Annotated in this window: 42 protein-coding genes and 3 tRNA genes; 33 read left to right on the top strand and 12 right to left on the bottom strand. The window is 32.2% G+C overall.

The genetic code is table 11. The features are described 5' to 3' along the window. Positions 1-135: 135 nt before the first annotated feature. Both WOO_RS03210 and WOO_RS04210 read right to left on the bottom strand, forming a co-directional pair. Entirely contained in the window at positions 136-2,796 is a 2,661-nt protein-coding gene (locus WOO_RS03210) for a 2-oxoglutarate dehydrogenase E1 component (RefSeq protein ID WP_014869243.1), read from the bottom strand. A gap of 579 nt (positions 2,797-3,375) precedes the next feature. Next, positions 3,376-3,459: a GIY-YIG nuclease family protein gene (locus WOO_RS04210; protein WP_410543194.1), complete on the bottom strand. Its 84-nt coding sequence runs from the start codon at positions 3,457-3,459 to the stop codon at positions 3,376-3,378. Positions 3,460-4,023: 564 nt separating this feature from the next. Between WOO_RS04210 and lpdA the strand changes: the two genes are divergently transcribed. Both lpdA and WOO_RS03200 read left to right on the top strand, forming a co-directional pair. Beyond that, the gene (lpdA, locus tag WOO_RS03205) at positions 4,024-5,409 is read left to right on the top strand and encodes a dihydrolipoyl dehydrogenase (protein WP_014869242.1); all 1,386 of its coding nucleotides are present in this window, start codon (positions 4,024-4,026) and stop codon (positions 5,407-5,409) included. A 466-nt stretch (positions 5,410-5,875) separates the two neighbouring features. Then, complete coding sequence (locus WOO_RS03200; protein ID WP_014869241.1) at positions 5,876-6,910, top strand: UDP-N-acetylglucosamine--N-acetylmuramyl-(pentapeptide) pyrophosphoryl-undecaprenol N-acetylglucosamine transferase; 1,035 nt, start codon at positions 5,876-5,878, stop codon at positions 6,908-6,910. On the opposite strand, the gene gshB is transcribed toward WOO_RS03200, so the two are convergent. Both gshB and WOO_RS03190 read right to left on the bottom strand, forming a co-directional pair. Next, complete coding sequence (gshB, locus tag WOO_RS03195; RefSeq protein WP_014869240.1) at positions 6,898-7,836, bottom strand: glutathione synthase; 939 nt, start codon at positions 7,834-7,836, stop codon at positions 6,898-6,900. The two genes, WOO_RS03200 and gshB, sit on opposite strands and share 13 nt — an antisense overlap. A gap of 49 nt (positions 7,837-7,885) precedes the next feature. Further along, on the bottom strand, positions 7,886-8,479 hold the full coding sequence (locus tag WOO_RS03190) for a BON domain-containing protein (RefSeq protein ID WP_014869239.1): 594 nt from the start codon (positions 8,477-8,479) through the stop codon (positions 7,886-7,888). Positions 8,480-8,771: 292 nt separating this feature from the next. On the opposite strand from WOO_RS03190, the gene WOO_RS03185 reads away from it, so the two are divergent. The 12 genes from WOO_RS03185 (at position 8,772) to WOO_RS03135 (ending at position 20,889) form a co-directional block, all read left to right on the top strand. Then, a tRNA-Leu gene (locus WOO_RS03185) sits at positions 8,772-8,853 on the top strand. A gap of 151 nt (positions 8,854-9,004) precedes the next feature. After that, entirely contained in the window at positions 9,005-10,348 is a 1,344-nt protein-coding gene (gene tig, locus WOO_RS03180) for a trigger factor (protein WP_014869238.1), read from the top strand. A 10-nt stretch (positions 10,349-10,358) separates the two neighbouring features. After that, the gene (gene clpP, locus WOO_RS03175; RefSeq protein WP_014869237.1) at positions 10,359-10,958 is read left to right on the top strand and encodes an ATP-dependent Clp endopeptidase proteolytic subunit ClpP; all 600 of its coding nucleotides are present in this window, start codon (positions 10,359-10,361) and stop codon (positions 10,956-10,958) included. A gap of 11 nt (positions 10,959-10,969) precedes the next feature. Further along, positions 10,970-12,247, top strand: coding sequence for an ATP-dependent Clp protease ATP-binding subunit ClpX (gene clpX / locus WOO_RS03170; protein WP_014869236.1), 1,278 nt, complete (start codon positions 10,970-10,972; stop codon positions 12,245-12,247). 14 nt (positions 12,248-12,261) lie between these two features. Continuing rightward, the gene (gene lon / locus WOO_RS03165) at positions 12,262-14,721 is read left to right on the top strand and encodes an endopeptidase La (RefSeq protein ID WP_014869235.1); all 2,460 of its coding nucleotides are present in this window, start codon (positions 12,262-12,264) and stop codon (positions 14,719-14,721) included. A gap of 589 nt (positions 14,722-15,310) precedes the next feature. Next, positions 15,311-16,384 (top strand): AI-2E family transporter, encoded by a 1,074-nt coding sequence (locus WOO_RS03160; protein ID WP_014869234.1) that lies wholly within the window; start codon positions 15,311-15,313, stop codon positions 16,382-16,384. A gap of 123 nt (positions 16,385-16,507) precedes the next feature. Then, a complete protein-coding gene (locus WOO_RS03155) occupies positions 16,508-17,152 on the top strand; it encodes a DnaA ATPase domain-containing protein (protein WP_044135513.1) in 645 nt (214 codons plus the stop codon). Between the two features lie 580 nt (positions 17,153-17,732). After that, positions 17,733-18,233, top strand: a complete 501-nt coding sequence (locus tag WOO_RS04290) for a tyrosine-type recombinase/integrase (protein WP_255325500.1) — start codon at positions 17,733-17,735, stop codon at positions 18,231-18,233. Positions 18,234-18,237: 4 nt separating this feature from the next. Further along, the gene (locus tag WOO_RS04285) at positions 18,238-18,462 is read left to right on the top strand and encodes a tyrosine-type recombinase/integrase (protein WP_255325499.1); all 225 of its coding nucleotides are present in this window, start codon (positions 18,238-18,240) and stop codon (positions 18,460-18,462) included. 193 nt (positions 18,463-18,655) lie between these two features. After that, entirely contained in the window at positions 18,656-19,261 is a 606-nt protein-coding gene (locus WOO_RS03145) for a lysophospholipid acyltransferase family protein (protein WP_232500365.1), read from the top strand. A gap of 29 nt (positions 19,262-19,290) precedes the next feature. Next, on the top strand, positions 19,291-19,560 hold the full coding sequence (gene rpsT / locus WOO_RS03140) for a 30S ribosomal protein S20 (protein ID WP_014869231.1): 270 nt from the start codon (positions 19,291-19,293) through the stop codon (positions 19,558-19,560). Between the two features lie 78 nt (positions 19,561-19,638). Next, the gene (locus tag WOO_RS03135; protein WP_014869230.1) at positions 19,639-20,889 is read left to right on the top strand and encodes a citrate synthase; all 1,251 of its coding nucleotides are present in this window, start codon (positions 19,639-19,641) and stop codon (positions 20,887-20,889) included. 70 nt (positions 20,890-20,959) lie between these two features. Here the strand turns inward: WOO_RS03135 and WOO_RS03130 are convergent, their stop codons facing one another. The 3 genes from WOO_RS03130 to WOO_RS03120 are packed head-to-tail and all read right to left on the bottom strand — an operon-like array spanning position 20,960 to position 22,997. Beyond that, positions 20,960-21,574: an SCO family protein gene (locus WOO_RS03130; RefSeq protein WP_014869229.1), complete on the bottom strand. Its 615-nt coding sequence runs from the start codon at positions 21,572-21,574 to the stop codon at positions 20,960-20,962. Positions 21,575-21,617: 43 nt separating this feature from the next. After that, the gene (gene dnaQ, locus WOO_RS03125) at positions 21,618-22,313 is read right to left on the bottom strand and encodes a DNA polymerase III subunit epsilon (RefSeq protein WP_014869228.1); all 696 of its coding nucleotides are present in this window, start codon (positions 22,311-22,313) and stop codon (positions 21,618-21,620) included. Positions 22,314-22,331: 18 nt separating this feature from the next. Further along, on the bottom strand, positions 22,332-22,997 hold the full coding sequence (locus tag WOO_RS03120; RefSeq protein WP_014869227.1) for a Tim44/TimA family putative adaptor protein: 666 nt from the start codon (positions 22,995-22,997) through the stop codon (positions 22,332-22,334). 166 nt (positions 22,998-23,163) lie between these two features. On the opposite strand from WOO_RS03120, the gene secB reads away from it, so the two are divergent. The 4 genes from secB to sucD all read left to right on the top strand — a co-directional run bounded on the left by secB (position 23,164) and on the right by sucD (position 26,132). Further along, entirely contained in the window at positions 23,164-23,667 is a 504-nt protein-coding gene (secB, locus tag WOO_RS03115) for a protein-export chaperone SecB (protein WP_014869226.1), read from the top strand. Between the two features lie 194 nt (positions 23,668-23,861). Next, the gene (locus tag WOO_RS03110; protein WP_014869225.1) at positions 23,862-24,062 is read left to right on the top strand and encodes a 30S ribosomal protein S21; all 201 of its coding nucleotides are present in this window, start codon (positions 23,862-23,864) and stop codon (positions 24,060-24,062) included. A gap of 27 nt (positions 24,063-24,089) precedes the next feature. After that, positions 24,090-25,250, top strand: coding sequence for an ADP-forming succinate--CoA ligase subunit beta (gene sucC, locus WOO_RS03105; protein WP_014869224.1), 1,161 nt, complete (start codon positions 24,090-24,092; stop codon positions 25,248-25,250). A gap of 3 nt (positions 25,251-25,253) precedes the next feature. Then, complete coding sequence (gene sucD, locus WOO_RS03100; protein WP_014869223.1) at positions 25,254-26,132, top strand: succinate--CoA ligase subunit alpha; 879 nt, start codon at positions 25,254-25,256, stop codon at positions 26,130-26,132. Positions 26,133-26,139: 7 nt separating this feature from the next. Here the strand turns inward: sucD and dapF are convergent, their stop codons facing one another. From dapF to WOO_RS03085, 3 genes are all read right to left on the bottom strand, one after another. Then, positions 26,140-26,934, bottom strand: a complete 795-nt coding sequence (gene dapF / locus WOO_RS03095) for a diaminopimelate epimerase (protein ID WP_044135512.1) — start codon at positions 26,932-26,934, stop codon at positions 26,140-26,142. 1,145 nt (positions 26,935-28,079) lie between these two features. Continuing rightward, positions 28,080-28,643 (bottom strand): nitroreductase family protein, encoded by a 564-nt coding sequence (locus tag WOO_RS03090; RefSeq protein ID WP_014869221.1) that lies wholly within the window; start codon positions 28,641-28,643, stop codon positions 28,080-28,082. Positions 28,644-31,231: 2,588 nt separating this feature from the next. Beyond that, positions 31,232-31,531, bottom strand: a complete 300-nt coding sequence (locus WOO_RS03085) for an NADH dehydrogenase ubiquinone Fe-S protein 4 (protein ID WP_014869219.1) — start codon at positions 31,529-31,531, stop codon at positions 31,232-31,234. 152 nt (positions 31,532-31,683) lie between these two features. Here WOO_RS03085 and WOO_RS03080 point away from each other — a divergent pair, with 152 nt between their 5' ends. The 8 genes from WOO_RS03080 (at position 31,684) to WOO_RS03050 (ending at position 40,188) form a co-directional block, all read left to right on the top strand. Next, the gene (locus WOO_RS03080) at positions 31,684-32,328 is read left to right on the top strand and encodes an alpha/beta hydrolase (RefSeq protein WP_025264146.1); all 645 of its coding nucleotides are present in this window, start codon (positions 31,684-31,686) and stop codon (positions 32,326-32,328) included. Positions 32,329-32,333: 5 nt separating this feature from the next. Further along, on the top strand, positions 32,334-33,152 hold the full coding sequence (locus WOO_RS03075; RefSeq protein ID WP_014869217.1) for an SDR family oxidoreductase: 819 nt from the start codon (positions 32,334-32,336) through the stop codon (positions 33,150-33,152). Positions 33,153-33,714: 562 nt separating this feature from the next. Then, entirely contained in the window at positions 33,715-37,050 is a 3,336-nt protein-coding gene (gene dnaE / locus WOO_RS03070; protein WP_014869216.1) for a DNA polymerase III subunit alpha, read from the top strand. A 507-nt stretch (positions 37,051-37,557) separates the two neighbouring features. Further along, the gene (gene rpsF, locus WOO_RS04345) at positions 37,558-37,875 is read left to right on the top strand and encodes a 30S ribosomal protein S6 (RefSeq protein WP_410543193.1); all 318 of its coding nucleotides are present in this window, start codon (positions 37,558-37,560) and stop codon (positions 37,873-37,875) included. After that, complete coding sequence (rpsR, locus tag WOO_RS03060) at positions 37,875-38,150, top strand: 30S ribosomal protein S18 (protein WP_014869214.1); 276 nt, start codon at positions 37,875-37,877, stop codon at positions 38,148-38,150. The genes rpsF and rpsR overlap by 1 nt, the downstream gene beginning before the upstream one ends. Before the next feature lie 7 nt (positions 38,151-38,157). Continuing rightward, positions 38,158-38,718, top strand: a complete 561-nt coding sequence (rplI, locus tag WOO_RS03055) for a 50S ribosomal protein L9 (protein ID WP_014869213.1) — start codon at positions 38,158-38,160, stop codon at positions 38,716-38,718. Positions 38,719-38,821: 103 nt separating this feature from the next. Continuing rightward, the gene (gene purB, locus WOO_RS03905; protein WP_014869212.1) at positions 38,822-40,153 is read left to right on the top strand and encodes an adenylosuccinate lyase; all 1,332 of its coding nucleotides are present in this window, start codon (positions 38,822-38,824) and stop codon (positions 40,151-40,153) included. After that, a tRNA-Met gene (locus WOO_RS03050) sits at positions 40,116-40,188 on the top strand. Before purB ends, WOO_RS03050 begins: the two co-directional genes overlap by 38 nt. Before the next feature lie 4,793 nt (positions 40,189-44,981). On the opposite strand, the gene WOO_RS03040 is transcribed toward WOO_RS03050, so the two are convergent. Beyond that, on the bottom strand, positions 44,982-45,257 hold the full coding sequence (locus WOO_RS03040) for a helix-turn-helix domain-containing protein (protein ID WP_014869208.1): 276 nt from the start codon (positions 45,255-45,257) through the stop codon (positions 44,982-44,984). A 24-nt stretch (positions 45,258-45,281) separates the two neighbouring features. After that, positions 45,282-45,482 carry a 50S ribosomal protein L33 gene (rpmG, locus tag WOO_RS03035; RefSeq protein ID WP_014869207.1) on the bottom strand — a complete coding sequence of 67 codons (201 nt, stop codon included), beginning with the start codon at positions 45,480-45,482 and terminating at the stop codon, positions 45,282-45,284. A 147-nt stretch (positions 45,483-45,629) separates the two neighbouring features. On the opposite strand from rpmG, the gene WOO_RS03030 reads away from it, so the two are divergent. The 7 genes from WOO_RS03030 to metK all read left to right on the top strand — a co-directional run bounded on the left by WOO_RS03030 (position 45,630) and on the right by metK (position 56,579). Continuing rightward, positions 45,630-47,402, top strand: coding sequence for an Rne/Rng family ribonuclease (locus WOO_RS03030; RefSeq protein ID WP_014869206.1), 1,773 nt, complete (start codon positions 45,630-45,632; stop codon positions 47,400-47,402). Positions 47,403-47,489: 87 nt separating this feature from the next. Further along, complete coding sequence (gene dnaK / locus WOO_RS03025; RefSeq protein WP_014869205.1) at positions 47,490-49,409, top strand: molecular chaperone DnaK; 1,920 nt, start codon at positions 47,490-47,492, stop codon at positions 49,407-49,409. A 295-nt stretch (positions 49,410-49,704) separates the two neighbouring features. Next, the gene (gatB, locus tag WOO_RS03020) at positions 49,705-51,129 is read left to right on the top strand and encodes an Asp-tRNA(Asn)/Glu-tRNA(Gln) amidotransferase subunit GatB (protein WP_014869204.1); all 1,425 of its coding nucleotides are present in this window, start codon (positions 49,705-49,707) and stop codon (positions 51,127-51,129) included. A 1,269-nt stretch (positions 51,130-52,398) separates the two neighbouring features. After that, entirely contained in the window at positions 52,399-52,707 is a 309-nt protein-coding gene (gene rplU, locus WOO_RS03015) for a 50S ribosomal protein L21 (RefSeq protein WP_014869203.1), read from the top strand. 3 nt (positions 52,708-52,710) lie between these two features. After that, entirely contained in the window at positions 52,711-52,980 is a 270-nt protein-coding gene (rpmA, locus tag WOO_RS03010; RefSeq protein ID WP_014869202.1) for a 50S ribosomal protein L27, read from the top strand. A 9-nt stretch (positions 52,981-52,989) separates the two neighbouring features. Beyond that, positions 52,990-53,066, top strand: a tRNA-Ile gene (locus tag WOO_RS03005). A 2,331-nt stretch (positions 53,067-55,397) separates the two neighbouring features. After that, positions 55,398-56,579 (top strand): methionine adenosyltransferase, encoded by a 1,182-nt coding sequence (gene metK / locus WOO_RS03000; protein ID WP_014869201.1) that lies wholly within the window; start codon positions 55,398-55,400, stop codon positions 56,577-56,579. Positions 56,580-57,671: the final 1,092 nt, after the last annotated feature.

Genomic DNA, 57,671 nt, shown 5'->3' with positions numbered 1-57,671 from the left:
CTATATGCTTTGTGATACAGACGACTATTTAGATGTTTTCTATTGATAATTATTATAGTAATAGCGAAGTAATGTTCCTTTTATGAAATTGAAATCTAGATAGCTTTCTCATTAGTACTTTGAAAGCAGCAAATACTACTTGATAACTTGCTTTAAAATTTCCTCTTGTTGCTGAATATGAACATTAACATAACCGCATGCAGGAGATGCAGCAGCAGGTCTTGCTATACACTTAGGTCTTTTTGCTTGAACATCGAGATTGAGCAATACTTCTTCTATCAACGGATTAACAAAAAACCACCCTCCCATGTTTTTTGGTTCTTCCTGACACCATACAACTTCAGCGTTTTTATATTTTCCAAGCTCGTTGCTTAGTTTATTAGCAGGAAATGGATAAAATTGCTCTAATCGTATTATTACTATATCATTTATTTTTTGTATCTCACATGCTTCAATTATATCGTAATAAACTTTACCACTGCATATTATGGCTTTGCGTATTTTGTCATCTGAAACTAAGCTTACTCTATATTCCGGAGTTACCGTGAGAAATCTTCCTTCAAAGTCAGATAGGTGAGAAACTGCTCTTTTGTGACGTAATAACGATTTAGGTGTAAACACTACTAAAGGCTTACGGAAGTCTCGATGGATCTGTCTGCGCAAAACATGAAAGTAATTTGCCGGAGTAGAGCAATTAACTACTTGCATATTATCTTCTGCACAGAGCTGCAAAAACCTCTCTATACGCGCAGAGCTGTGTTCAGGTCCTTGCCCTTCATAACCATGAGGCAAAAGTAGAACTAGACCGCTGGATCGCAACCACTTTGTTTCTGCTGACGCAATAAACTGGTCGATTATAATTTGCGCACCATTTGCGAAATCACCGAACTGTCCTTCCCAGAGCACCAATGAATACGGGGAGTCAAGACTATATCCATATTCAAAGCCCATTACAGCATACTCTGATAAAGTGCTATCTATAACCTCAAAGTGAGCCTGTTCTTTGTTTATATCATTCAATGGAGTAAACACCTCTTCTGTTACCTGATCAACGAGTTTTGAATGACGATGTGAAAAAGTTCCACGACCAGAATCTTGTCCTGACAAACGCACTTCTATTCCTTCTGTAAGTAGTGATGCAAATGCAAGGCTTTCAGCTGTTGCCCAATCTATATTACTACCAGAACTTATGCTGTCTATTCTGCTATCGAGTATTTTTTTAACTTTATTATTAATGTTAAAACTATTTGGTATATTGCTATTTATATGTACACCTAGTTTTTTTAGCTTATCTGATGGTACACCAGAATCTGTATAGTATTCGTTTAAATCATTTAGCCTTGCTTTTCTAAGTTTTGACCACAATCCACCGAACCAATCAGCTTTCTTTGGAGTATAAATCGCTGATTCAGTGAGGCTTTTATCTAATTTTGCCCTAAATTCGCTACGTAGTTTGTTTACTTCATCACTATTTAGCACTCTTTCTGCAGTTAACTTCTCTTCATACAGCGTTCCTGGAGTTTTATGCTTTGATATTACCTTGTACATGAGAGGCTGAGTGAGATTTGGTTCATCACCTTCATTGTGACCATGTTTACGGTAACATATTATGTCGATCACCACATCTTTTTTAAACTTTTGCCTATATTCCATCGCTAGATTTGTGACAAAACTTACAGCTTCTGGATTATCTCCACTTACGTGGAATACTGGTACTTCTATTGATTTTGCCATGTCAGTACAATAAAAAGATGACCGTGCGCAGGATGGATTGGCAGTAAACCCAACTTGGTTATTAATGACAATATGCACGATTCCATCCACTTTATAACCTTTAATATTACTCAAGGCCAAGGTCTCAACAACCACTCCTTGACCTGCGAAAGCTGCATCACCATGAATTGATACCCCGAGCACAGACTTCGTTTTTTGTTTAGCTCTCACTCTTCCAACCAGAACTGGATTTACTGCTTCGAGGTGAGATGGGTTAGGGCATAGACTCAAGTGTATTTTCTTGCCATTAGCAAGTATGCGATCAGATGAGTAACCGAGATGATATTTGACATCACCAGACATCTTAAGGCCACTTGGATATGCAAGATTGCCTTGAAATTCAGATAGCATTGCTGCATATTCTTTCCCAATAACTTTGGTTAAAACGTTGATTCGTCCGCGGTGAGCCATACCAAAAACTATTTCTTCAATCCCAAAAGCTATGGAATTACCAATGATCTTTTCTATTGCGACAATAACTGATTCTCCACCTTCAATAGAGAAACGCTTATGTCCAGGGAATTTTGTATGAAGAAACTGCTCGAACATCTCAGATTCAATCAAGTGCCTCAGTATCTCCTTTTTATCTTGCGAGCTTAGTGTATAAACCTGATTTTCAATTTTTTCCTGCAGCCACATTCTCTCCTTGTAAGAGGAAATATGCATAAATTCAAAACCAATATTTTTACAGTAAATATCTCTATAAACTCTAGTATCACGTGTTGGAGAGAAATTTGAATATTTCTGGTAATCTATTTCCTCATTCACGTTTGGTGATAAAGGATTGAGGTCTGAAAAAAAATGACCGTAAGATCTGAAAAAATTTACTGAATTGGAAACTGAGTCATCTGCTTTAATCAGATGTTGTATACTACAGCACTTATCAACTTCTAAGTTAACTAAGAAGGTTCTGTACCAATCTTCCCCGATTGATTTATCACCTTGCAAGTAACGGCTATACATTTCCTCCACAAATTTCATATTATCACTGTAAAGGTAAGAATTGTTTTTAAAATTTGGCATAATTATATAAAAGATATCAAGTGTTTATAAGTATAACTTAGGTTTTTTAAAAAAGAACTTTTTTTGACACCTATGAGTTAAATCAGTATATCATAAATTTCTTAAGGATTACCTTCAGCATTTAACTTAACAATTTTTTTAGTAATAACTTCAGTAAATTCAGAAAAGGCTCTTTTTTTGTGTGAAAATGTAACCTTTATAGTGCCAGCAATGAAAAAACATTAAGAACTGCATAAACACTGCCTAGTATAAAGCGTTAAAGAAAATGCATGATAATATATCTTATACTTAAGGTAGTGAAAACCACCGTAAAACAGCGACAGACACTACAGTCTTCTATTACTTGATTACGCAGGTAGCATTTCTCAATAATACTATATTGTGCTAGCAACACTTTAACTTTATTATTTTTGAAAAATACAGAAACTGACCCTATTAAGCCACCTTTATCATAATCATAAACCTTTTCTTTTTAGTAGTTTTTCTTTATTAAAAGCTGAGTTCATGTTTTTGAAATTTTTTAAAGCAAACTAATTTTACACACCATACTTCAATATCAAGCTAGAAATGACCTTGTTCTTATGTTCCAAAACTTCGTTTAACTAAATTCAACGTGATACCTATGTATAGAACTCTATTGTGTTTACTTAGAAGTATATAAATATAGTAGCTTTTTATGCTATACCCCTCTCAGCTTCAGCTACTTAAGTGGTTTCATAAGAACAACTGGAATAGCGTCATAGAAGTGCTGATATGACACCTTATTAGTAGGGATTGATTTTGTAATTTCAACGTTTATATAATTATTAACTATATATATTAAGAGATTTATTAAATAAAGAAAGAAGATAAGAGAAATCTCGTAATAGTTAATTATTTTCTAATCTTGTAATCTGATGTTCTATACTGTCTTAACTACTTTATAAGTATGCTTCAAATTATATAATAAAATCCTGAAACTAGATATAAAGTATATATAGCATATAAAATTAGATGTAAGACACAGCTATGTAATACTTTCGTTGTTCAATTTATTCAGATTAAAGATAACTAAATGCTCTTGTTATCATGATAAAGAGACTGGCGGAGTTTATTTCAGCAGTTTTTAATTCTGCTCTTATAACTGAAGGAATCTGAATACTAATTAGTTATTTGGACGGTAGAAAGTGACGCCATTGATTACACTGGTTTCATCTGCTATACATAATCTTTGAATATGAAAAAACAGTGGATGAATATGATATAGCAGTTGTAGGTGGTGGCCCTGGCGGCTATATAGCGGCAATTAGAGCGGTGCAGCTTGGGTTTAAAACTGCAGTTATTGAAAAAGAAAAAAATTTAGGTGGTATATGCTTAAATTGGGGATGTATACCGACAAAATCGTTACTTAGGGCATCCGAAGCCTATAGGCTCATAAAAAGAGCGGAGGAATTTGGTATAAAAGTGAAGGATGTGAGTTTTGATATACAATCAATAGTGAAATACTCAAAAAATATTGTTGATAAACTGTCGAGCGGTATTGCATATTTAATGAGAAAAAATAATATAAAAGTCTATCAGGGTTTTGGTAAACTTGTAGGTAATCGTACTATAAAGATTTCTAGTGGTGATGGAGAACACAAGATTTCTTCTAAGCGTATTATTTTAGCAACAGGTGTAAGAGCACGAAATCTGCCTGGAGTAGAAGTAGATGGAGACTTAATATGGAATGCTCAGCATGCTATAGCTCTAGACAAGTTACCAAAATCGTTGTTAATTATAGGATCTGGTGCAATTGGGATAGAATTTGCGAGTTTCTGTAGTACTTTAGGAGTTGATGTCTCAATTATAGAAGTAAAAAACACTATTTTACCGTTAGAAGATAAGGATATTTCAGGTTTAGCACAAGAAATATTTATGAGACAGGGAATAAAAATATATACAAACAATAGTGTAAAGACTATAACTAAAAATAAAGGCTCTGTTCAAGTGCAGCTAAGTAGCGGTAAAAACAAAGAATTCGATAGAGTAATTGTTGCAGTTGGCGTTCAGGCAAATACTGAAAATATAGGTTTAGAGAATACAAAAGTTAAATTAAGTTCTTCTGGCTTTATTGAAACAAATGAATGGTATGAAACGTGTGAACCGAATGTATATGCAATAGGTGATGTAGCTGGCCCGCCATGTCTAGCGCATAAAGCAAGTCGTGAAGCTATGGTCTGCGTTGAGAAGATTGCTGGTAAAGATGTCCACGTATTAAAAAAAGAGTGCGTACCAAATTGTACTTACTCTTATCCGCAAATAGCGAGTGTTGGTCTAACTGAAGAACAAGCAATCAAAGATGGATATGATATAAAGATAGGAAAATTTCATTCTGATTTTAGTAGTAAATCTATTGTGCTCGGTGAGACTGATGGGTTAGTGAAAACAGTGATAGATAAAAGAACAGGTGAGCTCCTTGGAGCTCACCTGTTAGGAGCAGAAGTAACAGAGTTAATTAGCAGTTTTGTCCTTGCAAAGCAGATAGAAGTAACAGATCTTGATATAAAATCTACGATTTTTCCTCACCCAACTATTTCGGAAATGATGCATGAGTCAGTACTTGCTGCAGATAATGAGTCGCTGAATAGTTGAGTTAACGTTCTGTTGCTTTAAAGGTGAAAGTCCTTGAACGAAAGATTTTTATGTACTTTAGTTATGACTGATTGATTATCAGAATTAGATCTCTATCGTCTTTCTTTTAGCTCTTTAGCTATGCTAGTTTCACTTTAAGCTTTATCTTTAGATTAAGATATTCCTGAGCTTTTTCCTGTATTATCTAAATCTTGTTACTCCAGTTAGTGTTTTCCATTTTTATTACGCTGTTCTTACTGAGTAGATCAACATCTAAATTAAAGATACTTTTATTGTGTTTTTAGCAATCCGATAAATCTTCTCCGTTTTGTCTTCTATTCTTGAGGTTTACTTTTTTGTTAATTTCTTTTTTACTATTGTTGCTAAGTACTTTTCTTCCTATTTTTCTATTATAAAGCCTAATAAAATTCTACGTGCAAATTATTAAATAATAGTTAATAATCTAGTATCAATGTACTATACACAGATGGATGTTATCCTCGCAACAGGCGGAACAGGTGGACACATTTTCCCGGCTATGACCTTGGCGAAAGCACTAAAATTGCAAGGGTACAGTTGTATATTGTTTACTAATAAAAAAATAGATAAAAATACAGATATAGAAAGCTATACCCTGCCATTATGTAGGCCAAGTAATAATAGATTTAAATTTTTCTTTTTGTTAACATATAGCTTTGTGCTAGCACTGTATCAAATGAAAAAACTAAAGCCAAAGCTAGTTGTTGGTTTTGGTAGCTATGCCTCTTTTCCAACTCTTCTTGCTGCAAAAATTCTCTCTATACCTATAATTTTACATGAACAAAATACAGTTTTAGGAAGAGTAAATAGATTTTTTCTCAATGGTGCAGAGTTGATCGCAACTAGCTTTCCGGAAACTAAATATGTAGAGAACAATAGATGTATTTTTACAGGAAATTTTGTTTATATAAAAGCGCAGGGCTATTATCACATTCATTCTGAAGAGAACTTGAATATATTAGTGATAGCAGCTAGTCAGGGTGCAAGTTTTTTTGATGATGTAATAAGTGACGTAGTTTGTAATTTGCCTATTAAAGTGAAAGAGAAGCTTAGAGTAACGCAGCAATGTACGAAAAAAAATATCAGTAAGGTCAAAGACTTGTACGAAAGTGAAAAAGTCAGTAATGAGTTAAGTGAGTTTTTCGATGACATAGAAAGTAGATTAGCAAGTACTCATTTGGTAATTAGCAGAGCAGGGGCAACTTCAATAGCAGAGATCACTCTTGCTAAGCGTCCTGCTATATATATTCCTTACCCCTACTCAAAAGATGGTCATCAATTTTACAACGCAAAATATATTGAGAATTTAGGAGCAGCTGTGATAATTGAGCAAGATAGTGAAACGAAAAGAAATCTAAGAGAGTTACTAGTTGATTTATTAGGAAATTCTCAAAAATTGAGTGATATGGCTAATAATACTAAAAAAGCAAGAATAAAAAATGGAGTTGATGAATTTATTAAGATAATAGCTCAAAGATTTTGATGACGAGTATGGATGCTTGCTTTTTCTTCAAATGTATCCCATAGTTTTTTTTCTAATGCTATATTATATAGCTTATTGATGTAAACTACGCCTGTAGGTGAGGTTGTGTTAATTTCAAGGAGAAAATTATCTATAATGTCAATGCCAACGAATATTAACCCTCTTTTCTTTAGTTCAGGGCCAATTTTATTACAAATTTCATTATCTCTGTCACTCATTTCAGCTGGTAGAAAACTTGCTCCAAGTTGTAAGTTTGTTCTGATTTCTTCACTGACTCTTGGGACTCGTTTCATTGCTCCAATTGGTTCGCCATCCAGTAATAATATTCTTTTATCTTTATCTATATTCTTACAAAATGCTTGCGCAATTATAGGGCATTTATATTTTGAAATCATTAGTTCCAGTATTATTTGAATATTACTTTCATCTCTTACTCTCATTACGTCGTTTCCTCCATAGCTATACAATGGCTTCAGAACAATATTTTTGTCATGATTATGGTAAAAATTCCTAATCATTGATGTATTTTCAGTGATTAAAGTCGGCAAAGTTAATTCTGGAAATAATGAGGTGATTAATTTTTCAGGACAATTTCTTATCTCTGTTGGATTGTTTATTACTAAAGCACTGGCTTTCTCTAAAATATAAGTGGTTGTAATGTAACGCATATCAAAAGGTGGATTCTGTCTAATAAATATGATTTCTATTTCATTTAAGTTAATTATTACGTCTTTTCTAGAGGTAAAACCAGAATCATCAGCACTAACTTTCTGAGCAAGAGCGATTGGCTGGTTTAGATTTAATGCTAAATTATTAGGAACATAAATGAAAATTTCGTGCTTTCTCCTTTGTGCTTCCTTTATTAGTGCAAATGTAGTATCAGTTTCAAAGTTTATATTTTCATCCATTTGAAAAGCAACTCTCATTTATATATTTTTTTTAAAATAAAACTACCATTTAAAAACTAAGCTTCCATTAACGTCGTAACTTGCTATGTCTATGACGTACATAACTTACAACTTGCTTTACTCCTTTAACTTTTCTTGCAATTGCTATTACGGCTTTTAGTTCTGCTTTATTCTGAGCTATACCCATTAAATAAACAGTTCCATCAACTGTGTTAACACTGTAATTAATTGATTTGATATTTCTTTTCCCTAAAAACCTTGTTCTTATTTCTGCTGTTATCATACCATCTATAATAGAGTCAAGTATGGAAATTGTTTGAATTGGTGTTACCCTTATTTCATTTATTACCTCTTTAACTTCTTTTTCCTGCCAAGCTATTTTTTCTGCTGTAAGTTGTTTTTCGGGCGTATCGACATTCCCAATAAGCAGTACTCTTCCTTCACTTACTTTAACTTTTATAGGTGAAAATAATCCATGCTTTAAGAGCTCCTTATTGATTCTGATTATTATAGTTGTATCGTCGACAATATTTCCTAAAGATTTATCTTGCATTGCTACTGCTGTCGCTGTAGTAGCTACTACACCACTTATTATAAGGGTTGTGCATCCACTTTGTGTAATCAGAAAGATTGCAAGTAAAAAATTTGCTATCAGTCTCATTATTGATTTTCAGGGTTTAGAGTTTTTGTTAAAAGATATTAATAAGCTTTTTTGATTATGTAAATACCATAATTGAGTAAGATTTTAGATCTTGAGTATTTTAATGTAGTACTATAATGTTAGTTTGAAGTAATTTAGGTTTGCTTAAGTAGATTGATAAGTGGAATTGATTAGAGTATTATAAGGTCGTTATTCTAACTTTGTGACACTGGGTATAATCTTCAAGATGAGTTCTATCATAAGGTAATAGAAATAGATTTGTGGTGTAGCTATAAGTTACTGGAAAATTTTTGCGGATATGGCGGAATTGGTAGACGTGCCAGGTTTAGGTCTTGGTGATCTTGTTCATGGGGGTTCAAGTCCCTCTATCCGCACTTACATAACTTAGATTCTAAAAAAAGTTTATAATCACTAAATATGCTTTTGTTTCTATAAAAAATCTGTTCTTAAAGATTGTATTTAACTTAAATCCTGATAAAATAACTTTGTTAAGGTGTGAATTAAAATACTTGTAAGTAGGTTATAATGTCTAATAGTATACCTCAAAGTACAGTTAAAATAGGTGTATCAGATAGTATTTATACTTATAGAGAATTAGGTATAGATAAACTTAAGCATGAGTATGAAATTACGGTAAGTAGTGATTGTATAAGACAGAAAATGGGTTTTAGATTACAAGAAATAGCTAAAAGTGCAAAATTGCCTGGATTTCGGTCTGGCAAGATGCCTTATGATCTCGTTGTTACGAATTATAAAAGCGAAGCTTTAGAATATGTAGTAAACAATACGATTGACTATTGCTCTACTGATTTGATGGAAAAAATTGGAGTTAAATCTCATGTTTATCCTAAAATTGATATTATATCATTACCAAATCTAGACAAAAAAGATGAAAAGGACAGTTTTGTATATAAACTATCTTTTGAGTCAATGCCAGAGGTACCATTGATAGATCTTGATAAAATAAATTTGAAGAGAATTGAGGCAAAAATCGAAGAGGAAGACATAAGAGAATTTATTGCCTCTATAAAGGCAAAATTTCCTGATTTTGTCTCTGTTAATGATGTTTCTTATCAGGCAAAAAATGGAGATAAATTAATAATTGACTTTAAAGGGCGAATTAGAAATAAGCTTTTTAGAGGTGGAAGTGATAAGAACTTTAAGGTGATTTTAGGTTCCGGAACATTTATTAATGGTTTTGAGGATCAATTGATTGGTATGAGAAAAGGAGAAACAAAAAGCTTTAAGTTAAAATTTCCTGAAGATTACCAAGTAATTTCTCTTGCAGGACAGGAAAGTAATTTTTCTGTTCTAGTTAATGATATTCAAATTATTCGAGGTTTTAGAAGTAATGATGAAATAGCTAAAAAAATGGGTTTTGAAAATTATTCGTTACTAAAAAAATATGCTAAAAAAGTAATTAGTGATCAGTGTAAAGAGATGGGAGATCTATTGATTAAAAAAGAGCTGTTTGATTGTTTAGATGCTGGTTATAGCTTCGGGTTACCTACGGAAGTGGTGAAACAGGAACAACAGAGAGTAAAAAAGGAATTGGACTCTGGGGACGATTCTTGTAAAGAGGCTGAAAGGCGTGTAAAGCTTGCAGTGTTATTTATGAAGTTTAGTACAGAACATAAAATATCGTTAACTCAGAATGATATTCTGAATGTTGTTATGAATCAGTATGTTAATAAAAATATGCCGTTTGATAAAATAGTGAAGCATTTTAGGTCAAACAGGCAGTTTCAATGGTTGGTTAAAGGACAAGCTCTTGAGCATAAAGTTACAGATTATATAATGGAAAAGGTTAATAAAAAAGAGCAAGTTGTTTCTGTAAAAGAATTAAAGGAATTGTTTGATAATATCTAGTGAGAAGGGTATGACTCTTATACCAATTGTAATTGAACAAACTAGTCGTGGTGAGCGTGCTTATGACATATATTCGAGATTAGTGAAAGAAAGAATAATTTTTGTGACTGGGCCTATTGAAGACAGCATGGCTAGTGTAATAGTGGCACAGCTTTTATTTTTGGAGTCAGAAAACCCTGACAAGGATATTTATATGTATATTAACTCGCCAGGTGGTATTGTAACTGCTGGTTTATCGATCTATGATACAATGCAGTATATAAAGCCTGATGTTTCGACTTTGTGTATAGGTCAAGCTGCATCTATGGGTTCTTTACTACTTGCAGCTGGTACAAAAGGTAAGCGTTATTCTTTGCCACATTCAAGAATTATGATACATCAACCATCTGGTGGTTATCAGGGTCAAGCAACCGACATAGAAATACATGCTAATGAGATTCTACGAGTTAAGAAGAAGCTGAATCAGATCTATGAAAAACATACTGGAAATTCACTAAAGAAAATTGAAGAAATGATGGAGAGAGATAAATTCATGGATTCTGAAGAAGCCAAGAAAATTGGATTGGTTGATAAAGTAATGGCTGAGCGTGAAGATATTAAAGTTGAGTAGAGGGTGAATTAATGGATTATAATAATAATTTACACCGTTGTTCTTTTTGTAATAAAGCACAAAATGAAGTAGATAAATTAATTACTAATTCTTCAGATGGCTTAAAAGTGTTTATTTGTAATGAGTGCATAGAGTTATCTCATAAGGCAATAAGCCAAAAAAAAGGAGGGCCTTTTAATTCAGATTATATGTCTGATGTGAAGTTATTATTAAAGAAACCTGAGGACATAAAAAATTTTCTTAGCAAACATGTTGTGGGTCAAGAGCATGCACAACATGTTTTGTCTGTGGCTATGTATAACCATTGTCAATCCATGGCACAAATTCACTCTATAAGTGACATTGAGATTGAGAAATCGAATGTAATGCTCATTGGTCCCACTGGTTCTGGTAAAACTTTGTTAGCTAAGACACTTGCTAAAGTCTCGGATGTGCCGTTTGCTATGGCTGATGCGACAACTTTAACGGAAGCAGGTTATGTAGGCGATGATGTAGAAAGTGTGTTGTCACGTTTGTTGCAAGCTGCAAACTATGATGTTACAAAAGCGCAGCGTGGTATAGTATTTATAGATGAAATAGATAAAATTACAAGGAAATCTGAAAGCACTTCAATAACGCGTGATGTTTCAGGTGAAGGAGTGCAGCAAGCTCTGCTTAAGATTATGGAAGGTACAGTTGCTTATGTTCCACCGCATGGGGGACGTAAACATCCACAACAAGAACTTATACAAGTGGATACTAATAATATATTGTTTATCTGTGGAGGAGCTTTTGAAGGTCTAGATAAAATTATTGAAGCAAGGAAAAGAGGAACATCAGTTGGCTTTGGAGCGGATATCAGTCATTCTAGGGAGCAAAGGAAAAAGAATGTTTTACATGATGTTCAACCTGAAGATTTGATCAAATTTGGTTTAATACCGGAGTTTGTAGGGCGGGTTCAAATAACTGCTGTTTTAGATGAGTTAGATCATGAAGATTTAGTACATGTACTAATAGAGCCAAGAAATGCACTAATAAAACAGTACAAGGCATTACTTGCATTTAGCAAAGTAACCCTTGAGTTTACAGATGAAGCAATATCAGCTATTGCTGAAAAGGCTATGAGTTATAAGACAGGTGCAAGAATGTTGCGTGCTATTTTAGAGTCACTTTTGCTTGATGTTATGTATACAGCTGGAAATGGAGGTCTTGAAGGTAGTACAATAGTGATTACTAAAGAAATGGTAGAGCTAGGAAAAGCAGTGATTAATCGTAGTAATAAAGGTACTATTATAACAGTTAATGATTAGTTTGGGGTAGTGTTATGAGTGTTGAATGTACTGTAGACTCTGTTTTTGTTACATTGCCAGTATTGCCTTTAAGAGATGTAGTAGTTTTTCCAAGTATGATGGTTCCTTTATTTATAGGTAGGGAAAGATCTATCAATGCGTTAGAGTGTGCTATTGATAATAGTAGTCGCCGAAATGAGATTTTCCTTGTGACACAACGAGATGGTTCTATTGATAACCCGGAACCACAAGACCTTTATGAGGTAGGTGTGCTAGCAAATATTGTACAATCATTAATAAGACTACCTGATAATGCAGTAAAGGTTGTAGTTCAAGGAGTAAACAGAGGAAGAGTTTTAGAGTATATCGACTCTCATACTTTATTACAGGCTAAAGTAGAGTTGAGTAGTTACTATGAGTGTGAAGATGATGAAGATAATGTTGATCTAGAGGCTTTGAGGCGCTCTGTTATAAACGCATTTGATAGCTGGTGTAAACTAAATAAGAAAAATCATCCTGAAGTTGTTGTTAGTCCAATTGAACAAATCAAAAAGCTTGATCAGCTTGTAGACACGATAGTTTCGTACTTAAACGTAAAAGCATCAGATAAACAAAGCATACTTGAGACTTATAGTACAGTAGAGCGTTTAAGAAAAACTTTTACTTTTATTGAAAGAGAAATAAGTATTTTGGATGCACAAAACCGTTTGTGTAAAACAATTAAATCACAAGTTGAGAGCACTCAGAAAGCCTACTATCTTAATGAACAATTGAAAGCTATACAGAAAGAACTAGGTGAATTTGAGAATGGAGAAGAAGGAAGCACAGTAAGTGAATTTGAGAAAAAGATAAATGAAACAAAGCTTTCTCAGGAAGCAAAAGAAAAAGCTATGACTGAATTGAAGAGATATAGGAAAATGAACCCTGTTTCTCCTGAAGCTACAGTTATATCTAATTATCTGTATTGGTTGCTTGATCTGCCATGGGGAAAGCATAAAGATATAAAAATTAACTTAAATGCAGCAAAGAAAATCTTAGACGAGAATCATTATGGCATAGAGAAGGTAAAAGATAGGATAATAGAATTTTTAGCAGTATTGAAGAGAGTAAAAGAGATAAAAGGTCCTATACTTTGTCTAGTTGGACCACCTGGCGTTGGTAAAACTTCTTTAGCTAAATCTATAGCAAGAGCGGTAGGTAGGGATTTTGTTCGCATTGCTCTTGGTGGTGTACGTGATGAATCTGAAATACGTGGCCATAGAAAAACATATATTGGTTCTATGCCTGGCAAGATTATCCAACACATGAAAAAAGCTAATTCGTGCAACCCGCTCTTTTTACTTGATGAGATAGATAAAATGGGCTCTGATTCGCGTGACGATCCTGCGTCTGCGTTGCTTGAAGTTTTGGATACAGAACACAATAAGCACTTTACAGACCATTATTTAGAAGTTGAGTTTGATCTTTCAAGTGTAATGTTTGTAGCTACAGCTAACAGCTTAAATTTGCCATATCCTTTGCGTGATAGGATGGAAATTATACAATTGTCTGGTTATACTGAAGATGAAAAGATTAATATTGCTAGATATTATCTGATCCCTAAATTGAAAAAAGAGCACGGTTTACGTCAGAAGGAATGGAGTATAACTGATGATGCACTGTATGAGTTGATACGTTTATACACACGTGAAAGCGGCGTGCGTAGTATGGAAAGGGAGCTTGCGAAGCTTATGAGGAAAGCGGTTAAGAAGATATTAACTGATAAAAGTAGGGAAATATCTGTAAGAGTTGACAATTTACAAGATTATTTAGGAATACGTAAGTATACCTTTGGTATTGCAGAAAATGAGAGTTTAGTAGGTGTGGTAACTGGACTCGCTTATACTGAAACAGGTGGTGATATTTTAATGATAGAGTCAGTTCTGATTCCTGGTAAGGGAGAAATAAAATACACAGGAAAACTTGGAGAGGTGATGCAGGAATCTATAAAAGCTGCATATAGTTATGTTCGTTCAAATTGTCTGTTTTTTGGTATAGAGCCTGAAAAATTTCAAAGTAACGATATACATTTGCATATACCTGAAGGTGCTGTGCCAAAGGATGGGCCTTCTGCTGGTAGCGCAGTATGTACGTCTATTGTTTCTCTTATGACAAGCATACCAGTTGATAAAAGTGTTGCTATGACAGGTGAAGTGACATTACGTGGTAGAGTTTTAGCTATTGGAGGCTTAAGAGAAAAGTTACTTGCAGCACTCAGAGGATCAATTAAGACTGTAGTTATACCTAGCGAAAATGAGAAAGATATACAAGAAATTCCAGCAAAGATTAAGGAAAAGATCAATATAGTTCTTGCCAAGAATATTGATGAGGTCATAAAGGTTGCTTTGATACGACCCACCATTCCAATTGAAGGCAATACTGGAAATAGCACACCATCTTCTTCTATAGAAAATAGAGGCGATAGTTTTCCTGAGTTAAAAACACTAAAGCATTAGGCCTTTGTCTGCATAGCTTTAGCATTCCATAATAAGTTTCAAGTAGCTGTAGAAACAGAACACTAAAAACTCCTTAACAAGTTTTGCTAGCTTTCTTATCATTATAATGAAAGTATCACGTAATCGATATCCTGTTTGATTCCTGGTATTATGTGTACCTTATGTTTTTACAACCTTTCTAAGGTTTTATCTATATAAGCTGAAATGAGCTTTTGAAGCATTTAAGGTAGTATAGAATACCAATTTACAGAATTAGAGAGAGCTACTAAAGGGTCTCACCTGCCTTCTTTTCTAACTTAGTAAGTTTTATAAATATTTATATAACTAAGAGTTAATTATTTTTATTAAAAAAAAGTAGTTATTTATCCTTTTCTAGATTATATAGAAAGTCGATATAATATAACCAAATTGGTTTAGGTTTACTAAATGTGAGAAAACGATATGGTAGCATATAATATTTCAAAGACTTAATCTATTATAATCTTTTTAAAATAGTTCTATGAAACGTAATTGATAATAAATTGCAAAATGCCTTTGAGGTGAGTAAAATAAACCGTGTATTTTTTTATAAATTGACTACGCCAAAAGCATGCAAAAACTTCATATATCTATTTGTCTTGCACTACCTCCTATAATTGGCACGTTATTCTTAGTGTACCCTATGATTTTTCCATGCTTAATATCTATTGTTGTAGCATATTTATTCAATCCGCTAGTAGTAAAGTTTGAAAAGCATAAAATACCGCGCCTATATTCTGTAATTTTTATAATATTTGTGCTACTGCTGGTTCTTGTATTAATTGTTACATTTGTTTTACCTATTATATATGTTCAAATTACTTCGATATTAAATTTTTTAATCAGTAAAGCACCTTTCTTAAACCTTAAAGGTATCTCATCTGCATTAGAGTTTCTTAATATAAAAGTAGGAGATGGTTTGTTTGATCACTTATCTGAAAATCTAGTAAAAAATTGCGGCGATTATATATCTTATTCTATAAACGCTTTTGGTATTATAGGTAATTTTATTGTCCAGGTGTTAAGCTCAAGCTTTAACTTAATTCATGTAGTATCATTGGTAGTAATTATTCCGGTAATGTTTTTCTATATATTGCGTGATTGGCCTCTAATTATAATAAAGATTAGTGAATTAGTTCCTGTTCCTTATAAAGAAAAAGTTGCAGTTTTTTTTTCAAAAGTAGATTTTATTATACTTAATTACCTAAAAGGGCAGGTAAACATATGCGTTGTTATGATGGCCTTTTATTCTATAGGTCTTAGTATAATCGGGTTGAAACATCCTGTTGCTATTGGAATTTTATCAGGAATATTAACATTTATACCTTATATAGGGCCATTAATATATACTATTATTGGGTTTTTGAGTGCTATTGCTCAATTCAGTGGGTGGTTCAAAAGCGCTGCTGTTTTAGCATTATTTAGTGTTGGACAGTTAATAGATGCGAACATACTAATTCCTTTATTAATAGGGAAAAAAGTTCATATATATCCAGCTGTAATTATCCTTGGAGTAACTACATGTGCTTCATATTTTGGGTTGATAGGTATATTACTTTTTATTCCAATAATAGCGATTATTAATGTATCAATAAGATATGCAATAGATATATATCTTCAAAGTGAGTTTTATAAGGGTGGTTAACAGATTTTTTATATAACTTATGATAATGAAGAACATGGACTTTAAAATATTATTTATACATAACAAGAATAAGCAAATTTTAACACAAAACTCACTGTCAGAGGTGTAGGGGTTATGTTTAGTATGCAATTAAATTTATTTAGCAATAATCAAACTGATTATAGTTGGCAAAATTTTATTGTTTTAGGTGAAAATAAGCATGTGTACAATTCAGTAATTGATGATCTGTCTTGGAAATGTATGATTCTCTTTGGACCTAAAGGTTCTGGTAAGACTCATCTTGCTCACATCTGGCGATCGATAAATAATGCAATTTTTATCAATGTAAATAATTTTGTAAATGAGATGAGATATAGCAATGCTTTTATTTTAGAAGATGTACAAAATGTTCAAGATCAAGCAATGTTGTTACATTGTTACAACTATATGAAAGAAAATAACAAAAGACTACTTATTACTTCTTCATCTTCACCAAAAAAACTTAATTTAAAATTAAAAGATTTAAGTTCTCGTGTACTATCAACTACCAGTGTGAAAATTCCACCTGCAAGCGAAGAACTGTTGCGAATTATGTTGGTAAAACGATTTTCAGATAAACAAATGAGGGTTAATTTGAGAGTGATTGATTATATTTTAGCAAGAATAGAACGTTCTTTTCATAGTGTTAATAAAATTATGGAGAGAATAGATAATGAATCTATGGGATCAAATATTACCATTCCTTTTGTTAGTACTTTACTAAAAAAGAGCGATTATCATATATATTAAGAATTTATTAACATCTATGCTCTGTAAATGAGCCACCACTTAATCACATTAGTGCTATAGAAAATTATCATTTTAATATAGATATAATTAGATATGATCAAGGGATAGTTATTATGGTAGTTTATAAGGTATTTTCTATAGATTTGAATGTTATAATTTAACTATGGTAAAAGTAAGATCAAGTCTGAAAAAAAAATTAAGACGAAAGTTTATTGTACTTATAATATTAGTAAATGCTTTATTTATCTCGTATTTCCTAATAAAAAATATGAGTAACATTTCTAATCAAACTGTAGTCAAAGAAATAAATATAGAGGCTAATAATGCAGAGTAAACAGTTGCAGGGTAAAAAAGGAAACCTTTACATAACGTATTATATAGATGCTTTGGTATCAAAAAGATCTGCTATGCAAAATACTTTAGAAAGTTATTGTTCAGATTTACTTTAACTTGAGAGTTTTTTATTTAAAAGTGGTACTACTTTAATTAGTGCAAGCAAAGCTAATATTAAAGATTATGTTAGGTATCTAAGTATACAAAAGAAATATAAAAGTAGTTCTATATAAGAAAAATATCTGTTATGAAAAATTTTTATAAGTGCCTATTTAATGATACAATAATAGACTTCAATCCAGCTCTGGCTAGTGATGATGAATTAAAAAATCCAAGAGTTTCTCGTCCTTTACTAAAGTATTTGAGTGTTGGGGAAATGCTTTTACTAATGAACACAGTCAGAAAATCAGTAAGCAGATCAAATAAAGAGATAAGCAATAGGAGATCATGTACCATTTTAGATATCCTTTACTCTTCTGGTATGCGTATTACTGAACTGATTAATATAAAGTTATGTGAAGTGTTACATTTAGTAAACAATAGTGATAAAGAATGTTACATAATCATAAAAGGAAAAAGTGGTAAAGAAAGGAGAATCCTTTTTAAGGAACAAGCACTAAAAAGCCTTAAAAATTATTTATTAGTTCGTCACAACCTAATACTTGGAGATAAGGAATCTGATTGGTTATTTCCACAGGTAATAAACCCAATAGGCAGATTACAAGCAGAGAATCGGTCAATTAATTAAGGAATTGGCGAGAAAATGTAATATTGATGAAAGTAAAATCTCTCCGCATGTAATTAGGCATTCTTTTGCTACTCATTTACTCGATAGTGGAGCAAGCATTACACTGATACAAAGAGTTCTTGGTCATACTAACCTTTCTACAGCACAAATATATACTCACATTACTAATAAAGAATTGAAAGCTGAATTAGCTGATTTGCATCCTATTACTCAGGTAATCAATAGTTAAACTTGTTGTTTTAAGTTTGTAGTAGAGTTAGACTTAAATAAATTCATCTGGATTTGTGACTTCAAGTTTGTTATTTAATTTTTTTCTTATATTATGGGAGGTGCTTTATACTTTAGTTACTCTTCCCATACTCTTTTTTCCTACACATGTAGTAACTATTTTTCTTACCTTCTCAATAAAGATTGTATTATACATGCTTCGTTTACTATGTGGTGTTGAATATGAAATTAGGGGAATGGAAAACGTTCCAAAGCAGCCCTTCATAATAGCTTCTAAGCATCAATCTCCGTTTGAGACATTTATTTTTATGCTTTTATTTAGAAATGCAGTTTTTGTTTTAAAACGTGAACTGAAATGGATTCCATTTATTGGCTTGCACCTCATGGCACTTGGAATGATTTTTATCAATCGCTCAGATGGTATCAGTTCTATACGCTATATTGTTAAGTTAGCTAAGTTACGTGTGAAAGAAAATAGGAACATAATCATATTTCCTGAAGGCACCAGAACAGTTGCAAAGCAAAAGACGAAATATCAATCAGGGGTAGTTGCTTTATATAGTGTATTATCTGTTCCTGTATTGCCAGTTGCTTTAAATACTGGTTTATTTTGGCCAAAGAGCATACTTTCTATGAGAAAAAATCCTGGAAAGGCAGTAATAGAAATATTGCCTCCAATATATCCTGGATTAAGCAAAGGCGAATTCTTGAAAAATTTAAAAAAAACTATTGAAGGAAAAAGTAGTAAATTGGCCACAAGAAAACTGGTATTGCAAATTACTGAAAAGTATTTACAATAAAAAAAATACAGTGTTTTAGGTCTTAATATATGGCAAATCATAAGAGTGCTAAAAAAATGGTAAAGGTAATAGCAAAACGCACTTTAGTAAATAAAATTCGTAAAAGCAAAACTCGCACTGCTATTAAAAAATTAGTTGATATAATTAAGTCTGGTGATAAAGAAAATGTCATTTTAGCATTTCGAAACGCTGAATCTAATTTGCACAAGTGTGTAAATAAAGGTGTTCTTCATAAGAATACTGCTGCGCGTAAAATAAGTCGCTTGAATGCAAAAGTAAAAGCATTAATGACTGTTTAATGCGATTAATCTAAAGTTAACCAAGTTATATATACTTTTTAGTTTGCATGCTTTATATAAAATTTGATAGACCGGGTTATGGATAAAAAAGCGTTATTAGAATTAAACAATGGGTTAAAGGTTGAGCTACCCATATTAAGTGGAACAATAGGCCCTGATGTGTTAAATATTAAGGATTTATATAAGGCAACAGGGCTATTCACTTATGATCCAGGGTTTATTTCCACATCTTCGTGTTCTTCTGCAATTACATTTATTGATGGAGATAAAGGAGTCCTTAGATATAGGGGACATGATATAGCTGATTTAACAGAGAATAATGATTTTACTGCTGTAATTTATCTATTGCTTTATGGTAAATTACCTAGTTCAAGTCAACACAGAACGTTTCTTCTAAAAATAAAAGAGTTATCTAAAGTGCCGGAACAGGTTATTGATGTAATTAAAGCATTTCCAAAAACTGCTCATCCTATGTCAATTTTGATTGCATGTTTTGCAAGTTTGTCAGCATTGTACTATGAAAAACATGGTACTAATATTAATAATGAAGACCTGAATTTTGGAATCTCTGCAATAGCCCAGATTCCTGTAATTGTTGCAATGATATATAGGTATATAAACGATCAGGCATTTATAAATACCAATAATGAATTAAACTATAGTGAAAATTTCTTGAGGATGATGTTCGGCGATGCTTTTAATAACGATAGGGGCACTCTTTTTGCAAGAGCTCTCGATAAAATATTTACTCTTCATGCTGACCATGAGCAAAATGCTTCTACAACAGCTGTCAGATTAGTAGGATCTGCTGGTTCTAATTTATTAGCGAGTCTATCTGCAGGAGTTGCTACACTTTGGGGACCAGCACATGGTGGTGCTAATGAGGCAACTATAAATATGTTAGAAGAAATAAGACAAAGTGGAGATATAGATAAATTTATTGAAAAAGCTAGAGATGATAAAGATCCATTTAGATTGATGGGGTTTGGACATCGTGTTTATAAAAATTACGATCCACGTGCACGCATATTAAAAGATACTTGTGATGAAATTTTAGATAAGCTTGAACAAAATAATGAACTACTTAAGGTTGCAAAGAGGCTTGGAGAAATGGCTTTAAAGGATGAGTATTTTATTGTGCGTAAGTTGTATCCTAATGTTGATTTTTACTCAGGCATAATAATGAATGCTATTAATATTCCTTCAAATATGTTCACGCCTATTTTTGCCCTTTCAAGAACCACTGGATGGGTTACTCAATGGTATGAAATGATGAGTGACAGGGAAACTAAGGTTTGTAGACCAAGACAACTCTATATCGGTAAATGAACCTATCTATACCTCTGATTTTAAATACTAATTATCTTGAACTTAGTGTACAATTTTAAGCAAGAGAATCTTATGGTTCATTTATATGTTTCTTAATTTCAGCTACAATCTTATCAGATTGACTTTCGTCTGAGTTTAGGTCAGCTACAAAGTGCGTAGCATATTTTCCTCCAGGACCAATGAGATATATTATCGAAGAATGGTTGATTTCCTCTTCTTCACCAATTTTGCTGGTGTATACTTTATAACTCGTGATTACCTCATCTATTTTTTCTCTTTCACCAGTTAACATTTGTATTCTATGGTCAAATTGCTGTTGGAATTCTTTAAGTTTTTCTGTATTATCCCGTTCAGGGTCAACTGTTATAAAAAATGTTTGTAGCTTTTTATTGGTTTTCTCATCTAGTTTTGCAAGTACCTCCGAGATTATTCCAAGATTCATGGGACAAACCTTTTTGCATGAAGAAAACCCGAAAAAAATCATCATATATTTATCTTTAAAATCATTACTGCGTATAATTTGATTATCTTGATTAATCAGAACAAAATCTCCCCCTATTTTAACTTCTGCTTTGTGAATAACTATTGGAGCAAATATGCCTTTTTTGGTGAAATAACAATAACTAAGAAAAATAACTGCTAATACTATTAGCATGGTAGATAATAATCTTACAAACTTTATCATTAGAACACCTTAAATAAAATAAGATTATATCTTGTTAGCCAACTTATTCAATATGTTCTTTCCAAAGTGGGTTGTTAATTTTATCCAACAGTTTTCTATGTTCATTAATTTCTTCATTGCTTGGTGAGTGTTTCCTACGAGATAAATCACGTATTTTACGGTAAATGACTGTGGAATTATTATCTTGCTTGCACTGATTATCAAATAAGAAAGTTTGTAACCCTCCTGTAAGCTCAACATAAACTTTTGCAAGCAGCTGAGCATCAATTAGTGCTCCGTGTAATTCTCTGTCCTTTAGCGATATATTAAAACGCTTACATAATGCACTTAAAGATGCGGGTGAACCTGCAAACTTTTTTCTTGCAAGTGGTAATGTATCCAACACTCTGTCCGAAGAAATTAATCCGGTATTTAGTTTACTAAGTTCCATATTAAGAAACTTAATATCAAATTCAGCGTTATGAATTATTAAAATATCGGTAGATATAAAGTCAAGAAATTCAAGTACGACATCTGAAAATAATGGCTTATCTTCCAAAAATTCTTCACTAATGCCATGAATCTTAAATGAGTGATAAGGTACATCCCTTTCTGGGTTAAAATACTGATGGAATACTTTGCCTGTTGGGACTCGATTAATCAATTCTATACACCCTATTTCAATAATCCGGTGGCCAAATTCAATATCAAGGCCTGTAGTTTCAATATCAAGTACTATTTCACGCAGCTTACTTTTCATGATTAACTTTAAACAATACTAGTCTTGTTTACCATTTGTTATTGGATCATTATCATAATTGTCTTTATTGTAGTTAATAGAAACAAGCAGCCAGCTTGGATCTGATGAATTGATATTTTTTTTGAATTGCCACATATCCTCAACTCTATTAATCGTTGATGTGCTACCTGATACAATATTTCCATTATCATCCTTAACAAAATTAATTTGCTCTGAAAGAAAATACACTGTGATAAACACTACGTTTTTCACTAGTTTTATTTCTAAAATCTTTTGTGAAGTAATGGAAACAATTATAGATTCATGTGTTTCCTTACGATGTCTAATTTTCTCTGCAAAGTTATTATATAAGCCTTTATCTAAGAGAGGTTTTAGCTTAAGTAGATTCCCCTGATTAAAATACTTTATTATTAGTTCAAAAGCTATACTTGAACCTTCCATAAAATGGGAAATGGAGAAATCTTTATTTTTTTGTAATATTTGTTTGTAAGTGGCTTTTATTGAGTTTTTGTCGTTACTATTGATGTAGTCTTCAATGTCTTCTGCTACGTCTTTGTTACTTTGGCTTATATCAAGTACATTAGTTAATTTTCTTAAGTTTGAGTTTGTTAACCTTCCTAAAGAGTTATATAATCGCGAAAAAATGAATGCCGCTAATAAAGCATATATTACAAGCTCTATCATAGTAATTCAACTCCTTAGCATGTAAAGTACCTGAACATTATTAATTATTAATAAAAGTGTGCTTGTTCTATGTCAATCTGCGATTTGGATTTACTATTTATCTATAAATGACTATATTGTAGAAGAAAACGTTAAATACTTCAACTTAATTATGGAGGCGTAAGAAATGTCACAGTACAAAATAAAAATTCATGGCCAATATATTAAGGATCTATCGTTTGAAAACCCGAATTCACCATTCCTTTCTTTAAAGGAAGCTCCCAGTATTAATGTAATGGTTAATGTCAATTCAGTGAAGTTGAAAGGAGCTGAAAGTAACGAAGAAAATGATGAAGAAAAATCTTTCCATGAAGTTACTTTGCATATAGAAGTCAAAGCAGTGATAGAGAGTGAAAGTATGAAAGATAGTGTTGCTTTTATTTGTGAAACGAAATACTGTGGTCTTTTTTCAATAGAAAACTCAGCAAAGCTAAGTGCAGAGGGGGCTAGACAAGCTTTATTTATAGGTGGGCCTACTTTTCTTTTTCCTTTTGCAAGGGAAATAATTGCACGGGTTACAAGTAGTGGTGGGTTTCCTTCTCTTATATTGGATCCTATAGATTTTGAAGCTATGTATAAACAACAGAGTCAACAACAAAAAGATACCATAAGTAATGAGAATTTTAACTAATATTGGCCTACCCTTATTGTTCCAGTGTGAGATAGTTTTATACACAGTAAGTTAAAAGACTTTGATGTTCTTAGTAGTCAGAATTTAACGTTCAGTTATGTTATAACTTAATGCTTGAGTTTATAAAATAATTGACAATGTTAATTTTCTAATTTACAAGTAGGTTTTTGAGGTAATTATCCAAGGGGTAGAGTTTGATTGAAGTATCAGTTCATTATGGTGATGTAAGTAGGGCTTTTCCAATATTAAAAAAAACAATTCAGAAAGAAGGAAGAGGGGTAAAAATAAAAAAACAATATCATGAAAAGAAATCAGAAGTAAGAGCTAAAAAGAAAGCTGAAGTTAAAAAAAAAAGGCGCCAACAAGAGAGTAGAAGACAGCGTTATGGTTTATAATTTTTAATAGTTTATATTGGTTGTTTTATGAATGTTCATGAATATCAAGCAAAAGAGATCTTACGTAAATTTAATGTTCCAGTTTTAAGCGGTTTTGTTACTACGTCTGCAGAAGGAATAGAGACTAAAATAAATCAACTGAAGTCTGACATACTTGTAGTTAAAGCTCAGATTCATGCAGGTGGAAGGGGCAAAGCTGGCGGTGTAAGACTGGCAAAGTCAACTGAAGAAGCTCAACAGCTTGTGAAGGATATGATTGGTATGACTTTGCTAACTCATCAAACAGGGCCAAGTGGGCAGCAAGTAAAAAGGGTTTACATTGAAGAGGGTTCAACTATTAAGAAAGAGTATTATTTAGGTTTAGTAGTTGATCTAAAACTTAGCAGGCCAACATTCATATTTTCTTCAGAAGGTGGAATGGATATTGAAAAAGTTGCGAAGAGCTCTCCTATGAAAATAGTGAAGCTCGATATTAGTCCTGCTTCTGGTTTTGCAAGTTTTGATAGTAGAAAGTTAAGCAGTAGTCTTAATTTAAGTCCAGAACAAATAAAAAAAATAACAAGTGTTGCAAAAAGTGTATATAATGCATTTATTGCAACTGACGCAAATCAAATAGAGATTAATCCACTAGCTGAGACAGATTCTAGAGATTTTGTTGCGCTCGATGCAAAGATTGATTTTGATGACAATGCTTTATACCGTCATCCAGAAATTGCGCAACTCCGTGATTATGATGAAGAAGTAAAGGAAGAAATAGAAGCCTCAAAACATGGGCTTAGTTATATAAAAATGGATGGCAATATTGGTTGCATGGTGAATGGTGCAGGTCTTGCTATGGCAACAATGGATATAATAAAGTACTACGGAGCAAAGCCAGCCAACTTTTTAGACGTTGGCGGTGGAGCAAATAAGGAAGCTGTTACCAAAGCATTTAGGATTATATTGTCTGATAGTAACGTAAGAGGAATTTTAGTTAACATATTTGGCGGGATAATGCGTTGTGATGTTGTTGCAAGTGGAATTGTTGAAGCTGTAAAAGGAATGAGTATTGGAGTTCCTCTAGTGGTTAGATTATCAGGTACTAATTTTAAAGAAGGAAAAAGAATTTTAGAGAAATCAGGGTTAAGTATTATTGCTACGGATGAGCTCGATGAAGCTGCACAGAAGATAGTAAAAGAGGTAAAGTAAAGCATGTCTATTTTGGTAAATAAAGATACAAGATTAATATGTCAGGGGTTTACTGGTGCACAGGGTACATTTCACTCAGAGCAAGCAATTAGTTACGGAACAAAGATAGTTGGTGGTGTAACTCCTGGCAAAGGTGGAAGCACTCACCTTGATTTGCCAGTTTTTAATACTGTAGCGGAGGCCAAAGAAAAAACTGGTGCAAATGCTACAGTAATATATGTACCTGCTAGGTTTGCCGCTGACGCAATACTTGAAGCGATAAATGCAGAAATAGAACTAATAGTTTGTATTACAGAGGGCATTCCTATACTTGATATGGTAAAAGTTAAATATATGCTTGTAGGTTCAAAAAGTAGATTGATTGGGCCAAATTGTCCTGGGATTATTACGCCTGAGGAATGTAAAATAGGAATTATGCCGGGACATATTCACAAGCGTGGACATATAGGAATTATATCTCGTTCTGGAACTTTAACTTATGAAGCAGTAGCGCAAACGACTACTGTTGGCCTTGGTCAATCAACATGCATTGGAATTGGAGGTGATCCTGTTCATGGCATGACGTTTGTTGATTGTATGGAACTGTTTTTGAAAGATGAAGATACCCATGGCATTGTAATTATTGGTGAAATAGGTGGGAACGAAGAAGAAGATGTGTCGAGTTTTGTAAAGGAAGAGAAAACTAAAAAGCCAATTGTTGGATTTGTAGCTGGTCAAACAGCACCTCCAGGAAAGCGCATGGGGCACGCTGGGGCTATTATTTCTTCTAGTGGCGAAAGTGCTGCTGCAAAGTTAGAGGTTATGAAAAGTGCTAGAATTGCAATTGCAGAAACTCCAGCGGTGATTGGTAAAAAAATCTTGGAAGTAATGCATCAAGTTTAAAGTATTGTTATAGAAACCCTATATTACCAACTACAAATACATTATTTACCCATTCGATTAGTAAGTTCCCTCCTGGTGAATTTACTGAAGTTTGCTTAGTAGGCAGATACTTACGAAGTACAGATGCAACAAATACTGCGCAAGCTGCGCTACTACATGAAGCAGTAGTACCTGTACCTCTTTCCCAGACTCTCAAAGTTATTTCTCCAGATTTTTCAATTTGTGCAATACTAACATTAGTTTTTTTTGGAAAGAATGCATGATTTTCCAACTTTGGTCCCAAATTTAGTAATGGTATTGTACCTATATTATCGACAAAAAAGATTATATGGGGATTGCCAATATTTACTGCAACTGGATCCTTAAGCATCTCAAATTCTATAGGTAAGTGAAGAGTATCACATTCAATGGATAGAGGAATCTCATACCATTTAAACAAGGGCTTGCCCATATTAACCTTTATTAATTTATTACCGACTTTAAAACACTCTAAAATACGCTTATTTACTAGCTCAATGGTAGAGTACTCAGTACCTTTTTCTAACATTATTAAATATCCAACACAACGCGCTGCATTTCCACAGATTTCAACTTTGCTACCATCAGCGTTATAAATGTGCATGAAGCAATCAGCTATACTAGAGTTAGTGATAACTATAACTTGATCGCAGCCATTTTGGTTGGCAATTTCCCTATAGCTCCATTCTAAATTGTTTGTTGAACGTGAGTCTATGATAACAAAGTTATTACCAGTACCATGCATTTTTACGTAGGGAATTTTGTCTGTTAAACTGCTCACCATTATAGCAAAGACTATATAAACAAAAACTTCTTTTCTGATTATAGCTGTTTTATACGCTATAGTTTTTTGTAGTGTAGATGCTAAGTTAATGTCAAGCAATAGTGAAATGCTCTTTCAGCTGAACTTAAGTTGGAAAGGAAGAAAGTGTTTCTAATAGAAAAATTAGTAATGGACTAATTAAAGCAGCAGAGTTCTAAAATTAGCTTTTTTCATCCTGCTCTTGACAAATTTGAAGCTATGCAGTGTAACTTTCCTCTTGGTAATGTAGGTTCTTGTCAAGAATCTGCTTTCTAAAGATCTGATAGTACTAAAAAATATTTTAGATACTTTTGATAACCTAAGTTTATTTGGTTTAAGGCGGAAGCAAAAATAACAATGACAAAGATTATTTATATAACTAAGTTAAGTTTCTCAAAAACAAGCAGCAAAACTTTGGCAAGACTTTGCAAAAAGGATTGAAAATCATTCTGCTATTATTCGATATAGAATCTCAAATGAACTATATCTAGAAGACGATTTAGTATTCAGGCTCCTGATACTTACTAAGTAAACTATTAAGATGAAATCCAAAAATCATTTGTTTAATTTTTATAATCTTATTATCAGAAGCATTCGCAATGTTGACTAAGCAACATCTGTAATTTTAATAGCAGTAGCTATACTGATCTCAGTGCTTTTGATGAACAAAATCAATTGACGATCAAAATATTCTTTATTCATTCTATATATACAAACCTTTTGCTTATCTTAAAGTAAACCTAGAGAAAATTTTCCTATCTGAGATATATTCATCCTTTTAAACAAACAAAGTAGAGCATTGAAATAAAGGTAAGTTAAAATCATATATGAGAACCATAAAAGTTTTTTAAGAAAAGTATAATATACCAAATTATATGAGATCCTTATTAAAGGATTTGATAACATTGCTATTTAAAAGTGCTGAAATACTATCTGAAGGCTCCTGTTTTTAATGAAATAATTGGTATTCTGCTATTTATAACTTTTGCGAAGATATATAAAGTAGCATGAATTACGGGTTTAAAAATAAATAATTTTATGAAAATCTTGACAAGAAGTTCAAGAAAGAAAAATGAGAAAACCTACTTACTAAACAACCATATTTTATAGTATTAACAGAAAAGTGGTCAAGTCAGTTCACTGGGCCACTCATCATAAAAGAATATTTCTTCTACTGGCCTTCTTTTTTTTTCCTTAATTTCAGCACCTTCTTCTTCGTAACCAACCGCTATCACCGATGTTATATTAAAATCATTAGGTATATTAAATTTTTTTACTATTTTGTTTCTATCAAAGCCACCTACTTGATGTGCCATTAAGTTTGTAGATGCGGCCTGTAACATAAGTGCATAATTTGCTGCACCAGTGTCATGCTTAGCCCAAAAATTCTCCCCCTTATCCAGCTCTCGGAAATTTTTAGCACTTAATGATATAATTAATACTTGCGCATTTTTCGCCCATTTTTGATTGGATTCATTAAGGCAACTCAGTAACTTTTTCCATGAACTTTGATTACTCTGCTTATTACATATTACGTATCTCCAAGGTTCATCACCAAAACATGAAGGAGAAAGCCGAGCTGCTTCTATCAGAGAATTGATCTCCTCCTGATTTACTACTTTATCCGGATCATATAAGCACCCGCTGTGCCTTATTTTCATCAACGTTAATAGATCTTGCGTATTTACCATTTTTTCATTTAAGAATATGAATTATACACATTGTAACACAATGTAAGCAAAATTTAAATTGCAGAATTCCGTAAATATAGTTAGTATAAACGTGTTTTATTTTGAGAAGTATGTTTATAACATAATCTAGTAGTAAATCGACATTATCAAAGTTTTCTCTACTTGCGTACATATCACTTAATACGTAATAGGTCTTATTTTTGTGAGTTTTCCCGTTAATTATTCCATTCTTCTTTAACCAACAACAGGTAGATATTTAGTTGGCCGTTTAGCTGCCGTTGTAATGATAAGCCAAAGTAAATGAATTGCTAAAGCTCTAAATGTGGATCACTTATACGCAATCCTTTTAGATATTTAGCTGGTACAGCTATAATTTTATATGTTACATTTATATAGATCTGAAAAATGCTAGTTTTTCCTCATTAAAAGCCAGTTAATTACTATTTAAAGTTACTAAGATTTTTTATCAAATCTTTAACTATTATCAATAGTGTCTCTTAGATTTAGGCTTGTACTGTTTGTAACCCAGTACTTAAAGTACTAACAATTTCTTTTTTGCTACTTTTTTCAAGTCTGTTACATACTTGTCAGTATTTATTTTAGCATAACAAGATCGATATTCTCATAATCTGACCTATTGCTTTTTCATTAGTCTTTTTCCTTGTACTGCTATAAGCATCATTCCTCTTCAAGGATTGAACTTTATTCTATAAATTATTATACATATAAATTACTCAAAATGTTGTTCAAAAATTTTAAACCAGCCCTCGACACTACAGTACTTTCTCTTTAGGCTTATAAATACTAATTTATGATGTTTGGGTTAATGTTAAATATATGTCATGCTTCTCTATGAGGTTCAGAATTGTAATCTTGAGGAGAAACATTATTACACTTTCAAAAATCTTTCTCTCTCTCTCTAAAGTGCATTTAGTCAACTTTACTAAAAGTAATCTCCTTCAACTTCTCACTTCATCTTCTTAAATTTCTCTTTCAACTTTTCAATAATAGCTTTGGATTGATCTTGGTTGCCTAAGGTTATACCAATCACGGGGTAAAACATTCTTCTCGTAAGATAGCTTGTTAATAGATATCTTTAAGCTCTTTTGCATCGAGATTATTTAGAAGTTTTGCTAATTGCTTATTATGTACGCTCTGAATGAAAGTTTAGGGTTTCTCATCAATTATAGAATTAATTATAACTTTAATTTTTCTAGGATCAGTTAGATTTTGAGCTACCATTTTGAGTTTATAGTAATCTAGCTTATTAATTAAAGCTCTTAATTTATCTTTCTCTAAAATGTCTACTAGAACTTAAATTTAGTAATTACTCGTTCTTTAGGAAGAATGGTTAAATATTATTCAGCTAAATCTTTTGCTAGTTCTACAAGTTGATGATAGTCTATATTTTAAACAAGTACTCTGGACTGATTTGCTTTTAAATTAGATCAGGTGTTTTTTATCTGATTTGGTTTCAATACTTTAATAAAAGATAAGAGTCGATCTTCATTTAAATATAGAGAAATGATTTTCAGTTTTGTTTCGTTTAATTTCTAAACTAGATTTGTAGTCAGTGATTAACAATAATCTACCAAGCCTTGACTGGTCGTCGGTTAAGTACTTTTCTATAGAGTTTATAAGTTTGTCATTAGTATAGTAGTGTTAGTAAGAGTTTTTAGTTGTTTACCTATGGGACCTTTTGTGAGAAATTTAATAAATGCACTTACTTGATGATAATATATCATCTAGTATATTAGATAGTATATGTATATCATTTGCTGTTGCTTTTCTGCTTCTTCTGTACTGTAAGATATTATGCTTTTTGCAACACTTTATTATCTCGTGAATCAATAATATTTATTTTCTGTTCAAAATAGTATTTACCATTCTTATTTTGTGCTATATACTAATAAGTTCTTAGGTTTTACTGAGAAAATGCTTTCAATATGCTTTATTTAACACCACTGCCAGAAGTTTCCTGGTATAAGATATGTTGAAGTTCTATGTTTACTAATTTATCATTAAAATAGACAAAGGAGTTATATTACTTATACGACCTGTTTTTGCTTCCTTGAAGAAACTTTTGTATAAAATGTAATCCATATCATACTTACTTAATTTTTTTTACCATTTATAATTGCAAATTTCAAACTTTAAATCTTCTTTCCCTTTTTCAATGCAGGGTAGTAATAAAGGTGGCAAAAATGGTTTAGTGCTGTTACAGGATTTCACTAAGAGTTGGTATTTTATTACTTTTATCATACAACGATATAAAAGCAACTTTGGTAATTTTGTATGGTTTATCAATGGAGTCATCATATTTCAATATAAAAATATAAAAGAGTGATGATATACTACATTACTGCTCTTGATACCCTTTGTATATATTTCTAAGGTTACTTTTAAAATTAAGTAATTTTCCCTAGAACTATCTTTAAAAGGAGTTCATTTTCATTCACAAAAATCGCGCAATAAATTTACAGGTATCAGTGTTATAATAAGTTCTTCCTATCATCCAAGTAACTGACACTGTGGTGATACCATTTATGTACATAAAAGCATCCATAAGATTTAAACTACAATAAAACTTACTTTGATGTAAAATTACTTGCGTAAGATTTTGGTAACCTCCTAATACTTTTTGGCATTTCAATTATGAATTTAACGTTGCGTTTTTTTGCATATGATATTGCTTGTTCAAGGGAATTAAACTTTAATATGATTTGGTTTTTTGGATTTTTTGAACCTACCCACCCCATCAAAGGTTCAATATAATAGGAATCTGGCTTAATTTTTAGATACCAAAAACGTGTGTTACCCAAACCAGATTGGGTTGCAGTTTTTGTTGGTTTATAAATTTTTAAAACTGCTTTATCGTCGATATTCATAATTTTTGTTAAATAAGTTTATAATATATACCTAAATAACCCGTTACACAAACATAATTTCCTTTTCTCATTAATAATGAGAACATTGAATATAGCTTTTACAAAAGCACAAATTAATGCTAGATAAAAGTATAAATACAAAAAGAAAAGAAATGATTGAACTTAAAGGTCCAGAAATTTGTGTAAGTGGAAACAAGAAAAATTTGATTGTTTGTTTACATGGCTGGGGATCAAGTGGTGATAACTTTGTTCATCTTGCTAAAGTTATGAGCAAGTCTTTACATGACTCGTGTTTTGTAGCACCAAATGCTCCGTTTGAAAGAGAAATAGGTGATGGCTATCAGTGGTTTAGTTTAGAAAATCGCAGTGAAGAAGCATTGTACAGTGGAGTCAAAAATGCCACGTTAATAGTAAATCATTTTATTGATACAAAATTGAAAAAGTTTGGCTTAAAAGATACACAGCTTTCTTTAGTCGGATTTTCTCAAGGGGCGATGCTTGCGATACATACAGCTCTTACCCGCACTCAATCTTGTGCATCGGTTGTTGTATATTCTGGTAGATTTCTTTCACCTTCAAAAGTTGCACCAAATATCAAGTCAAAACCTAATATGTGTCTTATTCATGGTGATGCCGATGATATAGTGCCTTTTTCTTCTCTTGACTTAACGGTTAAAGCTCTAAAGAAAAATGGAATAAATGTCGAGGGGTACCCAATTCATGGATTAGGACATATTATCAATGAAGAGGGAATAAAATTAGGTGTAGAGTTTATTAAGAAAAATTTTAAAAATTAGTTTCTATGCATTTATTTTGTTTTGGTTATGGGTATGTAGCTAAATTTTTATCAAAAATTTTACTGAGTTTAGATTGGAAAATCAGCGGTACTTCGAAGAGTCAAGATGTACAAAGCATTAATCTTTTTAATTACAAAAAAGTAAGCAAAGATACATTTCAAGACGTAACACATGTCTTAGTTTCCATTCCACCGGATGGTGATGATGTGCTAGAGAGATATGGTCATTACCTTCAAAATATTAAATGGCTTGGCTATTTGTCCACAACTAGCGTCTATGGTGATCACGCTGGTAATTGGGTTACAGAAGAATCTGAAACAAAACCTGTAGAAAGCAGAGGAAAAAGCCGCCTTAAATCCGAAAAGAAATGGCTAAATAGCAAGTTACCTGTACATGTTTTTCGTTTAGCTGGAATATACGGTCCTGGCAGAAACGTACTAGTTGACTTACAAGTTAATAAAGCAAGAAATGTGCGAAAAGAAGGGCATCTTTTCTCTCGTATTCACGTTGAAGATATATCTAATATTCTATTTTCTTCCATGCTGAATATAAAACCTGGAGAAATATATAACTGTGCAGACAATTTACCTGCTACACAATCTGAGGTGGTAACATATGCAGCCAAACTTCTAAATGTTAGCATTCCAGAGTTGATAGAAATTTCTTCTTTGCCAGATTATGCACAAAGTTTTTACTTAGGATCAAAAAAAGTGAGTAATATTAAAATTAAAAAAGATTTTAGTATCTCTCTAATTTATCCTAACTATAAGGTAGGACTGAAGAGTTTACATGTTAATGAGCTGAAGCCGCATACAATGGAATAGATAAGCCTAGAAAAGAGTTGTTTAAGTAGTTAATACTGACTTTAATTTTTCATAAAAATGTTACTTCTTGCATAAAGCAGTTACTTTTATGTTCACTAACTTAAGAAACTTTCGGGTCCTAACGCTTTAGTACTGAGATGACGTTTCTTGGACTTTAAAGCTATAAGTGTTTAAAAAGTTTATTAAACAAAGAAAAAAGGTAAAAAAGCACTGTAATAATTAGTCACTTGCTCTCTTATTTTAGAAACTTGTATTCTATACTACCTTAAGTGCCTTATAAGCATATATTTTAGACTATATATAGGTAAAACCTTAGAAAAGGTGTAAAAATATAAGGTACACATAGTACAAAAAGTTCAATATTAAAACATAAACTACATAGTGCTTTCATCATTTAATTTACATAAACTGAAAATTAAACACTTTAATTTTATAGTAAAGGAACTAGCTAAGGGTTATTAAGGAATTTTTGTTGTTACTTTGAGTAAGCTTTCGTTTCCATGAAATTATATCCTTGTAAGTAAATTAATGGTATTCTTTTATTGCTGGTTTGAAGTTTTTTATGTTCATACACTTGCGTGTTCACAGTGTTTATTCATTGCTTGAGAGTTCAGTCAAAATTGAGGAACTGATCGGCCTTTGCTTGCAATATAGAATGCCAGCAGTTGCGGTTACTGATTCAGGTAACTTATTTGGCTCACTTGAGTTTGCAGAATATGCAGCAAGTAGGGGGATACAGCTAATAATAGGATGCAATATTATAGTTCGACAATCAGAACAAAATTTACCCATATTATTACTTGCAAAAAATGAGCAAGGATATACCAATTTGGTTACTTTAGTAAGTGATTCTTTTAGAAAGCGCAAAAACAGCCACGATATTCCTTATGCCGATTTTACTGAGTTATTAAGTTTAAGTTCAGGTCTGATCGCTTTAACTGGTGGATCTGATGGAATATTAGCTCAATTATTATTGAAGCAGGATAGGGAAACAGTAAAAAGACTGTTCTCAGCATTCAATGGTCATTTATATGTTGAATTGCAGCGTCATAGGCTTAATGAAAAATTAGAACTTGAAGAAGTCTTAATAGACTTTGCTTATCAGCACAATGTACCACTTGTTGCAACTAACGACGTATTTTTTTTAAATAAATCTGACTATGAAGCTTATGATATATTAACGTGCATATCAGAGGTAAGTTATTCTTTCGAAAAGAATAGGGAAAAACCAACTACTGAGCATTATTTTAAGTCTGTGATAGAAATGAAGGAGCTATTTAGTGATATTCCTGAAGCAATTCATAACACTTTAGTGATAGCTAGGCGATGCTCTTACATGCCAAGAAGTAGGCAGCCTATTTTGCCTAAATTTCCTTGTCGAGAGAATAAAACTGAAAATGAAGAACTGAGGGAACAAGCAATTACAGGTTTAGAATTACGCATTGCAAATGAAATAGACATAAACATTGAGCAGTACTATGATCGCCTGAACTACGAACTGAGCGTGATAACCTCAATGAATTATTCTGGATATTTTCTCATAGTTTCTGATTTTATTCGTTGGAGCAAGGCAAATGGCATCCCAGTTGGTCCAGGAAGAGGTTCTGGCGCTGGATCAATTGTTGCTTGGGCGTTACAGATCACAGACCTCGATCCAACAAAATTTGGTCTGATTTTTGAAAGATTTTTAAACCCTGATCGTATATCGATGCCTGACTTTGATATCGATTTTTGTCAAGAAAAGAGAGACTTAGTTATTGATTATGTACGAAAGAAGTACGGTCATGTCGCTCAAATAATCACCTTCGGGAAATTGCAGGCAAGGGCCGTACTACGAGACGTTGGGAGGGTGTTACAGATGCCTTATGCTCAAGTGGATAAAATATCTAAAATGGTTCCGTTTAATCCAGTAAACCCTGTGACTCTGTCACAAGCAATAGAGCTTGATCAGAATCTGCAAAAAGAGCGAGATAGTGATGAAGTGATTGCAAAACTTCTTGATGTTTCTCTTAAGCTTGAGGGAATATATCGTCACGTTTCAACTCATGCTGCTGGAATTGTGATATGCGACCAAAAATTAGAAAACTTTGTTCCTGTTTATTACGATCCAAATTCTACTTTGCCAATCACTCAGTACAGCATGAAATATGTGGAAAAAGCTGGGCTAATAAAGTTTGATTTCCTCGGACTTAGCACATTAACACTAATAGATCATGTATGCCGTTTAATTAATCGTAATGGGGAAAAAATCAATATTTCTTCAATTTCATTAAATGATTACAGAACTTACAAAATGCTCTCAAAAGGTGATACAATCGGGGTGTTCCAGCTTGAAAGTTCTGGAATGAGAGAGGTTCTAATCAAGTTAAAACCAGACTGCATTGAAGATATTATCGCTTTAATTTCCCTTTATCGTCCAGGACCTATGGATAACATTCCAACTTACATTGCAAGAAAACACGGACTTGAAAAACCAGACTATATTCACCCTTTACTCGAAGAAGTATTAAAAGAAACGTTTGGAGTAATAATTTACCAAGAGCAAGTAATGGAAATAGCACGTATTCTCTCCGGATATAGTTTAGCTGAAGCAGATCTATTAAGGCGTGCTATGGGTAAGAAAATCAAAGAAGAGATGGATAAGCAACGTGAACTTTTTATCCAAGGAGCAATGAAAAATGCTGTTGATTATGACAGAGCAAGTTATATTTTTGATCTTGTTGCAAAATTTGCTGGTTACGGATTTAATAAATCTCATGCAGCTGCATATGCAGTGATATCTTACCAAACGGCTTACCTCAAGGCCAACTATCCATTAGAATTTTTCACAGCTTTGATGAATTTGAATATTAGCAACAGAGATAAGCTGAACTTGTTTTATCATGCTGCAAAACTTTGTGGGATTGCTGTTCTTCCACCTGACGTAAATAAGTCTCAAGCTCTATTTTCAATAGAGGGCGAATATATACGCTATGGTATTGCAGCTTTGCGTAATGTTGGTTCTTCTATAGCAGAGGTAATAGTGCACACAAATTCGAGCACTTATTGGAATATATGGGAATTCATTCAAAATTCGGGACATATAATAAATAAAAGAGCACTAGAGAGCCTAATTAAGGCCGGAGCATTTGATAGTGTGCATCAAAACAGAAGGCAGCTATATGAGTCAATAGACACATTGATTTACTTTGCAAATAAAAACAGACAACATAAGGAGTCAAATCAAGCTGGTTTGTTTGATAATCTTGATGTCCTAAAACCGAAACTTAAAGATGTGAAAGATTTCAATAAAGAAGAAAAACTAGAGCACGAGTTATTTTCACTGGGATTTTACTTAACTGATCATCCACTTAAAAGATTTAGAACTATTTTGAAAAAATTAAACATTGGATTTATTGGAGAGGGTAGAACGACAAAAACTGCTGGTGTAGTATTAAATGTACGTATGAGAACCTCAAAGCGTGGAAGATTTGTTATACTTACGCTCTCTGACCCATATAATGTTTCTGAAATAGCATTTTACAAAAATGAAGTAATAGAAGAGAAAAGAAGTCTATTTTCGCCAGGAACATTTGTTATAATTGATCTTGAAACTTCAGAAAATATAACAAGATTAGCAGGAAAGGATATATCTGAATTTACAGATAGAATCACTTCTGTAATAAAAAGACTAATCTTAACTGGACATGCAAATTCGCAAAAAATTGCTATGGAACTAAATTCAGTGTTAAAAAGTGGTGGCAGGACCAAGATAATGTTGAAACTCTTTTTTGAAAAATATAAGGTAAACATCTTGTTACCGGATACATATTCAATTACCCCTCAGATTGCTTATGAAATATCTAATTTAAGTTGGGTTAAAAGTATAGAGATTGATACAAATAGCTTGCCTATATAAAAAAGTCATATATAATAAAAAATTTGGTCAGTATCAAGGGAAGACATAATGAGTCTTTATGAGTTTACTTTTGTAGCGCAGCAGGGCTTGTTACAGCAAGAAGTAGAAGAGATGGTCCAAGAACTAGCTGTTTTACTAAAAAGTATTAAGATAGATGTTATTTTTCAAAAAGTCAAAAAATTTCTGGAAAATAACAAGCTTACGAAGCAAGAATTGGAAGCACGGTTTAATACTATTCAAGAAAGTTTAGTTAATTATTCCAATTTCTTAGAAAATTTTGCAAAAATTTTGTGGGTCGAGCTGGAAGGAGATCTTTCAAATTTGAAAGAAGTTAAATTGAAAATTGGTAAAGAGCTAAAAAGTGGGTTAAAAGATTTAGGAATGACACAAAATTTTATAAAGCTTTCGGAAGGTGGTAAGCAAGTTGCTAAGAGTATATTTATTCGTAACATAGCAAGTGCTTTAAAAGAAAGCATTTCAGAGAATCTAGCAAAGGTTCTTCAAGAAATTTTGAAAGATTGTGAAATAACAAACCTAGATCAATTAGATAAAACGTTGAAAGTGATTCTAGAAAATGTTGAAGCTTCAGGATTGATAAAATATGAATATTGGGGTCTTATAGATTTCGCATATCCGATAAATAAGATGAAGAGTGGCCATTACTGTATGATGTGCATAAGTTCTACCTCAAGTATTATGAACGAATTTATACGCAGAATAAAGCTTAATGAGAATATTATTCGCCACTTATCTGTACAAGTTGATAAATTTTCTGAAGGTAAATCTCATATGATAAATAAACAAGTTGAGGAGCAAAGTGCATAATGGTAAAAAAACGAAATAGTTTTAATGATTCCTATCTATCTATGAATAATAGGACTGGGTTTAGGCGTTCTAAAGCTTGTCCTCTTGCTACATCTAAAGATGAGGATATAGATTATAAAAATACAGATTTGTTATCTAAGTTTACTTCTGACTATGGCAGAATATTACCCAGAAGATTAACGGGTGTGTGTGCAAGAAGGCAAAGAAAACTTCGTTTAGCAATTATAAGGGCACGTTTTCTAGCTCTTGTTCCTTATTGTACTAAAAAAGCTTAGGTGATTTATGTTGGTGATTTTGAAGGAAAACATAAGAACGCTTGGTAAACTAGGTGAAATTGTAAAAGTGAAGCCTGGTTACGCACGTAATTTTCTTTTCCCACAAAAAAAGGCAGTTAAAGCTACTAGGGAAAGCATAGCGAAGCTAGAAGAGCAACGTTCCTTTTTAGAAGAGGAAAATATAAGAAAATTAAATTTAGCAAAAGAGCTGGCAGCATCTCTTATCGATAAGTTTGTAATATTAGTGAAGCAAGCTTCTGAGGATGGTAAAATTTTTGGTTCTGTAACAACAAAAGAAGTTGCAAAGTCTTTATTGCAAGGACATGAAATTGATTACCGTAAAGTATCTTTTAATGGAGTGAAGGTAAGAAATTTAGGTCAGTATCAAGTGAATATAGAGCTTCATAGTGAAGTAGTGGTACCAATCACTGTGTATGTTGTTAGATCAGAAACAGATGCACATGAGTTGAGACAAGTAAAATTGCAAAGCCAAGAGTTACAACAACAAGAGGTTGAGCAGAACTTAGGTAAAGAAACTGCTGATAGTGATAAAGTTGATCAAAGGTGATTCTGGTTACGACCACAGAAAAATGCTTTTTATAACTAAATTAGTATCATTCCAGCATGTAATCTTGGTTCTTACATGCTAGAAATAAAACGGAGGTCGTTTAATGATTCCTCGCTATAGTTGTGAAGAAGTATCTGCCATCTGGAAGGAAAACAATAAGTTTAATATATGGCTTAAAATAGAAAGATTAGTATGTGAGGCTCAAGCAGAGTTAGGAGTAATTCCAAATGATGTTGCTAAAAAACTTTCTGGTGCTATCAAATTTGATATTGAACGTATTAATGAGATTGAATCCACTGTAAAACACGATGTTATAGCTTTTTTAACGTATGTTGCTGAAAAAGTAGGAGTTGACGTTCGTTATCTTCATTATGGTATGACGAGTTCTGATGTATTGGACACATGTCTTGCTGTACAGATGAAAGAATCGTGTGATGTTTTACTCAAGAACTTAAAGAATTTACTTAAAGTATTAAAGAGAAAAGCTGAGGACTACAAAGATACTGTGTGTGTAGGACGTAGTCACGGAATGCACGCAGAGCCAACAACACTCGGGTTAAAATTTGCTAGGTTTTATGCAGAGTTTAAACGCAACTATCAAAGGCTAGTCAATGCTCAAAGAGAAGTTTCAACTTGTAAAATATCAGGTGCAGTAGGAAATTTTGCAAATATTGATCCATTTGTTGAAGAATATGTAGCAGGGAAAATGGGACTTATACCTGAAACCGTGTCATCTCAAGTAATTCCTCGAGATAGACATGCCATGTTCTTTTCAGTTTTAGGAGTAATCGCAAGCTCAATAGAAAATGTTGCCATTGAAATTCGTCATTTGCAAAGAACTGAGATTGGAGAAATTTCCGAATATTTTTCTACTGGGCAAAAAGGAAGTTCTGCTATGCCACATAAGTGTAATCCTATTTTAAGTGAAAATTTAACTGGACTTTCACGTTTAATACGTAGTTATATATTTCCTGCGTTAGAAAATGTTGCGTTATGGCACGAACGAGATATATCGCATTCGTCCGTGGAAAGATGCATTGTTCCTGACGCTTGCATAGTGATGGATTTTGCTTTGGTGCGATTAACAGATTTAGTAGATAAATTGGTGATTAATAAAGAAAATGTTGAAAAAAATTTAAATTCTTCAAAAGGATTGATTTTCTCACAGCGCATATTACTTGAATTAGTGCGGAGTGGTCTAACAAGAGAAAAAGCATATGAAATCGTTCAAAGGAATGCAATGAAAGTAAAACGAGACAATAGTAATTTTTTGTCTGAATTAAAACAAGATAAGTCTTTACTTGAAGTTATTGACTCTGAAAAGCTTGAATCTTTGTTTAACTTTGAATATTATATAAAATATATAGATCATATGTATAGTAGGATTTTTAATATTAGGCTGAGTAGCTCAGTTGGCAGAGCAGGAGGATCATAACCTCTTGGTTGTGGGTTCAAATCCCTCCTCAGCCACTAGTTGTGTTTTATGAGCTTTTTTATATAAATCCACTATAATAGATTACTTTAACATCTTATACATATGACACTAACTCTATGAACTAGCCAATAAAAAAATACTTAAAATGGCTATACTATTTAAGTAATAAGTAATTTATATTAAAAGGATAATCCTGATTAATTTGAGAAAAATAGGAAAATTTATGATAATTTTCTATTTTAAAAAGCCGTCCTTCTCGTAGAGAGAGTTCTTAATTTTTTCTAAACAGAGCAAGTTTTAGGAATCCTAATTTTTGAAATAAGTAATAACTATCTTGTTTAGTATCAGATTGTAAGCTACAAATAATTTTTCACCGTAAAAACAGAATTGGTACCAGTAAGAGAACATAGTGTTTGCAAGTTCGTCCTATACTTTTTTTCCTTCCACCTAGCTAACAAACGAATATAGAACTTTTGCAGTATAATTCTAACTATTGTAATAGTAAAAAAAATTGAATAAATCAACATTGGCTATGTTTTCAAGAGGAGCTCTAAGAATTTTTATCAGTATATTAACTGGTACTGATTCTGAAGGCTCATCCAAGTTAGCAATGAGATTAGAGCATCTTTATTTGATCTTTACTAGTTTTAATAATACCCATACTAAGAATATTACCATAACAGACCTTAATTCTAGGTACGTGTACATTGTTCTTAGCAAAAGTTGATTTCTTTCATGATTTAAGTTCTTTCTTGATAAGAGAACAGGACTATGTACAAGCTATACAATGAGTGTTGTAATATATTATGAAATAAAGAAAAACATCATGGATTATAAGAAACTTTGACTTAAATGGTAAGAATTTTATTAATTTCTTTATTTTAATAATAACCTCTATTCAAGTCAATAGGAAACGCTATTTTAGGCAATAAAACTTGTAGAACCAGTGATTTGTAATAGAGTCTACCTGTTCTCAGTTACTTTTAGGTAATAAAAAATATTTAAACACTTTGAGAAGAAAATCGTTTAGGATAAAAGAACCGAGTTAGCTCTCATTTTTCACTCTAACTTCCAGGCTAATTTAACACTCCTTAGAAACTTATCGAATTAATCAACACTTGTGGTAGTAAATCTATTATCTTTTCCAATAAGCATAAGTTATGTGAACTATATTAGACTGAACTATTGAAGTTCATTATTACTGAAACAATTTTCAAGATGGACGGAGCATCGCATCAACAGAGAAAATTTTTTAATCTTAGCAAAGAACGTAAAGCCTTCTGTATTTAAATGAAACACATTCAACAGGTATTATTGGACATAATAGGTACTGCTTCTCTACCGTTAACCTTTAAAAAAATTCCACATTTAGTTTCAGACACTGTTAGTAAAGTCTTATGATACTTTAGTACATATGTTGCTTGTTCTAATATTATAAAGGATTATCTTATCAATAGGTGTAAGGATTATTTATTTATTCAGTTTCTCTTTTTCCAATGATCATGATGCAGCAGCCAAAGCCTAAGAATTTAGTACAAAACATCTTGCTGATCAGGTAGTACCTTATTTTTTAAAGCTGAAAACTTGAAAGACAAATTGTGAAACCTTGAATTTAACACAGGTAACTTAGCTACACAATTATGCTGACAATTTTAGGTAGCAAAATACAATGATGAGTTCAAAGGAAGAGCTTTTGAAACAGAGTTAATTACCTTTGCTACATGCAACCTGTTTTTCCTAACACATCAAGATTACGTATTATACTCAGTATGAATAACACTAAAAGTAACGTAAATTATTCAATAAATATTCTTTCAAAAAACATAAACTACAACTTTGTATTTCGTCATGGATATGATGATTGGTCACAAGTTTTTCTACCTTCTTATAAATGAATGATTTTTTTAAATTTTCCACTATCGTTTAAATCTTAGTTCTTTTGAAAAAGAAAATCTAGATCTGTCAGAGGATAGTATATCTATTAGTATTAGGTATGTTCTCAGACTAATGAAGCTAACCTCCTTAAGTGGAAAGTTGAATATATTTACCAACGTTCAAGCTTTTATCAATTTTCTGAGATTTAACCTTGTGATTACGCAAAAATCACAAATAGATTAAAAGCAACGATACAAAGCTTTAAGATGGATACGTGTAAGCAAAAAATTACACATTTTCTCAATGTGGCTGCAAAAGAAGTACATATAAGGTAGTTTTTTAGCAAAGCAAGCTCATCCTATTATTGAAAATTTGTTTTTTTGGATTTTATCCACGATATGCTTGAGATTTGAAAACAGATATAGAACATGTTGCAAAGAGAAGTTGAATTCATCTTAGGCAAGATAGAAACGCTAGATCTTAGTTTTCACGCCTTGTCATTTTGAACTTACCACTCCAGTAAATAAGAAGTTTAAAAAATAGTAAAAAAATCATACAGTAATCCAGATGTTTTCGCTTTCCTTTTACATTTACTGAGTAGTTCATCCAATAAATGAACTAGAATTTTTATGAAGTCCTCATTTACCTGTACTAACTTATTAGTATTTACCTAAACAAGAATTGGAAAGCTATCTACCTTACCTAGAGCTAAAAGGGTGTTTTTTTAATTCATAAGAATTTACATTGTATTTTCCAAGCACAAGTGCATTTATCAGGTATCTTGGAAATTTGCGACAAATTTGGTAATTAAATAATTCTTTTGCCTGATCTGAAAAGGATAATTCAAAGACTATGCAAATAAGGTCAATGCTACTTATAAAATATTTTCTTTGAAATTTTGAGTAAGTGCGGATATTTCAAAAAAAAAACAGGCTAGTGTTAGTAAAACTATTGTAAGCAATTATCTTTGCTTGTAAGTTTGATATTTATATTTCAAAATTATCTAGACTGAAGCTATTCTAAGTACAATATAGTGATCAAATAAGCGGCTTGATTAACGTAAATATTAATAAAAAAGTTTCATTCATAAAGAATATCTATCTTCTCACTTAGCAACATTGTTTAGCAATGGATAATATCGATATTGATAAGATTAGGTTTGCTTAAAATACATAACTTAATTATAGAAGGTGCTAGAGAAATTTTAGTTAACAGAACTCTATGCTGATGATTGATCTAATCAAAAAAACTTATCATTCCGAGAGTTCTAGTTGCCAGATCTACACTTTATACAGTCTAATCACCGTTGCTAAATCTGAAAGCTCTACGTGCTAGAAATGCTCCTATTCTAGGAATGGTTCTAAACGGATCACCTAGTTTCATGGATAATTTTGAAGCATAGAATTGTCATGACGGAGTAAAGGTCTTAAAGCATCAGTACTTAAATTATAGCGGATCAATAACGAAACATCTAATGCAAATACCTCTCTCGAGTAAATTAAAGAGCCGTTTCATGGTTAAATAATGATGAATTTAAGCAAATATAATAAAAAATTACATAGTAAGTTACATCCGAATCTGATTTCCATTTGGTAAGTAAATTTGCACACTCATGCTCACTACAGACTGTCGAAGCCATATATCAATAGAGCATAACTTTTGAGTATGTAATTTTGCAAGATTCACCCATAACCATATAGTAACTCTTCGCGAAAAGTTGAAAACTTTATGCATTTTTAAATCCATTATTTTCTGTTTTTAAAGAGCCTTTTCCTGGAACCTGAGACGAGATGAAGGAATAGAAAATAAAGAAAAACATTCCTTTGAATGTGCTAAGGAGTTACTTATACACCGGTTCTCGCAAAATTGCTGTATTAGCCTTTAGTACAGGAGCAGTGGTATAAAAATATGCCGTCCAGAGTTTATTGAAAAAGTTGTTAAATTAGTACTTAATATGGAATTTTAACAATCTATGACAAAGTTATAACTGGCTTTAGATAAACGGTACTTATTTTATTTTCGAACAAGCTTAAATCATATAAGGCTTTTTATGTACCTTAAAAGAATTATAACTGGAGATTTTCTTCTACTTGTTCTTACAATTACTATCGAAAAAGTCTACTCAGCGTTTTTAAGTGAGCCTTTTATTGAGGCATTTACTCATGATCACCCTTACACTGCTAATTTCTTGGTTTGTGCAGTTACAATTGTTTCTTTTTCATAGGATTCATAATATATTCATATATCCAAAAAGGAACTAGTAAATATTTATCAAAAGCTTGTAGAAACATTCAGCATGTACGTAGTACTGATGTGTAATAGCAACTTTTGATGTTTATGATATGCAAGTACTGAAGATAAAATTTTCAGGGCGAAGGCTTTTAATTAGTTCTTTGTAATTCGGTTTATTTATTATCATCTTTTCAATAACAACTTTAGGACTTGGAGAAGCTTCTAATAATATTAGAAGTATCACCTTCACTAAGTATATCTTAATTCTAGTTTATATCTTCAAGAAGTAACGCACGGCAGTATATAAAAATAGAAAAACTATATATAGAAATTTAATTAAAGCTAAAGATAATAAAAATCTTTTACTGACTCAATTTATCCTGTAAGTTTTTTATAAATTTATCAACTAGTATATGCCTTTACATAAAAAAAGGTTGATAAAGAATGTACCCAGTAAACTAGTTTTATCAAGCTAACAAGCACGTGTAAGAAAAGTTCGTTTTTACGTTATTAACTCACTCAAGCTAAGGCATATCAGCAAAGTATTCAAACAAGTTATAGAGCTGTAAATGTATCCCGTTTTTATAAAATATAATAATACAGTGTTCTTATATGCTTGATCTATTGCTAGTAACCTAAAAAACTATTAAGTATAGATTTTGGAAATTCTTGTTAGTATTATCGGCATATCTTCCTAAATAAGAGCGAATAGGAAACCTTATTATATAGATTTAGAACTATACCTTATTTCCATATCTATATCTTGACCAAGTGCAACTAGTAAGTTAAACAGGTACTCTAAAGAAAACCCTTCGATTTTTGACTTATTAATTTGAGATACTTTAGGTTGATCAATTTTTAGAGCAGTTGCTGCTTTTTTTTGTGTTCTATATTTCTTACTTATTAGCTGTGCGATAACCTTCATTAATTTCAGTTTTGTGTCTTTTATGTCACCCAACTCTATCACTATTGGATAACTTAATTGTAAATTTTGCATGACAAAAAACTTCCTTATAGAAAACTACTTTAATTTTTCTTCCTTAAACAATACATGCTTTCTGGCTACTGGATCATATTTCCTAAACTCTAGTTTTCTAATGAGCTTTTTTGGATTACGCTTTTTTGTGTAAAAATAGCCCGTTAATTTTTCTTCACCAGTACTTGTTTTCTTAATTGCACTACTAACTAGCTTAACAAGCAAAGAAACATTCTTTTTTGCCATACTTAATAAGTATAAGTTCCTTTTAAGTTTATTACAAGAAACACTAAAAGTCAACTATTTTGTATCCTTTGAACAGTATAGATCGTAAGATTCTTGACAATCTACGGTATATTAATAATATAGAGTTAAGTTTAGAATGAAAGGCAAGTGGTAAATAATAGTAAAAGGTTACTATTGATAGAAAATTCTATCTGCTCTGATGAAGTAAGGGTTGCTTTATCAGTCAATAATAAGATTGTAGAGTTTGAACAAGAATTTAAAGAGAAAAGGCAGTTAAGAGGAAATATATACGTTGCTTATGTAAAGCGTATAAAGCCTTCTTTGCAGGCTGTATTTATTGAATATGGAAAAAATAAGCAAGGGTTTTTATCTTTTTCCGAAATATCTCCAGATTATTTTAATATTTCAGAAAAAGAAAAGGAAGCTTTTTTTGAAAGTTGTTCAAATGGTGATTACACAGAGGAAAATAGTAGTGTATCAACGAATGTTTCTTCAGATTCTGCAGCTAATAAAAATATTAATGAATCGAGTAGTAGCTTTGTAAGGGAAGTATCTTTGTATAAGAAGTACAAGTTACAGGATGTTATTGCGGTTAATCAAAAAATATTAGTTCAACTGACTAAAGAGGAACGAGGTAATAAGGGAGCTTCATTTACAACTTACATAACTTTAGTGGGTAGATACTGTATTTTCATGCCCAATTCCATGAGCAAAGGTGGAATATCTCGCAAAATTGAAGATGCCAATATCAGAAAGCAATTAAAGGACATACTTGATTCAATAAGCTTGCCAAAAAAGTCATGTTTAATAATAAGGACCATTGGCTCAGGAAAAAGTAAAAAAGAAATTGAGCAGGATTATAATTATCTATTTTCACTGTGGCAGAACATTCAAAAAAATGCTTCCTCTACAAATGTTCCATCGTTGATCTATAACGAAGCAGACTTGATTATGAGATCTATTCGTGATTTTTGTAGCAATGATGTGGAAATTATAGTATCTGGAAAAGAAGCTTTTGAAGTAGTAAAACAATATACTGAAAATGCATTAAAGGGTAGTAAGTTACGCTATAGGCTGTATAGAGGTTTTGTTCCGATATTTACTTACTACGGAATTGAGGATCAAGTTTCTGAGCTATATAGCAATAGGGTAAAATTACCATCTGGTGGGTCTTTAATAATAACTTTAACTGAAGCGTTTGTTTCAATAGATGTAAACTCGGGAAAAATGATGGAGGAAGATAGTATAGAAGAAACAGCTTATAGAACCAATATGGAAGCAGTACCTGAAATATCAAGACAAGTAAATTTAAGAGGCTTGTCAGGGTTAATAGTAGTAGATTTTATTGGTATGTTAAAATATCAATATTGCAGAGCTGTTGAATTTGCCGTTAGGCAGGCATTTAAAGATGATAAAGCTAAAGTTCAGTTTAGCTATATAAATGACTTTGGTTTAATGGTATTTTCAAGGCAAAGGATTAAACCAAGCATACAGGAAATCAATACTATAGAATGTTTACACTGTAGGGGAGTTGGTAAAGTAAAATCAAATGAAGTAATTGTTGCATCAGTATTAAGAGAATTACAATATGTTGCTAGTAGAAACCGAAATGGATCATTTGATTTATTGGCACATAGCTCAATTATTACACACATTTTTAATAATAAGCGTGATACAGTTTCTACGATTGAAAAAGAATTCAATATTAAATTGAACGTTAATGCTGATAATAATTTAAGTGTAGATGCATTCATTTTAAAACGAGGAGATAATGTTAATTTAAATGATTGTAAGCCACTGCAAAATTCTGGTTATAAAACCGAGGGTAACGACAATGAGAAGGTTAATTACTCAGGTGGATTGCAAAATAACTTTTGGTTAACTAGATGGCTTTCACGTCTTTTGAGCTCTAATAGCTAACCAGAAATCCTGAGTGGGACTTGTAATTGGCAAGTTCCATACTTATATATCCTTATGTTAAGTAATATTTACAAGGGAGTATTCATTATGGGGAGAGCAATAGGTATAGATCTTGGAACAACAAATTCTTGTGTTGCGATAATGCATGGTAAAGATACGAAGGTAATAGAAAATAAAGAAGGAGCAAGAACTACTCCATCCATAGTTGCGTTTACTTCATCAGGAGAGAGATTGATTGGCGCTCCTGCAAAAAGACAAGCAACTACAAATGCAAGTAATACCTTTTTTGCTACTAAGAGATTAATAGGCCGTCAACATAGTGATCCTGAGATAAAAAATCTCAATGTTCCATATAAAGTGTTTGCAGCAAAAAATGGCGATGCATGGGTTAAAACATCTAGTAATAAAGAATACTCTCCTAGTCAAATTGGTGCATTTATACTGCAAAACATGAAAGAAGCAGCGGAAGCTTATCTTGGAGAAGAGGTAAAGGATGCTGTAATAACAGTGCCAGCATATTTTAACGACTCACAACGCCAAGCAACAAAGGATGCAGGAAAAATTGCTGGGTTAAATGTACTCAGGATAGTTAATGAGCCTACTGCTGCAGCACTTGCTTATGGTCTTGATAAAAAACATGGACACACAATAGTAGTATATGACCTTGGTGGTGGTACATTTGATGTTTCAATACTTGAAATAGGTGATGGGGTTTTTGAGGTAAAAGCAACAAACGGTGATACTCATCTTGGCGGTGAAGACTTTGATGACGCAGTAGTAAGTTATTTATTGGATGAGTTTAAAAGAAATACTGGCATTAGCTTAAGAAATGATCCGATGGCTATGCAGAGGGTCAAAGAAGCTGCGGAAAAAGCGAAAATTGAGTTATCAAGCGCAATGGAAACAGAAATAAATCTGCCGTTTATTACAGCTGATGCAAGTGGCCCAAAACATTTAAATATGAAGTTAACAAGGGCTAAACTTGAAAGTTTAGTGAATGATTTAATTAAAAAAACTATGATCCCTTGTAAAAAAGCTCTTGAAGATGCTGGTATATCTGCTAGTCAAATCGGTGAAGTGGTGCTTGTTGGTGGTATGACTCGTATGCCAAAAGTAATTGAGAAGGTTAAAGAATTCTTTGGCAAAGATCCACATAGAGGAGTAAATCCTGATGAAGTTGTGGCAATTGGGGCTGCAATACAAGCAGGAATTGTTCAAGGTGATGTAAGAGATGTGTTATTGCTTGATGTGACACCACTTTCTCTTGGTATCGAAACTTTAGGGGGAGTATTTACTCCACTTATTGAACGTAATACTACAATTCCTACTAAAAAATCTCAGATATTTTCAACTGCAGAAGATAATCAAGCTGCTGTTACTATCAAAGTACATCAAGGTGAGAGGAAACTGGCAGCCGATAATAAGTTGCTTGGCCAATTCAGTTTAGAAGGAATACCACCTGCTCCTCGTGGGATCCCTCAGATTGAGGTGACATTCGATATAGATGCGAATGGAATAGTACACGTTTCTGCAAAAGATAAAGCTACTGGGAAAGAGCAAAAAATACGTATTCAGTCTTCAGGTGGTCTATCTGATGACGAAATAAGTCGTATGGTGAGAGAAGCTGAAGAGAAAGCACAAGAAGATGAGGAGCGTAAGAAATTTATTGAAGTAAAAAATCAGGCAGATAGTCTAATTCATCATACAGAAAAATCTTTGAAGGAATATGGTGATAAAGTTTCATCAAGCGATAAATCTGCTATTGAAAATGCGATCAATGAGTTAAAGGAAGCTAGCAAATCTAGTAACGTTAATGACACTAATTCAATACAGCAGAAGATTACTAACCTCTCTCAATTATCTATGAAGCTTGGAGAAGTTATGTATAAAGAATCTCAACAACATAGTGGAGAAAACTCTACTAGCTCATCCACATCAAATAATGAGGAAGGGAAAGTGGTAGATTCTGATTATCAGGATATAGATAACAAAAAAGAGAATAAATAGAGGTGTGTTTGATTTTTTGTCGTTCCAGTATTATCTAGTTTGGTATTTAAGCTTATCAAATAAAGAAAAAGGTGAATGGAGCCTTACTCACTATCTGTTTTCAGTGTTGACGACACTGTCTTAAACACTTTATTGTATAGTAGAAAGAAACCGGTGGAGATTGTCAAGTAGTTTTTGCGTTTTTACCTAAAATTGTAATATTCGTTTACAACATGATGATCTTAAATCATAAGTTTTATTTTGACTTTTTATGCTAATTTTACAGAATATTTAAATTATTATTTAAATCAAATGCATGGCAAAAGAGAATTGGGAGGCAGTAATCGGACTTGAGGTGCATGCTCAAGTTTCCTCTAAGACAAAGCTATTTTCTAGTTCATCAACTAAGTTTGGTACTGAGCACAATACTCAAGTTTCTCTATTTGATGCAGCAATGCCAGGTACACTACCAATACTGAATTACTACTCTATAGAACAGGTGATACGCACCGGCCTTGCACTTTCCGCAGAGATTAATAAGTGCTCTTACTTTGACCGAAAAAATTATTTTTATCCTGATTTACCACAAGGTTACCAGATAACTCAATTTTTTGAACCAATAGTTAAGAACGGCATAGTGTTTATTGATAGTAATGAAAAAGGAATAAGAATTGCAAGGATTCATTTAGAGCAAGATGCAGGAAAGAGCATCCATGAAAAAAGCAAAACTTACGTAGATTTAAATCGTGCAGGAGTTCCTTTAATGGAAATCGTTTCAGAGCCGGATCTTAGGTCATCTATAGAAGCTGCAGAATTTATGAAAAAATTGAGGCAGATTTTGCGTTACATTGGTTCATGTGATGGTGATATGGAAAAGGGTTCACTTCGTTGTGATGCAAATGTTTCTGTGCGCCCAAAAGGTAGTAGCACATTTGGCACTCGTTGTGAAATAAAAAACTTAAATTCAATACGTTACATTATTCAAGCTATAGAGTATGAAATACAAAGGCAAATTGAAGTTTTAGAGAATGGTGAAGAGGTAAATCAAGATGCCTTATTGTTTGATATCGCTTTAGGAAAAACAAAAGTGATGCGGAATAAAGAGGATGCAAGCGACTATAGGTATTTCCCTGAACCTGATTTATTGCCTATCGAAGTAAGCCAGGATAAAATCGACTCTATTAAGTCATCTTTACCAGAATTACCAGATCAAAAAAAACTACGATATATCAAGGAATTGGGTATCAGCGAATATGACGCGGACGTCATTATTTCTGATAAAGCAATTGCTGATTACTTTGAGGAGTTAACAAAAAAGCACGATTCAAAGCTCGCAGTTACTTGGCTAACCGTAGAACTTTTAGGTCGTTTGAATAAAGCAGGTATTGATATTACGAACTCTCCAGTCAAAGCAAATGCCCTATCAAAACTTTTGGATTTTATCGTTGATGAAACAATATCCGCTAAACTTGGTAAACAGGTTTTTGATATTATGTTTGAGACTGGTAAACCTGCATCTCTTATTATAGAAGAGCAGGACCTGAAACAAATAGCTGATAAAGAACAAATATCAAAAATTATCAGCAAAATCATCAATGACAACCAAGATAAAGTTCAAGAATACAAAAGCGGTAAGATAAAATTATACGGATTTTTCGTTGGCGAAGTTATGAAACTTACTAAAGGAAAAGCTAACCCTAATGTTGTGAATTTGATTTTAAGTGAAAGATTAAGTAATTAATTTCTTATATTAACAACATATCTTGTAATACTTTTAAATCTATGCTCTGATATCTGTATACTGGAACATATAGGTTGATTACTTTTTTCACTATTTATTGATATTATTGACAAAATTATACAAGGTTGGAGATATCTAAAAATTACTCTACCTGGGACATAAACCGTTGTCTTTACCTCTTGGTATTACCTATCAAGAGTTGTATTTAGGTGTCATTTTCTACGTGTTATGGGGTAAAAAACGTCCTTGCTACACAGAATTTGAGCTAATTTCAGGTCTTGATGATGTTGTTTTGCAGTGTAAAAGAAACAAGTCAAATAGGATAGACAAAGAAACAGCATGGAGATTTATACAAATCAAGTACACATAAAATAGAAATGCAAGAATCTATATAAGTAGATTATTAACAAAAAATGGTAAATTTAGCTCAGTAAAATATTTTATTGCTTGTTTAAAAAAGCAAGAGTAGTAAAAAGTTGAATGTGAAATAAAGAATTTTATTATTGCTACAAGCATTGATTTTGATCCAGTGGGATTTAACACAATATGAAGTAAGGAGACTGAGAGTAATATTAAGTAGAAAGAATCAAGGAGAGAAAATTTAGTTTATAAAGATAAACATGGAAGGTAAGTTCCTGGATATAGGTAATGCTAGAAGTGGCAATAGGGATAAGGTGCAAAAGAAAGATAAAAAAAATAGGGAAAGATTTTAATGGTAATTATAAAATTGATAAATTATAATATAATACAATGTGAGGTATATTATACCTACAATGAACAAAAATATACGTCATTACATTTGCTTGTTAAAAGTAGTAATTGTAAGATAATTGGCGCATATTAAAAGATATGGAAAGAAAAAATTCTTGAGTAGATTTAATGATTTAATTATGTTGTTGATGCTGAAGATAAAAGATAATTAGATGTAGCACAATGTCTTATTAAATAAAGATACCTAATATCAACATTAAAGATAAAAATAACAACACTCCGCTATACTTGGTTGATTAAGGAAAGCAAATTACATAGCAAAAATGTTACCAACACATAATCATGAATGTTGACGCTGAAAATAATGAAAGTATGACAAGATTATATTGTGACGTGAGACATAACACTAAGAGCTCATGGAATTGCTGTAGCTTATGGTACATTCGTATATTTACTGGAGGCGTTTAATGTAACTTAGGTAGAATCATTTGTCTTGACAGCATATATGACATCCTTTACGATTACAATCAAAATTAATAGTAAAAGTGTATATTTGATATGTTTGCAGTGATTGAAACAGGCGGAAAGCAGTACTTAGTAAAAAAGGGTAGTGTGATAAAAATAGAAAAATTAGAGGCTGAGGAAGGAAAGGAGGTAGAGGTCGGTAAAGTAATTTATCTTTCAGATAACGATTTATCTTATTCACTTAATGCCACTGTTAAAGCTAAAGTACTTGAACAACGTAAAGAAGAAAAGGTCATAATTTTTAAAAAGAAGAGAAGAAAAAATTACCGTAGAAAAACTGGCCATAGACAGCATGTGACTGTTCTTTGCATTAATGAAATTAACTTCAAGGGTAAGAGGTAGGATATGGCAACCAAAAAATCAGGTGGTAGTTCCTGTAATGGTAGAAATTCTGCAGGTCGTAGGTTAGGAATAAAAAAAAACGGGAAAGTTACTCCTGGTAATATAATTGTCCGTCAAAGGGGAACAAAATTTCACCCTGGAAAAAATGTTGGTATGGGTAAAGATCATACGATTTTTGCTAAAGTGGAAGGCTGGGTTAAATTTAGAAAATCAATGAATAAAAAAACTTTTATTGACATTTTGCCTGCGAATAATGTGCAAGTTTCAGCTTGAGTAAATCAGGGGTCTGTAGCTCAGCTGGTTAGAGCACACGTCTGATAAGCGTGAGGTCGGAAGTTCAACTCTCCCCAGGCCCACCAATCTTTTTTCTCTGAACTTTTCTCTATAATTAGTTTGCTATAGCTCGAAACCTGCTACAATAATAACTTTTACTTCTCAAAATATTCATTTTTCAAAAGAATAATCGCTTCCTTTCAAATTTCCTTTTTTTCTTCTCTTTTGCTACTACTCGCTACACAACAAAGCCTGCGACTGATATATCACTATATAAAGCCTGGTTTACCCTATTCCCCTGTTTTTTTATTTTCTTCTAATCAAAACTAGAAGTTAGAATAATTTTGCAGATTTAAAGTGACAACAGTATGATATATTCACCAGTAAGAAGTATTAAATAAAAACAGTGTGACAAAAAATATTAGGAACTTGGCTGTCCACTGTTAGATCATTTAGATGAGTCTCATGTTTATCATCTGCTTTCTTAGACAATTAGCTTCCTAATCGGATTAGACCAGTAAAAAAATCAGCAATGAGCTTGTTGCTATAAAATTAATTGCTTCTTTCAAACCGGCTTTCCCAATAAAAATTGTTTCTATGTGTCTGCTCTGCTTCTTCAAGCTTGCGTTTCAAGCCTTCAAAAAAAATTGATCTTATTCTTACATTACTCTTCTATATTCTCTCTATTTTCCAAGTCACAAAGATATTCTCTAGTATTAAAACTGTATAACAATACTCTAGACCAAGCTCCTTATCTTATTCTCCTAGAAATTAACACTTTACCTTAATCTTGTTTGCTGAAATTTACCTATCTTCACTGAATGATTTACTATTAACTTTATTAACATCAAAGTGTTCGACAAAGTAAGCCTTTGTCCCCTATTTCAAAGTTAGCAGATTTTACTCATTTTTTATAATTTCCATAAATTGACCGGTACTTTCAAATCTAAAGATGGATACTGAATTACTATTAAAATAAGCAAGTTTATTACCAGTCCTATTATAAATAGGAACAATGTGATTACTTGTACTAAGTGAATAGCAAAATTACTTTTAGTTTCAGTTTATAGCTTGATGCTCACTGGGTATCTTATAACTAAGCCTGAATTAGGCTCAGATGTAAACTGTTCGTTAAAGTCTATCTGTTTCTCAAAGTTATTAAGTAACTTACTCAAAGCGAAAGTTTCTCTCTCTCACTTTTTCGATGTTCATTTACCCTGTGGCGATACGCTTATAAATTTTAGTTAAGGTTTCTAAGTTTTTTAGAAGCAATTTGCTGCCTTGTGATAATAAAGTTTGAAATAAGCTACGTGTAATTACTGTATGTTCACTATACATTTTAGCTCCATGCTCCTTTAAAAAAAGTAAATTAGAGAACTTATTTTATATCTGCATTAAAAATGCTACATAAAAACCTTTCTTGTTGCTTTTTCTTAAAATGTGTTAATAGTATGATATAGCTTTTTATAAGGAGAAAGTAATACCGAATCACTTGAATAACTCTTTCTGACAGTGTCGAGTGATCTTCTTGAGTAGCAAAGTATAACAGTGTAAACCTATTTCTCTGGTAATATTAATATTTGCTCCTTTTCTAATAAAGAGTTTTACAACTTTTAAATATTTCCCTTGAGCAAGTGAAATACAAAGATGTCCAAACTCTCTTTATCAGTATCATTAACACATTTGATCCTTTTGATTGAGGAGAAATTCTACTATGACATTCTTATCTCCATTTAAAGCGGCAATATGTATAAAGCCTCAGATCCATCAATGCTAAACGCAACATAAGCATTTATCCTCCTCCACAAAGAGAATCTTATAACCTCCAATTCATCATAATAGGAAGCGTAATACAGCGGTGTATAATGATTTATACTAATATAAGTATAGTAATACCTACTTCTTAACGCACAGAAAGCTTAGAAAAGTCAGAAACATTTACATATGCACTATAATACTCTCATCTAGAAAAATTTCTATAATATCTCAATAACCATTTATAACAGCCACATGAAAAGTATTAGCCTTATCAGTATTTTATAGTATAAACATTAGCCTATTAGTTAATGTATCTTTTTGACTTTACTAAGGTATCGCTCACAAACTAGAAAAGATCATCTAAGTTTTTACCTCTCATTTAGTAGAGTTTGATTGGAGCTAGTGACAATAAAAAATCTTTTATTGACTTAATTAAACTTTATTCTGTTAGTTTAGATTAATTTTTCTGTTAACTCTCAACACAGTAGATACCTTAACTGAATAGAAGGCGGTAAAAAACGCATCCTATACAGTCTAGTTTATCAAATTAGTAAGCAAGGCCATGAGAAATAGCTTTTGTACCATAAGGTCCATTCGTCTAGCAATTACTAACTATATTTTCTATAATAACTCTTATTGTATAAATAAAAAACTAAAGAATGAGTTTACATAAAAATTTAATAACTAGTGAATCAGTTGCAGCTGGTCATCCAGATAAAGTGGCAGATCAAATTTCAGATGCAATACTTGACGAATACCTTTTCTCTGACCCTCACTCACGAACTGCAATAGAAACTTTAGTTACCAAAGGTAATGTTATTATAGCGGGAGAGGTATTTGGACCTAATATTGAAAATGGTAGAATTGAAAATATCGTAAGGAATACAATAAAAAATATTGGTTACGAGCACGATGGTTTCCACTGGAGAAAGGTGGAAGTAAATATATTGTTACATAAACAATCAAATGATATTGCAGCAGGAGTGGATCAAGGCGCTGGGGATCAGGGCATAATGTATGGCTATGCAACAACAGAGACAGAGAGCCTTATGCCGGCACCCATTTTTTATGCGCATTCAATTCTGAAAAACATCATGAATGCGGTTAGAAAAGAAAAACTTGGGCCAGATGCAAAATCGCAGGTCACCTTAGTGTATGAGAACAATCTTCCAGTGCGTGCTGAAAGTATTGTTGTTTCAATACAACATCCAGAAGACCTGGATCAGTTAAAAGTAAGAAAAACAATTTACCCTTACATAGTTTCGTCTTTACCTAAAGGGTGGATGTGCCCTGAGGAGAATCTCCTAGTCAATCCAACTGGTAGGTTCGTTGTTGGTGGACCTGCTGGCGATTGTGGATTAACCGGACGAAAAATTATGGTTGATACTTATGGAGGGCATATCCCACATGGTGGAGGAGCGTTTTCCGGAAAAGATGCAACAAAAGTTGATAGATCTGCAGCTTATATGGCAAGATATCTTGCTAAAAATATTGTTTTTGCAGGTTTAGCTGAGCGTTGTCTTGTGCAGCTTTCTTATGCAATTGGTATATCAAAACCTACTTCATTCTACATTGATACATTTGGTACAAATATGGTGGACGAAAAAAGGATTAAAAAGTTTATTGAAAGTAATATAGATTTATCGACTAAAGGTATCATTAAACATTTATCCCTTAACCGTCCTATATATAAACGTACATCCTATTATGGACACTTCGGTAAAAAATCAGGAAAAGATGGTAGATTTTCTTGGGAAGACACAAATTTGTCTAGTGCTCTTCATAAAGAATTTAATATAGAAAGCAATAAAAAGATTTCTTTAGACTACCAAAGTTTTTGATTTAACTTAACATTGATATACTATACTAGCTTAGTATAATTAGCACTTTTATAATAATAATGCTATACTAACAGCAATTTTCATTTATGAGGCAATGAAGTGCATAACAAAACAAAGGAAGGATTATATGACATAGCTATAAAAGAATCATCAAATTTTATCGATGGAAAAGAACATCCTTTTCAAGATTGAGTTAGCAAACAACGCGTTAGACTATAAAAAATTCAAATCCTACTACCAGCAGTTTTTTTTTATATATAGTTAAATCATTGCACTCGTGCTTTATTAACTATTGTAACTAAAGTTGATACATTGAGATAATAAATAGGCCAACTTATATAGTTGGTAGTACTTTTGCTCACAAGTTGTAACTTATCTGATAACTATGAAAAGTCATGGTCTTGCTTAGTAGCTTTTATTAGCTTCCTTATGCATATTACATATCATAATTCTGTTACTGAAAGTTGAGCAGCACCTTGCTCATGCTTCTTTATACATTAAAGAGTTATTTTGCCATATTGTGAAAGGTAACACTACTACTAACAACAAATATCAGAAATGGATATAGACTTTTTTAGCACTGATATAATAAATAACATAATCGATAATACGAGATAATATGATTAAGATCACGAACAGTCTGTCTGTATAAAAAAAATACAATAATGATGAACGAAAAAACATGTTAGAATCTTTTGTAATAGGCTGCAGCTTGAAATAGAGTTTTAGAACGAAATAATGGTTGTAGCACAACTTGTTAATGCTAACCTAGCATAGAATTATTCATATCAAAACCCTAGTTTTTTTAGTATTTTTATATGCCTAATAATATAACCAAGAATTGCTGTTAGTTAACTTTTTAATATTAAATTAATGAGCAGTATTCTAAAGTATTCTAAACATGGAAAATTTTAAGTTCTATTACCAAAGTGACACAAGGATCAATATATAAGAGATATTTGTGAAACTATAATAGTTTTGTAGTCTTACAGATTTATATGCAAGATTATCATTGATAATATAGGAAGTAGATTTAAGAAAATAATAGATATGAAGAGGATAGACGGATGTATCACTTTAGGAAATATTGTT

Origin of the sequence: Wolbachia endosymbiont of Onchocerca ochengi (assembly GCF_000306885.1) — a bacterium.
GTDB lineage: Bacteria > Pseudomonadota > Alphaproteobacteria > Rickettsiales > Anaplasmataceae > Wolbachia.
Note: the sequence above shows the minus strand (reverse complement) of the source record. Positions and strands in the feature narration are given on the sequence as shown.

What these genes read in the sequence shown, in the direction of transcription:
- WOO_RS03210 (WP_014869243.1), bottom strand. Translation starts at nt 2,796, where the DNA reads ATGCCAAATTTTAAAAACAATTCTTACCTTTACAGTGATAATATGAAA.
- WOO_RS03200 (WP_014869241.1), top strand. Translation starts at nt 5,876, where the DNA reads ATGGATGTTATCCTCGCAACAGGCGGAACAGGTGGACACATTTTCCCG.
- gshB (WP_014869240.1), bottom strand. Translation starts at nt 7,836, where the DNA reads ATGAGAGTTGCTTTTCAAATGGATGAAAATATAAACTTTGAAACTGAT.
- WOO_RS03190 (WP_014869239.1), bottom strand. Translation starts at nt 8,479, where the DNA reads ATGAGACTGATAGCAAATTTTTTACTTGCAATCTTTCTGATTACACAA.
- tig (WP_014869238.1), top strand. Translation starts at nt 9,005, where the DNA reads ATGTCTAATAGTATACCTCAAAGTACAGTTAAAATAGGTGTATCAGAT.
- clpP (WP_014869237.1), top strand. Translation starts at nt 10,359, where the DNA reads ATGACTCTTATACCAATTGTAATTGAACAAACTAGTCGTGGTGAGCGT.
- clpX (WP_014869236.1), top strand. Translation starts at nt 10,970, where the DNA reads ATGGATTATAATAATAATTTACACCGTTGTTCTTTTTGTAATAAAGCA.
- lon (WP_014869235.1), top strand. Translation starts at nt 12,262, where the DNA reads ATGAGTGTTGAATGTACTGTAGACTCTGTTTTTGTTACATTGCCAGTA.
- WOO_RS03160 (WP_014869234.1), top strand. Translation starts at nt 15,311, where the DNA reads ATGCAAAAACTTCATATATCTATTTGTCTTGCACTACCTCCTATAATT.
- WOO_RS03155 (WP_044135513.1), top strand. Translation starts at nt 16,508, where the DNA reads ATGCAATTAAATTTATTTAGCAATAATCAAACTGATTATAGTTGGCAA.
- WOO_RS04290 (WP_255325500.1), top strand. Translation starts at nt 17,733, where the DNA reads ATGAAAAATTTTTATAAGTGCCTATTTAATGATACAATAATAGACTTC.
- WOO_RS03145 (WP_232500365.1), top strand. Translation starts at nt 18,656, where the DNA reads ATGCTTCGTTTACTATGTGGTGTTGAATATGAAATTAGGGGAATGGAA.
- rpsT (WP_014869231.1), top strand. Translation starts at nt 19,291, where the DNA reads ATGGCAAATCATAAGAGTGCTAAAAAAATGGTAAAGGTAATAGCAAAA.
- WOO_RS03135 (WP_014869230.1), top strand. Translation starts at nt 19,639, where the DNA reads ATGGATAAAAAAGCGTTATTAGAATTAAACAATGGGTTAAAGGTTGAG.
- WOO_RS03130 (WP_014869229.1), bottom strand. Translation starts at nt 21,574, where the DNA reads ATGATAAAGTTTGTAAGATTATTATCTACCATGCTAATAGTATTAGCA.
- dnaQ (WP_014869228.1), bottom strand. Translation starts at nt 22,313, where the DNA reads ATGAAAAGTAAGCTGCGTGAAATAGTACTTGATATTGAAACTACAGGC.
- WOO_RS03120 (WP_014869227.1), bottom strand. Translation starts at nt 22,997, where the DNA reads ATGATAGAGCTTGTAATATATGCTTTATTAGCGGCATTCATTTTTTCG.
- secB (WP_014869226.1), top strand. Translation starts at nt 23,164, where the DNA reads ATGTCACAGTACAAAATAAAAATTCATGGCCAATATATTAAGGATCTA.
- sucC (WP_014869224.1), top strand. Translation starts at nt 24,090, where the DNA reads ATGAATGTTCATGAATATCAAGCAAAAGAGATCTTACGTAAATTTAAT.
- sucD (WP_014869223.1), top strand. Translation starts at nt 25,254, where the DNA reads ATGTCTATTTTGGTAAATAAAGATACAAGATTAATATGTCAGGGGTTT.
- dapF (WP_044135512.1), bottom strand. Translation starts at nt 26,934, where the DNA reads ATGGTGAGCAGTTTAACAGACAAAATTCCCTACGTAAAAATGCATGGT.
- WOO_RS03090 (WP_014869221.1), bottom strand. Translation starts at nt 28,643, where the DNA reads ATGGTAAATACGCAAGATCTATTAACGTTGATGAAAATAAGGCACAGC.
- WOO_RS03085 (WP_014869219.1), bottom strand. Translation starts at nt 31,531, where the DNA reads ATGAATATCGACGATAAAGCAGTTTTAAAAATTTATAAACCAACAAAA.
- WOO_RS03080 (WP_025264146.1), top strand. Translation starts at nt 31,684, where the DNA reads ATGATTGAACTTAAAGGTCCAGAAATTTGTGTAAGTGGAAACAAGAAA.
- WOO_RS03075 (WP_014869217.1), top strand. Translation starts at nt 32,334, where the DNA reads ATGCATTTATTTTGTTTTGGTTATGGGTATGTAGCTAAATTTTTATCA.
- dnaE (WP_014869216.1), top strand. Translation starts at nt 33,715, where the DNA reads ATGTTCATACACTTGCGTGTTCACAGTGTTTATTCATTGCTTGAGAGT.
- rpsR (WP_014869214.1), top strand. Translation starts at nt 37,875, where the DNA reads ATGGTAAAAAAACGAAATAGTTTTAATGATTCCTATCTATCTATGAAT.
- rplI (WP_014869213.1), top strand. Translation starts at nt 38,158, where the DNA reads ATGTTGGTGATTTTGAAGGAAAACATAAGAACGCTTGGTAAACTAGGT.
- purB (WP_014869212.1), top strand. Translation starts at nt 38,822, where the DNA reads ATGATTCCTCGCTATAGTTGTGAAGAAGTATCTGCCATCTGGAAGGAA.
- WOO_RS03040 (WP_014869208.1), bottom strand. Translation starts at nt 45,257, where the DNA reads ATGCAAAATTTACAATTAAGTTATCCAATAGTGATAGAGTTGGGTGAC.
- rpmG (WP_014869207.1), bottom strand. Translation starts at nt 45,482, where the DNA reads ATGGCAAAAAAGAATGTTTCTTTGCTTGTTAAGCTAGTTAGTAGTGCA.
- dnaK (WP_014869205.1), top strand. Translation starts at nt 47,490, where the DNA reads ATGGGGAGAGCAATAGGTATAGATCTTGGAACAACAAATTCTTGTGTT.
- gatB (WP_014869204.1), top strand. Translation starts at nt 49,705, where the DNA reads ATGGCAAAAGAGAATTGGGAGGCAGTAATCGGACTTGAGGTGCATGCT.
- rplU (WP_014869203.1), top strand. Translation starts at nt 52,399, where the DNA reads ATGTTTGCAGTGATTGAAACAGGCGGAAAGCAGTACTTAGTAAAAAAG.
- rpmA (WP_014869202.1), top strand. Translation starts at nt 52,711, where the DNA reads ATGGCAACCAAAAAATCAGGTGGTAGTTCCTGTAATGGTAGAAATTCT.
- metK (WP_014869201.1), top strand. Translation starts at nt 55,398, where the DNA reads ATGAGTTTACATAAAAATTTAATAACTAGTGAATCAGTTGCAGCTGGT.